Origin of the sequence: Mariniflexile aquimaris, from assembly GCF_042676825.1 — a bacterium.
Classification (GTDB): Bacteria; Bacteroidota; Bacteroidia; order Flavobacteriales; family Flavobacteriaceae; genus Mariniflexile; species Mariniflexile aquimaris.
On record NZ_JBHTIB010000008.1, the window covers coordinates 230,686 to 288,356 of the forward strand.

Consider the following 57,671-nt stretch of genomic DNA (forward strand, 5'->3'; position numbering starts at 1 on the left):
CATATTTCTAAAATGGAATCTACCAAATTAACTTCATCCGATAAATTAAGCGGGCGACCATTCATTAATACCAAAACAATCTTTTTGTCTGGATTAGCTTCACGTATTTTTTTGATAAGTTCTGGCTGAATGCCTGGGATTTTTAAGTTGGTTCTCGATGCCGCTTCGCCACTCATATGATGCCCTTCGCCCATAGCAAGAACAATAACGTCGGCTTTTTTTGAAACTGCAATCGCTTCTGTAAAACCTGAACGATCCTCTTTTAAAATGTCACAACCTTTGGCATATAAAATTTGATGGGGTTTCAAATACTCTGATACACCTTCAAATATGCTTACAGCTTGTCCGTTGCGATCGCCTTTTGCTGCCCAATTTCCTAAAATATCGTATTCGTCTTTTACTAACGGACCAATAAAAGCAATTTTTTTAGTGTTCTTAGATAGTGGCAATGCCTTGTTTTTATTCTGTAATAATACCAATGATGCAGCGGCAATTTCTCTTGCTTTTGCTAAAAATTCGGGTTGGTATTTCGTGTTTGCTTCACGTTTTTCGTCAATATATCGGTAAGGGTCATCAAATAAACCTAGTTTGAATTTTGCCAGTAAAATGCGTCTGCACGCATCTTCTACAAGGGCTTTGTCCACTTTACCTTCAGCAATTAAAGTTTTTAAATATTTTCGGTAAACACTTCCCATCATATCCATATCTACCCCGGCATTCATCCCAATTCTGGCGGCATCTAAGCTGTCTGTTGCAAATCCATGTTGAATCATTTCATTAATAGACGTGTAATCTGAAACGACAAAACCCCTAAAACCCCATTCATCTTGTAAAATATCTCTTAATGTATATTTATTGCCTGAAGTAGGTATGCCATTTAATTCGTTAAAAGCCGACATAAATGTTTCTACACCAGCGTCAACCGTAGCTTTAAAGGGCGGCAAATACACATTGCGTAATTCGTCTTCACCCATGTTTACAGTATGATAATCGCGTCCTGCTTGGGCCGCACCATAGGCCACAAAATGTTTGGCACAAGCTAAAATGGTATTGTGTTTTGATAAATCGTCGCCCTGAAACCCTTTTACATAGGCTTTTGCAATCTGGCTTGCTAAATACACATCTTCACCAGCGCCTTCTGAAACGCGTCCCCATCGCGGATCGCGAGCAATATCAACCATAGGAGCAAAGGTCCAGTGCAGTCCTTCGGCCGAAGCTTCTTCAGCAGCAATTCTAGAACTTTCTTCAATCATTTTTAAATCCCAACTTGTCGACATGCCTAAATTTATTGGGAAAATGGTACGATGTCCATGAATAACATCATAACCAAAAAGTAACGGAATGCCTAAACGCGTTTCATTAACCGCTATTTGTTGTAATTCGCGCGTCCCTTTCACTGTAAAGGCATTGAGCATAGCACCCATATTACCTTCTCGAATATATTTTCCATTATTGCTGCCTATAATTGGTCCCGTTTGGTCCCAACTACCACTGTACATGGCTGTTTGTCCAATTTTTTCTTGAAGCGTCATGAGTTTCATTATGGAATCTACCTTAGCTTCAAAATTTTGATTTTTATATGTTTGCGTAAAACCAGCTACTTCTTCTTTAGTTTGCGCATGCCCAATAAACGTTACACAACCAGCAAGCACTAGGTAAAGTAAGGCAGCGAGTAAATGATTGATTTTAAAGGTCATAGTTTATTTATTCAGATTTTATTATTTCGGTGCGTTCGCTCATGCCATTCGCATTAAAGGCTTCTATTTGAAAATAATAAGCATCGGTTCTATCGGCACCCGTAAAATAATACTCGTTTTTACCATACACCATCATGCTTCCATACATTTTATCGGGCGATTTTCCCCAATAAATCACATAACCATCAGCTAATTGATTTTGTTGCCATTTAAACCAAATGCTTCGGCGTTCGCCATATTTTTCAGGACTAGAACGCAAGGCTATAAAGTTTTTAACCTTACTAGGTTTTTCTCCTGGCCCTTTTCCAAAAACTCTAAAGCCACTTAAAGCGAATTTGCCAGTAGGCATTTTAATATTTTCTAATTTTAAGAATCGCGCTTTGGCTGGTGTTTGTAGTTCGATGTAATCGTGTGGTACATCGGTGGTGTTTTTGCTTTTATCAACAACAACTGTCCATTTTTTTCCATCGTTCGAGCCGTAAATGATGTACTGATGGGATTTTCCTAGCGTTTTTCCTAAGAATTCAACATTCTGATCGGCATAGTTAATTTGAATGGCATTGATGGTTGAAACGGCACCTAAGTCGGTTTGAAACCATTCTCCTTTGTTGCCCGAAGTCGCGCTCCAATAGGTTTTTATATCTTCATCTACAGCAAAGTTTGGGTTGTATCCGCCCAAAGTAGAAGACGCTTGCACAGGTTTTTGATAGTTTAATAACATCCAGCCAGCAAACATATCTTTAGTAAAATCTTTATCGACGGCATAATCGGGCAAGTAGGTTGGATAGTCTCCATACGCCGTGTTGCAAAACATAACATCATCTTTATCAAAACCCGAAGGCCAGATACCTAAACGACGTTCAAAGTTGTTTTTTGTTGAAATAAATATGGTAGAAACATGCCAGTAATTTTGATGTTTGTCTTGAAACGTAGCGCCATGTCCTGCACCGCGAGCAAAACCACCCGGTTTATATGAAAACGGATTGTGTGCCTGATAATGGTACCCATCTAATGGTTTTTGACTAACATAAACGCCATCGGCATAACCACTAAATTCGGTTCCAGGTGCGCCATATTGCATGTAATATTTGTTGTTATGTTTTGTTACCCAAGCACCTTCTACAAAGGGTTGAAGAAAGACATTGTCGTTATATTCGCCAAAGCGTTCCCACCCATGATCTTCTGGAAAAAGTTTTAAAATGGGTTTGGTATAACCTTCAGATTGCATGGTTTTGGTATTTATTTTAGTACCTAAAAGAGGCCAAACGTTGCTAGAACCCCAATACAAATACAAATCGTTGGTGTCTTCGTCATAATGAAATGCCGGATCCCAGGCACCCACTTTAAGCGTGTCTACTGCAATTTCCCATTCGTCTTGGGTTGGATTGGTGCTTTTCCATATTGGGAAATCAGATTCCCAAGTAGAACCATACACATATAGGGCGTCTTTCATTTTCCAAACAGCAGGCGCATTTAAATCGTGTGTGTATTTATCGTCCAGTAGAAATTTTCTATATACAAATTTCCAATCGAGCATGTTATCGCTCCACCAATAACCTTCTTGGTTAGTTGAAAACAAAAACAATTTATCTTTAAAATTTACAATTACCGGATCTGCGGTGGCGCGATGTTTTCCTTGTGTAGAAAAGCGTTCGAATGGGGTGTAACCATAATCGATATTAATGGGGTTGCAATATGTTTTTTGTTGCCCATTAATTGTATGTGAAAGTACAAATACTAATAGTAAAACAACAATATTTTGGGTTTTAAACTTCATAATTAGGTGTTTAGTCAATGGGTACAATACTCATAGCTGTTCCTCCGCCAGCTACCAAATTAAGTTTAAGCTTCGTTTTGTTTGAGATGGTTTTTGAAACTATAGAATAGCTTTTCGGATTGTTTTTCCAATCGGCATCTTTTCCGTCTTGATAGATGGTTGCCTTATATTTTTTATTTGGTGAAAGGAAATTGAATTTTATTTCGGTAGTTCTTGCGTTTTCATCGGTGATGGCACCAAGAAACCAGTTTTCAGAATTCTTATCTTTTCTGGCAACGGTAATATAATCGCCTGGTTCTGCTTCAAGATAAATGGACGCTTGCCAATCTGCCGGAACATCTTTTATAAATTGAAAAGCATCTAAATGTTTTTCGTAATTCTGGGGTAAATCGGCAGCCATTTGTAAAGGCGAATACATGGTTACATACAATGCCAGTTGTTTCGCTAAGGTAGTATGAACTTGTTCGGTTTTATTAGGGTCGTAAGCACTCATTTTAATTTCGAATATTCCCGGTGTATAATCCATTGGTCCTCCCAATAATCGTGTAAACGGTAAAATGGTTTCGTGTGCAGGCGGGTTTCCCGTGCTCCATGCATTAAATTCGTTGCCACGAGCCGCTTCGGCAGCAATGTAATTTGGATAGGTTCTATGATACCCTGTTGGTCTAGTGCTTTCGTGGGAGTTAAGCATCAACTTATTATCGGCCATACGTTGCGCCACAAAATTATAATGGTTGACCATGGTTTGTCCGTCATGGAATTCGCCTCTTGGAATGATTCTACCAACATAACCGGACTTTACGGCAGGGTATTCGTAGTGTTTCATCAAATTTATGGCTCTATCCAAATGCCGTTCGTAATTGGCGACAGACCCCGATGTTTCGTGGTGCATTATCATTTTAACGCCTTTAGATTTAGCGTATTTATATACTTCTTCGATATTAAAATCTGGGTATGGTGTTATAAAATCGAAAACATCTTCTTTCCAGTTTCCAAACCAATCTTCCCAACCAACATTCCAGCCTTCAACCAAAACCCCATCAAAACCATGTTTCGCTGCAAAATCGATATAGCGTTTTGTGTTTTCGGTAGTAGCGCCGTGTTTTCCCGAGGGAATTAAATCTTGAGTGGATACATTTTGAGCATTCTGGCTTCCGGCATAATCCCAGGTGGAGATGCCCACATGCATTTCCCACCAAATACCCATGTATTTCATGGGTTTTATCCAAGATGTGTCGTCAATTTTATTAGGTTCATTTAAATTTAAAATCATTTTTGAAGCTACAATATCGCGGGCATCATCACTTACCATAATGGTACGCCATGGTGTAACCGAAGGCGTTCTTAAGTAGGCTTTATCGCCAATGGCATTGGGCACTAAACAAGATGTAAGCTGAAAGGTTTTTGGGTTTAAATCTAAGTGCATTACCGGGTAATTATTTACCGCTGCTTCAAAAATATTAATGTAGAGTCCGTCGCTAGATTTCATCATTAATGGTGATTGAATTCTATATTTACTTTCGATGCTTTTTAGGGCAATGCCATTGTTTAAATCTAATTTTGAATTATCAATTTCTGATAGTTTTGTTTCATTATACACATATTCCTGACTGTCGAAATCTCCCGGAATCCAGAAGGATTTATGATTTCCGGTGAGGTTGAACTCGGTGTTTTCATCTGAAATAATAAAGTAATTCACCTTATCTTCAAACGGGAATTCGTATCTAAACGCTACACCTTCATTAAATACTCTAAACGAAATATTTAAAAGTTTGTTGGTTTGGTTTTGCTTTAGCTGAATATGTAATTCGTTATAACGATTTCTAATGGAAGCTTGCTCGCCTAAAACGGGCGTCCAGTTTTCATCAATACTGTTTTGTTTGGAATCAATAACTTTAAAATCGCGCGATAAACTGATGCCACTTTTTAATTGAATGCCCAATTTACTGGGTTTGATAACTTCTTTTCCTTTATAAAAAACGGAATATAGCGGTTCGCCAGTGTCGTTTAAGGTAACCTTTAAAGTAATGTCTTTAGAGGGTGATTGCACCTCTTGCGCATAAATGCTTTGGAAAACACTTAGTAATAATATGATAAATAAATTTTTCAAAATGTGTTCTTATTTAATTAATTCAAATTGAGAAGAAAGCGTTGCGTTCGAATTGGTGCCTACAAACACCTGAAACATTCCAAGTTCGGCAGTAAAATCTAAATTAGAATTATAAAATTTCAAATCGTTTTCGGTTAATTTAAATGTTACTGTTTTAGTTTCTCCTTTTTTAATGGCTATTTTTTGAAAGCCTTTAAGTTCTTTTACAGGTCTTGTAACAGAACCTACCAAGTCGCGAACATATAATTGCACAACTTCTTTTCCATCAAAATTGCCTGTATTGGTAACATCAACCGAAATTTCGATATTGCCAGAACTATTTAATTGATTAGAACTTAATTTTAAATTGCTGTAATTAAAGGTTGTGTAGCTTAAACCATACCCAAAAGGATATAAAGGTTCGTTACGCTCGTCGATATAATTTGATTTGAATTTTTCGAACTTACCTTCGCTATTTCCTAAAGGTCTGCCTGTATTTTTATAATTGTAAAAAATAGGCACTTGCCCTAAGCTTCTTGGAAATGTGGCGGTTAATTTACCTGACGGATTTACATCGCCAAATAACACATCGGAAATGGCTAAACCGGCCTCACTACCAGGAAACCACACGTTTAATACAGCTGGAACTTTCTCGTTTTCTTCAACAAGCACCAAAGGTCTTCCGGTGAACAGCACTAAAACCACAGGCTTTCCTGTTTTAAGTAAGGCATTGAGTAAATCTTTTTGAACTTGCGGAATCTCTATATTGGTTCTGCTACTGCATTCGCCACTAAATTCTGCCGATTCCCCTAAAGCAGCAATAATAACATCTGATTTTGATGCAATGGCCAATGCTTCGTCTAATAATTGTTTGTCGGTTCTACCATCGCGCGGAATTTCTTTACCAAACATGGTGGCGCGTTTTTCTAACTCTAAATCATAATCTAAATTACTACCCTTTGCATAGTGAATAGTTGCTAGGTCGCCAATTACAGTTTTTAAGCCTTCTAAAAGCGGGTTCGATAAATCTTGTTTTGTTGCAACACTCCAGGTGCCAGCCATATTAACTGCGGTATTTGCTAAAGGACCAATAAGTGCGATAGTTCCAGATTTTTTAAGTGGTAAAAGTTGGTTGTCGTTTTTTAATAATACCATCGATTCTGTAGCTACTTTACGGGCAAAAGCTTTGTTTTCTTTGGTGAAAATTTCTTTTGCTGGTCTAGTTTCATCACAATATTTATACGGGTCGTCAAATAACCCTAATTTAAATTTTGCGGTTAAAATTCTTTTAACGGCAGCATCAATGGCATCGATAGAAATTCTGCCTTCGTCTAAAGATTTTTTTAAAGTATTCAAAAACCCATCAGAAACCATATCCATATCCACACCTGCTGTTAGTGCTTGTGCAGACACTTCCTCAAAGTTTCCAACGCCATGGTACATCATTTCTTCAATGGCCGTATAATCCGTTACCACGAAGCCATTAAAACCCCAATCTGTTCTCAATAAATCTGTTAATAACCATTTATTTCCTGTGGCAGGAACCCCATCAATTTCGTTAAACGCCACCATTACGGATTCAACACCTGCATCAATAGCAGCCTTATATGGTGGTAAATATTCGTTATACATGCGTATTTTACTCATGTCTACCGTATTGTAATCTCGTCCCGCTTCTGGAGCGCCGTAAAGCGCAAAATGTTTTACGCAGGCCAACATGGTATTGTTTTTAGTTAAATCGTCACCTTGATATCCATGCACCATGGCTTTTGCTATTTCGCTTCCTAAATAAGGGTCTTCGCCCGAACCTTCAGAAACTCTACCCCATCGTGGATCTCTAGAAATATCTACCATAGGTGAAAAGGTCCAGTTAATACCATCGGCGGTGGCTTCTTGTGCCGCCATTTGCGCCGTTTTTTTAATGAGTTCCATATCCCAAGAACTGGATAAACCAAGCGGAATAGGGAAGGTAGTTTCATAACCATGAATCACGTCCATTCCAAAAAGCAATGGGATTTTTAATCGGCTTTTTTCAATCGCTATTTTTTGAACTTCTTTAATTTTTGCGACCGATTTTATATTAAAAAGTCCGCCGACTTTACCTTCTTCAATTTTTTTGGCAATGTTCGAGCTTTTTGCTTGTCCTGTAGTTATATCGCCTGCAGAAGGCAAGTTTAATTGCCCTATTTTTTCTTCAATCGTCATTAAATTGAGTAAAGAATCCACTTGCTTTTCAAAGGGATTTGTGTATGCGGTGTTTTTCGAATTATCATTGCCAGAATTACACGATTGTAACAGGATGACAATAAGCGAAAAAAGCACGATTTTGATTTTGGTTAGGTTCTTCATGTTTTAATTTTTTGATTTAGAAAATAGCCATGTTAGCAGTTGAGGTTCGGCAAAAGCAGAATCCCAGCTGTTGTGATTGTCGTCTGCATACAAGGTGAAATTTGGTTTGCCACCAGCTTTTAAATAGGCAGACACCATGTTGATGGATAGTTGCGGATCGACCACATCGTCTTTAGCGCCATGAAACACCCAAAGTTCTGTTTGGTTTGCGTAAGCTTTTGCACCTTCTGGATTTCCGCCACCGCAAATCGCAAATGCTGCTGCAAACATATTGGGTTTTCTGTAAAGCATTTCAAAAGTTCCCATGCCTCCCATGGATAGCCCGCCAATATATATTTTTTGCTTGTTTACATAAGGCTTGGTTAAAAATTCGTCCATTAAAAGCATGGTTAAGTTTAAGGCTTTTGTTGGGGGTTCATTAAGGGTAAAGGTTAACGAAATAGGTTTTGTACTTCTATCTACCGTGGCATTGGCCCAATAATCTTCTTGTGGGCACTGCGGAAAAATTACGATGGCAGGAAAAGCGCCTCGGTTCATTTGCTCTGTAAATAAGGCGCCGCCATTTGTAAGTTGTTTAGTGTTGTCGCTACCTCTTTCACCTGCACCATGAAGAAACAAAACAATAGGGTATTGTTTGCTTTCTGAAAAACCTTTGGGTAATAGCAATCGGTACTTAAGCGTATCATTTTTGTTTATAAAAATTTCTTTTGAAAACGTCTCGGTATTTTGCGCTATCAAATGGGAAGAAATTCCGAGAATTAAAAAGATAAGTAAGGAGTTGAATCTCATAAATAAAAACTTAATAGTTAAACCCGAGTTTATTTAAACCGTTTTTTACGTCGGTATTTTGCATGAATAAATTCCAAAGTAATCCTGTTCTGTGATTTTCAATCATAATAATTTGTGGGCCTTGGTCGATTGCCAAATAAGCATCGGCTACCCAGTAATTATAATGTGGGCTAAATGCATCATAAAAACCGGCAGGACCAAGAAGTTTGTCTTTTTTCTGATAAAGAAAATGCATCACAGTTAAAGATTCTGAAGGGGTGTATGGCATAGAACTGATGGCTGCAGTAGGGGATATAACCCCTAGATCATTTGAAGGACTATGAGCAGAATAGCCTATAGTGCCATCAGAATTTCTGGAATAACTTGCCGTTAAACCCCAGCAATCTGCACCATAATCCACAAAGTTTTTTGGGTTTGAAACACAATATTGGCGATTTATTTTTGTGTGATTAACAGCCAAAGTCCAATAGTTGCCGTATTGGTCGGACAAATTTTTTGGGTTTAATCCTAAAAAGGAATAATGGCTAAAAAATAGTGGTCCGCCATAATTAGAACCTCCGGCATGGTTTAATACTAGCGGAAGACTATATTGCGTACTCGTAGATACAATAGCGCCGTTATTAGCCCATCCTTCTGTATATGCAGTTTTCGGTATGGAATAATTTGGAGATGCTGCTCCTAAAACATAGGCTATTAAGGTTTCATTATAGCCGCGTAATTTTAAATTAATATTAAATCCGTAATCAGGACTCCAATGCCAATATAGTGCGTTTTGATTTTGAGTATACCAATTCCATTCTATGCCTTTCCATAAGGCATCGGCTTTCTCGGCTAATGCTTTTTCGACATCAGTACCGTTTTTAAAATATTCTTTCACACAAATTAAACCTTGTGCTAAAAAGGCTGTTTCTACTAAATCGCCTCCATTATCTTGGGTGCTAAAGGGTATAACATTTCCTGTACTGCCATTTATCCAGTGTGGCCATGCCCCATGAAATCGGTTGGCAGTTTCAAAGAACTGCACAATTTTAGATAATCGTGTTACGGCTTGCTCTCTTGTAACATAACCTCTTTCTACCCCAACTAGAATAGCCATTAAACCAAAGCCTGTACCTCCGGTTGCTACAACATTTTGATTTAAGGTTGGATTTTTTGGGTGGTAGCGTTCTTTGGCTGCACCAGAATTGGCTTCGGCAAAATCCCAAAAGTATTTAAAGGTTTCTTTTTGGGTTAAATCCATCATTTCTATGTCGCTTAATTTTTCAACCACAGGGGTGTTATTATCAGGAATATAGGGTTCCTGATATCCTGGACCGTCATCTTTAGCGCACGATAACGCAAATAAAAATAAAGTTAATATGAATATTTTCTGAATCATACCTGTTACTTAGAGTTATTAATATTAAAACCCAATTTACTTAATCCATTATTTATGTCTTCATTTTGCATAAATAAATTCCAAAGTAATCCAGATCTGTAATTTTCAATCATAACCGGGATTGGGCCTTGATCGATAGCTAAATATCTTGGTAAAAACCAATTGTCTTGTAAACTAAAAGCGTCATAAGGACCATATTTTCCAATTAAAGAATCGTGGTCTTTATACATTTTTTTTAGCATTTGCATACTTTCTTTCGGCGTATAAGGAAACGATGATAGCGCCGCCGTTGGCGATATGACTCCTAAATCGTTGTCAGGTCTGTGTCCTTTGTAACCTTTTATGGAGTAGCTTGAAGTTAAGCCCCATAAACTATCGCCGTAACCTTTATAGTTTTTAGGATTGTCTATGGCATATTTATAATGAATTTTTGCTTGATTTTGAACCAGTTTCCAGTAATCTGCATATTGGTCTGAAAGTCCATTAGGATTCAAACCTAAGTAGGAATAATGTGCCCAAAATAAGGGGCCGACCAAAGATTCATCATGTTCATAATAGTTTAAAACCAAATCTTCGTCATAATATTTTTCGGTTGAAACGATTTTGCCATTTCTAGCCCAACCTTTATGATACACCGATGGTTTTATTGGATGTGTAGGCGATGCTGCTGCTAATACATACATGATTAAGCATTCGTTGTAACCGCCCACAGGAAAATTCATGTCCCAGCCAAATTCGGGCGACCAGTGCCAGTAGAGTACATCTTCACCGTTTTTAGTATACCAATCCCATTCAACTTCTTTCCATAATTTATTGATTTTGGCAACAAGAGCCTGTTCTTGCTCGTCGCCATTTTTATAATATTCAGAAACCGTTAATAGGCCTTGAACCAAAAACGCCGTTTCAACTAAATCGCCACCATTATCTTTTTTGCTAAAAGGTACGGTTTTACCTGTTTCACCATTTAACCAATGTGGCCATGCGCCATGAAATCGGTCGGCATTATCAAGAAAATCAACTATTTTTTCAAATCGAGCAAAGGCTTCATCTTTATCAATAAAACCTCTTTCAATACCAACCAAAATAGCCATTAGCCCAAAACCACTTCCGCCAGTAGTCACCGTGTTTTTGGGTGATGTTGGATAAATGTCATCCATATGCAAACGCTCTCTTGCTAACCCAGAATTGGGTTCGGCACCATCCCAAAAGTAATCGATGGTTTGTTTTTGAATAAGGTTTAAAAGTTCATCGTCTGTCCATTTGCTTTCATCTGTTTTAGAAAGTGCATTTCCATTTTGCTTAGTTTCAGTTTTACAACTGATAAAAAGGAAGCCAAACAGGGCAATAAACAATGCGATATGTTGATATGAAATTTTCATAAATGGAATATTAATTTAAGCTGCATTTTTTTAAAAATGCAGCTTAAATATTAAAAAACAAAAAACTAACTATGTGTTTTTGAGAATTTTGTGGCACCACGATGAGTGCCATAAAATTTACATCATACTTTGAATCTCTGCCTGAGTTAATGTTTTATTATATAAATGAAGTTCATCAAGATAACTTAGATCAGATAAATGACTCCATCCCGTAAAGCGAGGCGCACCAGACATAATAGATAATATGTTGCAACCTGTCCAGTCGATACCAGTAATAGCACTTTCCTTAACAGGCAATCCATTTATATACACTATGGCTTTGGTTGGAGAAATTGTAAATGCTAAATGTACCCATGCGTTTAATGTAGGGTCTACATCTGCAGCAGTGCCACCATCAACCCAAACATCGGCAGTACCATTGCCTACATTTAGTTTAAAGCGTTGTTTGCCACCTGCATTTTCTCTAAAAAATCTGAAGCCGTTTTTTCTATTGTTTTGGGCAGTTGGGTTGGCCGTATCTTCTGGTCCGGCAACCAAAATACCTGCACGATCTGGCGTGGCATTTACTTTGTACCACATCGTTGCACTAAAAGATTCTCCGGTTAAGCCTGTTGTTGGCAATGTTAAATAAGAATCTGTTGCTCCTGCATAGGCATTTGTCCCTTTTTTAGCTTCACCAGCATAACCCGGTGTTCCAACTTTAGTGGCCGTAGTATTACCCACTACATTGATATAATTATTATCAAAAGGCATGTATAAAGTTTCGTTGGCAGCAGGAACGTAAGGGTTTGTTACGGCAATTATGTTTTGAATTTCAGATAGCGTTAAAGCCTTGTTGAATAAGCGTAAATCGTCCATAAAACTATTGTCAGACTTATGGCTCCATCCTGTAAAGCGAGGTGCGCCAGACATGATTGATAACACATCACAACCTGTCCAACTTACACCAGTAATAGGGCTTTCTTTTACAAGCACTCCATTGATGTAAACGATAGCCGAAGTGGCCGATATGGTAAATGCCATATGTACCCAATCTGAACCAGCAGCAACATCGGCAGCAGCACCGCCATCAACCCAAGTATCGGCAGTTCCGTTACCTACATTTAATTTAAAGCGCTGTTTGCCACCTGCATTTTCTCTAAAAAATCTAAATCCGCTTGTTCTATTATTTTGAGCGGTTGGATTTGCAGTATCTGGAGGACCAATTACTAATACACCAGCTCTATCTGGGTCGGTGTTAACTTTATACCAAAAAGAAGCCGATAATTCTGAACCTAAATTTAAACCAGCAGTTGGAAACGTTAAGTAAGAATCTGTGGCGCCTTTGTATGCATTTGTGCCCACTACAGACGTGCCTGCAAATAAAGGTGAACCCACTTTAGTGGTTGGTTTTACACTAATTAATTCTACATAATCATTATCAAAAGCCATGTAAAAAATTTCATTACTGAATAATGGAATGTATGGCGGCTCTTTTTCAAACGTTACGGTTGCAGATGTTGATTTACCGTCAAGATCTGTGGCGGTTATTTTTAATTCGTGAACGCCTGTTGCAATATTTTCTGCTGTTAAAGCTTGTAATACACGACGATAATCTTTAAAGTCGCCGCTGTAGGATGCTATTTGAGAGCCGTCTATAAAAACAGTTATAGTACCAACTTCAATATCGTCTGTAACTTCAAACTCGATATCTACAGCAATTACAGGGTCGTTAACTTTAAATTTAGCTCCGTTTAAAGGTGCTTTTATTGTAACCACCGGAGCCGTAGCATCGGCTCCTGGATCCACCTCGGTAATACCATCTATCCCATCGTTACATGATGCTATTGCCAGCATCATAAAAAAGGCGGTTATATATTTTAAGAATTTTTTCATATTTCTATTTTAAAATAATTATTAATTTGTTAAAGGTAAAGCATCAACTTGCGCTTGAGGATAAGGTAATAAGGCCTTATCTGCAGTAAAAGTTCTTCCGTCGTAACTTAATTCGCCATATTCGGCAAGTCTAATCATGTCGTAATAACGCGATCCCCATTCCATAGCCATTTCAGCAAATTTTTCGTCCATCACTATTTTAGAAGTAACTCCGGAAAGTGTGCTAAGACCAGCTCTTTGTCTTACTAAATTAACCGCTTGATCTGCAGTCATCGCAGAACTTGTAGCACCACGCGTTAAGGCTTCGGCGTGCATTAATAATATTTCGGCATAACGAATACAAATCATGTTTTTACCAGCTCCATAAGTATTACGACCATCGGTTAACTGAATGGATGGTAAATAGTGTTTACCACTTGAAAACATTGCGCGAGAATAATCGTTTATTCTATCGCCATCTCTTGTAGTGTTTGTTATCCAACTAGGCAAGGTAGCATATGCAGCATCTGTTTTAATTTCTGTGATACCACGATTGGTAAATAGCACACTTGTTTCTAAACGTACAGTTTCGTTTCGGCTAAGCATAAATTTAATATACTTTAAACTTGGCTCGTAGAAGCCCCAACCACTACCTGCATTCGCTCTAGCTGGTGTCCAGTTTTGAGGTGCGAATGGTTGGTATGAAACACCACTCGTGTAATAGAAGAAATCTCCTGTTGAAGAATTGAAATCTGAAAACTGCATTTCGAGTAAACTTTCATTACTTAATTCGCCAGGTTTTTTAAATAACTGATAAAAATCTGAATACAATGAAAACTTACCTGAAGCAATAATGGCTCCTGTTGCATCGGCAACCCCTTGATAATTTTTAAGCTCTTGATTTGCTAATGCTTTCATAGCAAGCGCTGTGTATTTTGTAACACCACCCTTAACATCGGTGCGCTCATTTGGACGGGCATCAGGTAATAACGGAATAACTTCATCCATTAAATCCACTATATATTGCATGACTTCATCTTTAGTGGCAACGCCTGCATCAATTTCAGAATCTGGAATGGCAGTATTTATTATAAAAATACTTCCCCAGACTCTAGCTAAATTAAAATGTAACCATGCTCTTAATACCTTAGTTTCGGCAATATATTGGTCTGCTTTAGCAGCATTGCTAGCATTTGCATAAGCTTTGTAGTTCTCAATTAAATTGGCGGCGTTATTAACCCCAACAATATCTGCATAATGTAAATTCCATAGTGAATTATACATCCAATAATCTTTGTTATAGGTAAATAAATCGGTATTAGCGAAATCTTGCTGATCTCCTAAACCACCTGCATTTACATCGTCTCCACGAACCGATAACAATAAATATTCTTCCCAGCCTCTGGTTGCAAATGAATTATAAGCACCAATAAGTGGTTGAATCATATCTGCCGTTTTGGTATAATCGAGATCGCCAGTGGCAACCTGTCCTTCTATTAAATCTAGCTTATCATTACATGCCAATAAGCTAAACATAGCAATAAGCGAGTAAACACTTATTTTAATTGCATTTTTTATATTTTTCATATTCAATATTTTTATATTTTAATGTTAACACCAAATGTATAAACTCCTGGAACTGGATAGGTTTGTCTATCTACACCATCTGAAACTTCAGGATTGAAACCATTGTAGTTAAAGAATGTAAATGGTCTGTCGGCAGTTAATGTCAATCTGGTTTCAGGCATGTTTTTGCCTAACAGTTTTTCTCCTTTTATGGTATAGGCTAATTGAATATTTTGAATTCTAAAAAAGTCGCCATCTTCTACCCAGAAATTACTAAGTTTTTGATTCCAGCCTTTACGTAATCCAGCAGATGATGGGTAAGAATTACTTGTGCCTTCGCCATGCCATCTGTTAATGGCTAAATCTGCGTCCATATTCGTGTCGTTAGTGAAAATAATTTCACCACGTTTTCTATTTAAGATTTTGTTGCCTGTTTGTCCGTAGAAGCTAACAGAAAAATCAAAATCTTTATAAGAAATTCCCAGATTACCGCCATACATGAATTTTGGTAAATAAGAGCCTAAAACTACACGATCGTTATCATCAATAATGCCATCTGGAATACCATCAGGACCGCTAATATCTTTATATATTAAATCACCAGGTGCTAAGTTATTAGCCACTGCAATAGGATCTGCCGCTACTTGAGCTGCGTTTTGATACACCCCAACAGTTTGATAGCCATAAAATGCTTTTATAGGCTGGCCAACAATGGTACGTTGACGGAATTCTGCTGAACCCGCATCGATGTAACCTTTTGGATCGGTTAGACTAATTGTTTTGTTTTTAAGTGTTGTGAAGTTTGTACCGAAAGAATAACTTAAATCGTTAGAAATTGTTTTATTCCAATTAATAGCGACTTCAAAACCTTGATTCCTGATTTCACCTGAATTTCTTTCTACCGTTACATTAATAATTGGAACAGATACCGGCATGATGGCGTTTTTAGTATCACGTATGTAGTAATCGGCATCAATAGTTAAATTGTTGTTTAAAAACCCAAGGTTAATACCAAAGTTATTTTCTTCAATAACTTCCCAAGTATTGTCTGTATAGGTACTTGTAGAAGTAATACCTGTTGTCTGTACATTATCAATATCTATAAAAATATTACTAATGGTGTTAGTGCCTGAACTTGCAGCAACATTGTCGTTACCCAATTTACCCCAACTGGTTCTTAGTTTTAGGTAATCAATAACGCCATTATTTTTCATGAATTTTTCTTCGGAAACCACCCAACCGGCACCTACAGATGGAAAATAGCCCCAAGGATCTTTTGTGAATTTTGAAGATCCATCAGCTCTCATGGTTGCATACAACAGATATTTGTCTTTGTAATTGTAGGTAGCTCTAGTAAAATAAGATACTCCATAAAGTCTCTTTGTTCTATTATCATCTACACCAGTACCATTAAGAACGATAGAAGCATCTTCAGCATACTTTAAATACCAAGAAGATTCTAAATCTATTCCTGTTATATTCTCACCTTTTACAGATAAATTATTGTTGGCTTCATCTCTGTATGATGTACCAGCCATAAGTGTAAGGTTGTGATCCCCAAATGTATTATTATATGTTAAAATATTATCCCATATTTGATTAGAGCCTGTATTATAGGTATTGATAATACTTGAAACTCTATCTACATTATTCCCTAAATTATAAGGCAAATCTACATAACGTTCATCTAAAGCAGAATAATCATGATTGTAAGTCGATTTGAAATTTAATTTTTCAGGAATTAAATCTACTTCCACAAAAATACTGGACAAGACCTTCCTAATTTTTAATTGATTGTTATTGTAATTCATAGTTGGAAATGGGTTTTGTGTACCCCTGTATCCTAAAAATTGCGCATTAGAATATCTTACTGGTGTGGCCTCTGTATTTAAATCATCATATACAGGCATAATAGGTACTGCGAAATACGCTTGAAACCATGCGCCATTTTCTGCATTGTATTTTGTTGCGTTACTAAATACATTGTTAATTCCTATTTTAAAACGGTCGGATAATTTTACATCCACTTTAGAACGAATGTTGAATCGTTCATATTCGTTTTTCATATCTAAAATACCTTCTTGAGCAAAGTAGTTAGCACCTACCGAATAGGATACATTTTCTGCGCCACCAGTGGCACCAATACTATGACTTTGGATGATGCCAGGTCTTAATATTTCTTTAAACCAATCGGTATTGGCATTTGGTACATTAGGATTGACTCTACTACGACCGTAGCGTTGCATCGCATTTAATACAAAATCGATATCGGGTTGAGAGCCAGATTCGTATGCCATGGTTACAAATTGTTCTGCATTGGCTAATTTCATGACATTTTGTGCATATTGTATACCAGTATAGCCATCGTATTCAAACTGAGGTTTTCTTTCGAAGCTACCGGTTTTTGTTTTAATGATAATAACGCCATTGGCAGCTCGTACACCAAAAATAGCTGATGAAGAGGCGTCTTTTAAAACGGTTACACTTTCGATGTCTTTTGAATTAAGAAAATCGATATTGGTATAAAACATCCCATCTACTACATATAATGGTTTTGTGTTATCGTTATTATAAGAGCCGATACCTCTTAAGCGTACTGTTGGAGAATCTCCAGGAGAACCAGTACTTACAACTTGTACACCAGGCACCTTACCTTGTAAAGATTGCATGACGTTGGCATTAGGTGTTTTTTCGATGTCTTGCGATTTAATGGTAACGATAGAACCGGTTAAATCTGCCTTTCTTTGTGTACCATAACCAACCAGTACAATTTCGTCTAGCGATTCAATGTCGGTGCTTAAGGATACGTTAATGGTTCTTTGATTGCCTACGGTTACATTTACCGTTGTATATCCGATAGAGCTAAACTCTAATACTTCACCAGCATTTACCTGAATGTTATATTTACCATCAAAATCGGTGCTAACACCTCTATTGGTACCTTTAACAATAACATTTACACCAGGTACTGGCATATTATCTTCTGAACTAGAAACTACACCCGAAATGCTTATATTTTGAGTAAAGCCACTAATTGAAAATAGAAAAAATAATAATAGAATAATTTTTGCTTTCATATAGTTTAGTTTAATTTTTGGTAAGCACAAGATAAAACCTATTTTAATTTTTTCGCGAAATGCATTTACACTTTAAATACGCCACTAGTCATTAAATCCTCTAAATAGCTTTAATTGACGTAGGTTAATTTAATAAAAAAGTGAGTAAAAAGCTAAACGAAAACGCTATATGACGTAGTAATGACGTAAAAATAATTGTGAAAAACGTATTTTTTGAATCGAATTTTACAGATTCAGCAAATAATCGGACACTGAAATATCATTATCTAATTCCAATTTCTTTTTTAATCTGTATCTGTGTGTTTCTAAGCCTCTTACAGAAACGTTCAAAAGGGGAGCGATTTCTTTGTTAGATAAATTCATTTTGATGTAAGCACAAATCTTTAAATCTTTAGGAGTTAAATTGGCATGTTTTGATTTTAGGCTCTTGAAAAAATCTTCATGCACTTGGTTGAAATTTTGTTCGAATACTTTCCATTCATCTTTATGCGAAATAGAATTATCAACCTTTTTTAAAATCTTTTTAAAGGCATACTGATTATCAAAACTTTCTTTATTTACAGCCAATTCCCTTTTAATGTCTTGAAGGGTTTCGTTCTTTTTAACCAATGCCATTGCCGTATTGGCTAATTGTTTGCTCTTCAATTTAATTTCATTTCTTAGCGATTCGTTTTTAAGTTGAACAATGCGCTTTTCATTTTCTAAATTTTTCTCTCTTACAATTTCTTGTTGCTCTTTGGCGTATTTAATTTTTAGCAAACGTTGTTCTCTTTTTATTTTTTGTTTGTTGAAATAATAGAAAACACCTAGGCTGCTAAGCACCAGTAAAAAATAAAGAATTAAACCAATGGTGTCTTTATACCAAGGTGGAAGGACTTTTAAATAGATTTTAGTTGCGTCTGACGGTTCTCCTAAATAGTTGTTGGTTCTAAACAAGATGGTATAGGTTCCGTCTTTTAAACTTGAAAGTTCTAATTTGTTTTTATCTAATTTTTGCCATTTGGATTGATTTAATTCTAGTATGGCGTATTCGAAAAAATGATTGTCAGATTTAGGTGATGATATGGTGACGGCAAAACTGCTATTTAATTTTATAGAAATCTTTTTATTGGTATTCTGTTCTATTAATTCTTTGTCGATTTCAATTTTATCGATAAGTGGTTTATACAATGCCAAATTGGACTGTGAAGTATTATTTACAAGCATGAACCCATTGTCTAAATTTAAAGCAAAGGTGGAGTCGTTAATTTTTGATACATTTTCGTTACCAACTATTAACCGGTTTTCAAAATAATTATTCGCAATAGATAGTTCTTTTTGATTCTGGTTTAATGATTTGAAAAAAATAGCGTCGTTATTGTTTTTTAACACTAACTGCGGTACATCGTCTTCAGAAATTATATACGCATTTTTTCCAAAGTTCTCGTTTAGCAAATCGTACGGCACAATACTGTCGAGTATGGGTTGGTATTTTAACCAGCCATCATTAGTTTTAAAACATATGTCGCTTTTTATCTTATACAGTCTGATATTAAAATCGGAAAACACACCTTTTTTGTTATAATTTTCAATACTGGTAATGGAATCATAATTTTTATCAAACTTGATTTTATACAAACCTTTATAAGCGTGTGCCGCCCAAACAGTATATTGATCTTCGAAAACCAAATGTTTAATAGGCATGGTGGTTTTGCCTAAATGTTTAGCAATCCATTGGTTGTTTTCTTTTTTAAATTTCACCAAACCGGCATACGTTCCTTGAATATAGGTGTTGCTTTGTTCTGGAACTTTTTTAATTACCCAACCACCCGTAGCAGACGATATCTGTTTAATGGTGAAGTCCTTTACCAAAAAAGTACCTTCATTATGGCCGCAAAATAATTCGCCATCAATTTCTTTTAAATTCCATACTTGACCTTGGGAGCCTTTTATAAATTGTAAATTATTGTTTTTGTCAAAGTAAAAAAGCCCGGTGTTGCTGCCTAGGTAAATGACATTGTTGTATTTAATAACGTCGTAAACTGCTCCTAATCGGCCCGATACATCATTGAAAAAGCGGTTGTCGTTGTTTAAATCAATACTCGCAATCCCGTTATCTAATCCTAGCCAAAGTTTATTGTCGTTGTCTAAATGCTGACTTAATACGGTATTGTTTATTAAGCCATTTTCTTTATTAACATGCGAAATAATTTTTCCATCGCGATTTGTAAAATAGATGCCGTCTTTTATGGTTCCGAAAGCCATCGTGCCATTTTTTAGCACAGAAAAGCCATTTAATAAATGTTGTTTTATTAAATCGTTAATTTCAAAATCTATAGGTTTCACTGTGTTGTTTTCGTAAATAAAACAACCTTTTAACGATGTTACTAAAAGTAATTTTCCGTTGTATTTAGTAATAAACAGCACTTTAATATTTTCAATAGCCTTATCATGAATTTTTAATACTAAGTCGTTATTCTTTAATTCAAAAATACCATCATGAAGTGTAGATACATAAAGCTTGCCGTCTATTACATTACATGAAATAACAACAGATTTTGGTTTTATTTTTTTTATTTCGCCATTAAATTTATGAATGTAAATGTTTAAAAAGGACCTGAATACGATGCCTCCGTTAAAAGGTGCTATTTGCCAAATTTCTTCATTTGGGGAAATTTGATTTTTTATTTTATCGCTTAATGAGTGATAAACTAATACGCCTTTGCTATCTTTTTTCCAATAGCCAAATTCTTCATAAGATCCGGTGTACACTAAATCTTTATGCGCTAGAACTGAGCGAATGGTTGTTTTATTGGGTAGTTCTGTAAAATTCCATGTAATGCCGTTATATTCTAGTAAGCCATTATTGTTAGCAACATATAGCATGCCGTTTTCTGCTCTGGAAATACCCCAATTTTGATTTCCGGCATTGTATTCAGACAATGAAAAATTTTTAAAAAATGGTGTGAATTGAGCAGATATTATATTGTAGATAAAGAAAATTAGTAAAAAAATAAAATATCGAAGCTTCATAGTAATACCAATATATTTATTAAAAAACGCATATGAATTATTAGTTCTACATTTCCATAATGCCGAAAATTCACTTTTGCGTTAACTAAATTAAACATAAAAAACAGGAATATTAAACTTATAAAACAAATAAAGAATTTTTCCTATTTATGAACGTTCAAACAATGTGATTTTAAAATTGATTCAAAAGACTTCAATACATCGAATCAAAGAATGATGTTATAAGGAATGCAGGTTTATCTGCAATTCGTTGTTTAGTATTAAATTGAGATAATCTCTTAATAGAAATACATTTTTAATTAAGAGTCGGCTTTCTTTTGGGTTTAGCAAACCAGGTAATTTTAGCTTAATTGGTAATGTGTTATTAGCGTGTATTAATGTGTTTACGGCCTTAAAACAAGAGTCGTTTTCAATAGCTAAATAGCCATAATGCACTATTTTTTCAACACTATTTAAATAGCGCACTGCAGATTTTAATGCAAAATTTTCGCTTTTATATTTTTTGATATCAAGTATACTGATATGATTTTTACTTTGCTGTTTTACGTCGTTTAAAAGCGCTAATGTATTATCTAAACTGCCGTTATTTACTAAACAAAAATGCAACTCTGAAGCTGCATTTAAGGTTTGTGTAATTAAATCGAAGTTTAAATTGTTTTCATTATTATGAAAAATTAGTATAATTCCAACCATTTTTATGAATTTAAAACTAAGTTCGTTGCGTTGAGTTCCATTTCATTTTTGTTAGATTGACCACGGTATACCCAAGCTATTTCGGCTAACTGAAATATGATTTTTGCTGAATCTTTCATCGATAGTTTAGACCCATCGGCATGTATCCATCTTTTTAATGGTTGTTCACAAAGCATCGCTTTTGCTTGTTGTAAACCAAAATGTTGTGTCATTCTTTTAAATATTTCAACATCAAAGATCCATTGTGTTACAAATTTTTTACTGAAAGCGATGTCAATAACATCTTTATGAAAAATTTTCGCACCACATTGCGTGTCTTTAAAGTCCATTTTTAAAATTTTTCGGATGATGAAATTGATGGTTAAACTTATAATTTTTCTAGCCGATTCTTTAGTGATGTTGGCACCCATTCTGCTTATTCTCGAACCACTTACTATTTTAAAATTAGAAGTTTCAATCGTAGATACTAGGTCGTCAAAATCAGACAAATCTGTCGATAAATCAGCATCTAAAAAACCAATATAATCTAAATCTTCTTTTTTAGCCATGTGCAACATGCCTAGTCTTACAGCTTCTGCCTTTCCACCGTTTTTTTCACAATCGTAAACGCTAATAAAATCTTCTCTACCTTGTTGTAAATTATGAAGAACTTCTAAGGTTTTATCTTTGCTTCCGTCGTTAACAAAACACAGGTGGTAACCAGAATTTTTCTCAATAAAATCTAAAAATTCTTTGCTTAATAAACGTTCTTCTTCGTTGTAACAAGGAATAACCACCCCAACACAACGTTGTTGAATGATAACGTTATTTGATTTGTTCATTATTGAAGTAACTTCAGGTGCTCCGATTAAACGTTTTACACGGGCACAAATTTCGTTTAAACTCAATGGTTTTTTCATGTAATCGTTAATGCCTAATTCGAAGCCTTCGGTAATAATGGCGTCATTTGTATTGCCTGATAACACCATGATAGGGGTAGAGGCTTGATTTGAAGTTCTTATATATTTAACAATATCTAACCCAGAAACCCCGGGCATATTAATGTCTACAATTACCAAATCTGGTTGAAACGCATTGTATAATTCTATAGCTGCTTCGGCGTTTGTTTCTATTTGCACGATGTATCCTAATTCTTCTAATCGTTTTTGTAATGGTAGCAATACTAACTGTTGGTCGTCTATGGCTAAAATTTTCATAATTTTTAAAGTTTTGATTTTTAATTACATGACAAAAGTAGTTTGATAATCAGCTTTTAAATTTTAAATTAGATGGAGCTAAGCTTTAGTTTAGACGAATGGTAATTTTGTGTAGATAATTAAATATGAAACCTCAGGGCAATTTATTTATCTTTACCTAAGAAATTTTACGAGATTGAATAGCGAGAAAACTAACAAATATTTAATAGTAGCTTTACTTTTAGGTTTAGCATTTCATGGCGCTTCCATTTTTTTTACTTTGGAAACTACCTACGATGCGCTTATCCACTTGTTTTTTGCAGACCACTATGCGCATAGTTGGTTCGAACCTTGGAACTATAAGTGGTATACCGGATTTACAGTTATGAGTTATCCACCTTTGGTACATCAAGCCATTGGATTACTTTCTTTAGTTGGAGGCTTAAAATTTGGACTCTTTACCGTTGCGCTAATTAGTATTGTATTATTTATTACCGGGGTTTATAGGTTTTCCTTATTAATAACGGCTAATAAAACGGTTGCAGGATATGCCGCATTACTCGCGGTTTTTTCATCTTCTTTTGTAGAAACCCTTCACGTATTCGGTCAATTACCGAGTATTATTGGTATTTCGGTATTAATGCATGCCTTACCGGAAATTTATTTATGGTTAAAAACGGGTAAGTATCGTTATTTATTTACATCATTATCTCTAATTGCTGTAACCGTTACATCGCATCATGTAACGCCGATATTTGGGATGGTATTTTTTATTTTTCCGTTAATTGGAACGGTTATAATGGATGTTTCCAGCGAGCAAGTAAATACTATAAAAGACGTTACGTTTAAAATATTTCTAAAGAGTTTTTTTAAATTATTTAAGCGCATAATAAGCTTTGGTATGCTGTCTTTGGTAATAATTATAACCTGTATATTACCTTATTGGCTAAACTCTAAAGAAAATCCAATTACCCAAGTACCCATTCCTCATGGGTCGAGAGATAATTTTTTAGAAATTACTTCGTCGGGGTTGGTGTTCTTTTTGATTCCTTGGGGCGTACTGCTCATTTTATTGCCCTATATATTTTACCGCTATTACAGCAAGCGCTACTTGTTTTTTGGATTGTCCATAACTATTTTAACGGTTTTAGGTACGGGAGGCACTACGTCAATTCCAAGGCTTTTTTTAGGAGAAACAGCTTTTAATATTTTAACATTAGACAGGTTTACACTGTGGGCATCCATTATGTCCTTACCTATTTTTGGTGAATTTACTTTTCGTTTTGTTGAAGGAGATTTAAGAGCTTTAATTCAAGATAAATTTGGAGCGGTTTATCACCGGTTAATCGGAGGTATTTTGGCGGGATTGTTTTTATTTATGACCATTTTCACCATGAGCTTGGGCTATTTTAGACCCTCGCAACCACAACAGATAAAAATGTTGCCGATTGTAAATTTCTTAAATCAGGATCAGCATGACCATTGGCGCTATCTTACTTTAGGATTTGGCGATCAGATGGCGTGGTTAAGTGCACAGACAAAAGCTTTAACAGTAGATGGGAATTACCATTCGGCAAGACGATTGCCCGAGCTTACCACCCGAGCTATTGAACGTTTAGAAAATTCAAAATTTAAAGGGGTAGAAGGCATTGGCTCGCTACAACAGTTTTTAACAGTGCCAGAAAAATATAATCTGAAGTATATTTTTTCTAACGATAAGTTTTACGACCCGATATTATATTTCTGTGGCTGGCAGCGATTACGTCAATTAGAAAATGGTATTATGGTTTGGGAAAAGTTAAATGTTCCGCCATTATCTACCATTTTACCAAAAGAGGATGTGGCTACTTGGCAAAAAGTTTTATGGGGTACTATGCCATTTCTTACAGTGATACTCGCGTTTATTTTTAATGTGCAATTGTTGTTAATGTTGGCGTTAAAAACAAAAGGGAAAAGGCCTCCGGAATTTTTAAAATTCAGAAATAATTATAGTAAGTTTTCGAGAGCCGTATTGCGAATTACACATGTTTGGTCGGTGTTACTGGCAATTTTGGTGGTTTATGGGATGTATATTTTTTATATAAAGAACGATACACAACGCACACCAACCAATGCAGTAATGGCTTATTACGATGCGCTAGATTTTAAAGAATTTGAAAAAGCTCATAGTTTAATCGATCCCGAAAGCAACTTAAGTATTTCGCAGTATATGTTAGAAATTTCGGTGACCGATGGTTTGTTAAGCTCTTATGCAAAATTAGAGTCCATTAAAACCACCATCACCAATAGAACCGACAGTTTAGCAACCGCTAAAGTGGAAACCGATTGGATTACACCTTTAGAGAAAATAAGTAAAACTGATTTTAAAACTTTGGTGAATCATAAGGGGAAATGGTTTTTACAACCAGAAAACTTAGATTTCGATTTGCCACCAGACCAATTATATTCACAAAATGTAACGAAATATTTCAATCAGGGAAGAAGAAGAATTACTACCGAACAAACCCATCATGAAGATGTACTGAAACAACCTGTATTAGAAATTTTATCGGCAAAATTGGTAAAATACGAAAACCACTATGCCATTGTTGGTGAAATTCAAAATATAGATAATGTGCCAGCAGATGTGGTTTTAAAAGGAACCCTATACAATAACAACAATAAAGAACTGGCATCTTATAACGCAAAATTTCATTTAAAACATAAGCTTATGCCAAAAGAGGTGAGTAGTTTTAAAATTAATTTTGAAGGCATTGCCTGGTCTAAAACAAAGGATTCAATACCTAAAACGTTCAATCCAGATGAATTTACACCAGTTGCTTTTAGTGAGCAGCCAACAAAATTCAATATTCAGGCAGCGGGTAATGTTTCTAGTTCCGATTTATTTAAAGATGTGGTAATTAATGAGATTAATGTTACTGGAACTACCATCTCAGGAAGTTTATTTAACGGCGGATTGCAGGAAGTTACCATCCCACAATTACTAATAACGTATTATGATGACAACAAGCAATTAGTTTGGGTAGACCATCTGTTTGTGAAAGAAGGTATCCGTCAGCAACGTAAGCAAAGTTTTAACCTGCCCGTTTTGAAAGTTGAAAAGTTACAAGTAATAAACGATGATATGACTCACTGTTTTGTGAATGGCTTGCCGAATAAAAATATTTCAACCAAAGTGGTTCCTAATAGAATTGTAAATCAATCAGCTGGTTTATTACAACCTATTGAACACAACTTTTTTAAGTATATCAAAATTGAATTAAACAGTTATATAGGAAGTCCGAATTGATGAAAAATAAATTAACATATCTGCTTTTATTGATAGTTATTACATCATCTTCATTTATCGTAATCCAAGATAGACGAAGCAACGGGACGATGACGCTTTTAACTACTAAAACGGTATTTGTGGCCGGAGAAACGGTAGAGCTTCAGTTTTCAACAAATAGCAAAGCAATGCCTGTTTTGTACTATTCTAATAGTTATGGCGAGACGCTGATTAATGCTAAGCTAAAAAATAATATTCTCTATTATAAGATCCCGTCTGCTATTTCACATAAAAAAGGAATAGCCAGTTGGAAGTTGCTGAGTAAAAACAAAATTTTATCAGGGCAATTAAAAATTATAGCTCAAGAACAAGTATCAGAAATGGAAACCTATTTAGGGCCACCAAGTATAGAGGCTGGCGGAACCGATTTTACTATGTTGGTTGTAATTCCTACCGATGCTTTCGATAACCCAGCTAAAGATAGTACGCTTGTTAACGTGAAGCATCAGTTTCTAACTTCAGAAGTTTCAGAGGAGGTTTATACCAAGAACTTAATTGCTTACAAAACTATTTTTTCACCATTACAAACAGGTAAAATTATAATAGGATCAGAAAGTTTCGGTGCCAGTTCAAAAGAATTTGATATTCAGGTTTTACCGGCGATACCAACCAATTTTTATATTTCGGCTAAACGCATACACGATTATGCCGATGGGAATCAAATAACCACTTTTACCACTTCACAAATAAAAGACCGATATAATAATATGGTTGCCGACGGAACTTATGTTGAATTTTTTATCACAACAGCAAAAGGTTCAATTTTAAAAACGTCTGGAACTACCATCGATGGAGTAGCGACAGCAAAAATGATTCATCCCGATAGAGAAAACGATTGGATTGTAAAAGCCATTATTGAAGGTATGGCAGAAAGTAACACCATTAATCTCTTTTATAAAGGTGTAATTAACGAGTTCGAAACCAGTTTTACAGAAAATAATCGTCAGCTTACTGTTGGTCCGTTAAGAAGTTATATGAATCAATTAATTCCAGACGGATTAAAAGTAACCTTGCATATTTATAGCGATGGTGTTTTGTTAGATTCTGTGGTAAAATATTCCAATTATGGGAAAGTTGTCTTTTTGCTTCATGATGATATTTATAAAAGTGGCGACTATACTTTTAAAATTGAAACTGCAGGAATTGAAAATGTGTACGAAAACAAAATTTTACAGTAATGTCTATAACTAGAAAAATTATTCGAACCGTTTTAATGGCATTTTATATAATGATAATTGCCTTAGTTACATTAGGCATTGGGGCGTTATATAGTTATTTAAATACGGGAGCAGACAGAAGTAAAATGCTTCATACCGAAATTAAAAAAGCCGATCAATATTTGCCTAAAATAATTTGGGATTCCATTAGCAATGAAGGCCGTTTAATGGATGTGCAAACACTTAAAAAAATAGAAAACGATTATTTAGACGCTTGGTATGTAAAATTGCTAGCCTACAATACTAACGAGACAACAGGTATTGAAGATTATTATACCGAAAGTGCTAGAGAAAACATCTTCAATTTTATAAACTTAAATAAAGAACAAAAAATACATATTGAAGCCAGTACCTTAGAGCATCACTTAGCACTAGATTTTTTTAGTGAAGACGGCCAATTAGTGGTACTAACAGATGCTAATGTTAAACAATATAACCGCATCTATAAACGAGAGGCATTCGTTTTAGAAACTACCGAAACAGCGTCTTATAAGGTCGTTCTTTTGTTGGAAGATGGTTTTTGGCGCATCAGGCATTTAGTAAAACAAGCAGTTGTCGAAAACCCGAATACAGCCCGTTATGTAGATGTTTTGGGTATTGATATTAAAGGGATTAATTACTATCCAAAAGCATCGCCATGGGATATGTTTGGCGAAAAATTTAATATAAGTATTGTTTCAAAAGATTTTAAAATAATAAAAGAAGCCGGACTAAATACCATTCGGATTTTTGTGCCTTATGAAGATTTTGGTAAAGCGAATGTTAACACCTTGAAGCTTAATCAACTCTTAAAAACTTTAGATGCCGCAGAAAAAAATAACTTAAAGGTCATTGTAACCTTATTCGATTTTTATGGGGATTATTCGGTTTTAGACTGGACTTTAAATGAACGGCATGCTGAAAAAATTGTTGAAGCATTAAAAAACCACAAGGCTCTTTTGGCTTGGGATGTTAAAAACGAACCAAATCTAGATTTTAAAGCCAGAGGAAAGGAAAAAGTAGTGGGTTGGTTAAAAAATATGGTCGGCTATGTAAAATCTATCGATACCTTACATGCCGTTACTATTGGCTGGTCGAATACCCAAAGTGCGTCGTTGTTAAAAAACAATGTTGATTTTGTATCGTTTCATTATTACGAAGATTTAAACCTGTTACCCCAAAAATACAAACAGTTAAAAATAAAGATTGCTGATAAACCCATTGTTTTGGGAGAGTATGGAATGTCGTCATATCGTGGTTTATGGAAACCTTTTGGGAATTCGGAAAAAGCTCAGGCTGAATATCACAAAAAGGTTCAGGAAGTAATTGCTAAAAATAATATTCCTTACATATCCTGGACATTATACGACTTTGCAGAAATACCAAAGGAAGTCGTTGGAAGACTTCCTTGGAGAAAACGGGTTCAAGAACATTTTGGATTTATTAACCAAAATGGAGAGACTAAACCGGCATTCAAATATATTTCTAAGCCATAAGACCTTCAGTGGTTTGTACTTCCGAAGGATTTTTAGCATTGATAATAGCGTCAAAGGTTTCTAAATACATTGCGGCTATTTTACTCATAGGTAAAGCGGTAGCAGCTTTGTAATTAGCTTTTCCTAAAGCAATTCTATAGGAATCATTGGTTACAATAGTTTTAATGGCTTTGGCTAAACTTTCAACACTGGTTGGTTCGAAAAATTCGCCTTGGTAACCTTCATCTTTAACCAAATGTGCTAAGTCGCCTAAATCGGGCATTACCACTGCTTTTCCATAACTACCAGCTTGATGCAACACACCAGAACTTCCTGTGGTAGATGTGTATGGAAAAACAACAACCGTACTATCATTAAACAAGGTTGGCACCTCGTTTTCTTCAACATAACCTTTAAAACGTACTTGTGGCACATGCTTGTAATCTTCTTGAACTTTTGCTAAATATCCAGGAACATTTGGGTTGTCGGTTCCTGCAATTACAATTTCTAAATTTAAGCCTGTAGATGCTCTTACTTTTTCAACAGCTTCAATCATAGGTTCTACTTTTTTATAAGTACCAAACTTTCCAAAGGTCATAATTTGCATAGGTTCGGTAGGTACAATATAATCTGGTTCTTCAGGAATTTCGAAGCTGCCGTGAGGTATGAGTTTCACATTTTTAGCATTGTATTTTTTCTCTAAAACATCTACATATTTTTCAATAGTTACCGCAACAGTATCGGCTTGTAAAATAAGTTTCGTTAAGGTGGTTCCTATAAAACCATAAAGTTTTTGCATTAATTTATTACTCGTAAAGCCTGCAGTTCCTAAATCTACTTCCTCTAAAATATTATGGAGCAATACAATATTTGGGATGCTTTTTAACTTACAAACCAGCGGTAACATTAAGCCCAAAGCGGCGGCTATTTTTTTATCGCCAAATTTCATAAACTGCAAATTGAATAATACAGCATCTGGTTTTGTTTTATTGATAGCCTTTGTTACTTTAAATAAGTTTGTGTAACTATTAAACTCCCAGCATTCTTTAACGGTAATTTTGCAACCAGCTTCGGTAAATTCTAAATCTTTTTCACCTTCCGTTTTATCGGTTAATAAAATTAATTCTGTCACTTCTTCTTTTTGTCTGAAGTGTTTAACCAGATGATAAGCGTACTCGTTTAAAGTGACTTTACTTGGTGGATATGCGGTTAAAATTGCTAATTTCATGATTCTTTTATTTTTAATTATGATACAAATTTGGGGTTTATAATTTCAAAAAAGCGGCGACCTTAGTTGGACTGACCATTAGTGTAGACGAATGGTAATTTGCTTTAGATTAAGCTGTTTTTAGTATTGAGTTTGAAGAATGTAATTTGAATGATAAGGAGTAAAATCATAGCTATTATTTGCATATGAACCACTTGTTCTAAACTTTCGTGATAGAAAATAACCAACACCATTTGAAGCATACCAAACACACCAGAAATAATTACCGGTACATATTTATCTAAAGACAAGTAGTAGTAAGCAAATATGTTAGATACGGCAAACATACCGGTCGCGATGGCATATTTCCATAATAATGGTGCCATTGGCAAATAACACTCGCCAAACAACAGAGTGATCATCAATTTTGGAAAAATGGCGCAGGTAAGTACTATGATTAGCGCAATGGTTGCAATGTAGCCCACATATTTGAATAGAATAGGCGCCGTATCTTTTCCTTCTTTTTTAAGTTGAATTACGGTTGGTAATAACAGCATTACAAACATCCAAGCTATAAAATATACAATTCGTCCTATTAAAGCCAAAGATGCATACAAACCGGCTTCGTACGATTCAAAATAGTGTTTTACCAATAAAATATCGCTGTTGTTTATAATGATTTGCGTTAGCTCGTAAAACGCCGTAAGAATAAAAAAGTTTCTTATTTGTTTACTATGAGCCGGATTAATAAAAGTCATTTTAAACGAAATATGCTTCGTTTTAAATGGATATAATCCGAAAATAAACGAGATTAAAATACCAATAGCAATTACCACGGAAGACTGAATATTAAACAGAAAAATCAATCCTAAAGTAATCAGCAATCTGCTTAACATTTCACCCTGATAGGTAATGGAGAGCGATTTGAAGGCTTTTTTACCTTGAAACACCCCACGGTTTACACTCATTATAAAATAGAGTGGCACACCTATTCCGAAGATAACAAACATGCTAGAAGAAGATGTATTAAATATGGCTTGTAACTGATTTGAAAAACCAATGATTAAAACACCTAAACTGATGCCGACTAACAACGCATTTTTATAAACTTTTGAAATAAAACTACTAAACACATTGCTTTCGAAAACTACCGAAAATTTAGCAGTGACTAATTGAAACGTCATGGCAACAAATGATAGTACCAATAGAAATGTTATGAGTACTGCGGCATCGGCAAATTGTTCCGGACCTAACAAACGACCCAAAATAAGGTTGTACAAATAGTTTCCGCCATTTACCGCTAAAACACTTAACATGAATAGCTGTTCTGGTGAAATTTTTCTTGTTTTTATTATCGAAAGTAGTTGCATCATTTTTTGGGGTTATTTGTTATTTCTGATGCAAATATCTTTCATGATTCAACAGGAGGCGGTTAAATTTCGGTGAGTTGCGGTTTACTGTAGACGAATGATTGGATTGTAATGCTTAACTTGCCGTATGATAAAAAACATACCAGATGCCCTATAATTATTACCTTAAATTATGCCTGCTGCTCTTTACAAGTGTCGCGTTTTCACAAAATATGCAAGAAGGTTTTACGTATTTAGAAACGGGGAAATACGCTGAAGCGGAAACTTTTTTTGAAATCATTTTAAAGGAATACCCAGACAACAAAACAGCGCGATTATGTTACGGAAGAGCTGTCGGGTTAAACAGTAATCCTGAAAAGGCAGAACATCTTTTCACCAACTTACTAAACGATTTTCCAAACGATTTTGAGGTGAAATTGAATTATGGGGAAGCCTTACTTTGGAATAAAAAGTGTAAGGAAGCCAAAACCTATTTTAAAACTTTAATTGAAGAAGATTCTAAAAGTTTTCCGGCACTTTTAAGTTATGCGAATACACTATCTAATTTAAAAGCATATGAAGATGCATTAATTTATGTGAATAAAGCCTTAGAGGTTTTACCTGGAAACCCAAATGCATTAAACTCTAAAAAATACATGTATTTAGGCTATGCCTACCAAAAACAGCAAGCCCAAAAATATGAGGAAGCCGAAGCGCTTTTAAAAGAAAACCTGAAACTTTTTAATAACGATAAAGACACTTTAATCAATTTAGCTAACCTATATTTAATTGCAAACAGGTTAGAAGACGCTAAAAGAATCTATAATTTGTTAGCTGAAAATCCAGAAAACAAGCTTATATCATTAAATGGATTAGCTTTAGTTTCTCATTTAAACGGGAAAGAGAAGGAGGCATTACAATTAAGCGAGCAAGCTTTTTTGAGCTTAGGTGCAGATACAGAGCCAAAATTGGTTCAACCCACTGCAGAACGTTACATTCAGGCTTTAATTTGGAACAAAAAGTATAAAACAGCAAACCTGCTTATTTCAAATTTAATAGAAAGCAAGCCTAACGAAAACTGGTTATTGGCATTGCGCGCTACATTAAATATTTATAAAAGCGATTTTAAAAAGAGTGTTACTGATTACAATCAGATTTTAGTAAACGACAGCACGTCGTTCGATGGTAACTTAGGAAAAGCGAATGCTAAAAAAGCCTTGGGTTTTTATAAGGATGCTTATGCGTCTGCCGAAAATACGCTGAAATTCTATAAGAACCAAAAAGATGCTACCAATTTTATAAAAGATTTAAACACAAGTTTTACGCCTTTTTATGATGGGAAAGCAAGCTATAGCTTTGATAATGGTGATAACGAAGCTTTTTCTTTTCAAAATACATTAGAATTTCCGCTGTCTTTAAAATTTAAACTTTTAGGTAACTATGGCTACCGAACTACCAATAATACGGTGACCAATAATAAAGCTACATCTAACGATTTTTCATTGGGCTTATCCTATCAATTACTTTCAAATGTGGTGTTTAAAGGTATGGCAGGAATTACTTCGGCAAAAGCAGAAAGTAGTGAGTACGCTCAACTACTCACAGATATTTCGTTTAACATCAAACCATTTAAATTACAGACTTTAGATATTGGTTACAAACGCGAAATACAGAGTTTTAATGCCGATTTATTAGACCGAGAAATTGTGATGAACAATTATTATGCGAATTACAACTTGAGTACTAATTTCAACTTAGGTTGGTTTACACAGTACTATTACACCTCGCAAAACGATGATAATACCCGAAACCTGTTGTTTACGTCTTTATACTATACTATTTTAAGCAAACCGTCATTAAAGGCGGGTTTTAATTACCAGTACATCAGCTTTAAAAACCAGGTGCCTACGGTTTATTTTAGTCCCGATAAATTTAATGCTGCCGAGGTGTTTGTTAATTTAATTAAAGACGAAGTAATTACAAAACCAAACGAATGGTTCTACGAACTAACTGCTGCTGCGGGTTTACAATATATTGAAGACGCTAGCAGCCAAAGCACTTACAGGTTTCAAGGAAAACTTGGTTTTAAATTCTCCGAGCGTTGTTTAGCAAATATTTTTGGAACACGAAGTAATATTGCCTCGGCAACTGCCGCTGGGTTTACTTTTACCGAAATTGGACTGCGTTTTAAATGGTATTTGTTTGACAAGCCTGTTTTCAGAAAATAGAGTGCGTTTTTTAGTGCTTTACGAACTGAAGGAGATGAGTACTTAAAGTAAATTTAAACGTTTCATTAATTCTGGTCTGTTTGAACGACTTACCGGAATGACATCCTTTTTAATAAGAACACTATTATCTTCAATATCAATTATTTTTTTGATGTTGATAATGTAGGAGCGGTGTACTTTTAGAAACAAACTATCGGGTAATTTATCTTCAATTTTTTTAAGCGTTGAATGTACCGTGTAGTTTTTGTCTTCTGTTTTTACCTGAATATAATCGCCTTTGGCTTCAACCAAATAAATACTTGGAATATCAATTTTAATAAGGCGTCTATCAATGTTAACATACAAATCGTTGCCAGAAGATGCTACTTCTTTATCTGAATTTGAAGATTCTTCTACTTTTGTCGTGATGTTTTCAGCCTTCTGAATGGCTTTTTGAAAACGTTCGGGTGTAATGGGTTTTACTAAATAATCCACAATACAATCATATTCAAACGCCTGAATTGCAAAATTGGCATCAGAAGTAGTGAGTATAATTTTAGGTGGGTTTTTTAAGGTTTCAATAAAATCGAACCCTGTAAAATCTGGCATATGGATATCCAGAAATATTAAATCAATTTCGTTTTGGTTTAAATATTTTATGGCTTGAATGGCATTTGGAAACTCTTCTAAAACATTAAGGCTTTTAACATTAGCGCATAATTGTCCAATTATGGCTCGGGCGGTTGCCTCATCATCAATAATAATACAATTCATAAAATATTTTATTACAACTGTTGCAAATAATTAGTTATGGTATTTAAAATAGATTCGAATTCGTCATTAAGATGAGTGTTTCCTTCCAATAAATTTTCTTCAAATGCTACGGCAATCGCATAACTCTTTTCAAGCCCTAAAATACTAATTTTATGTTTAAGTTTGTGCACATTTTCTGCAGCTTGCTTAAAATTATTCGCGGCGTAGTTTGCGTAATAAATCTCTTTTTCCTGCGGAAATTCTAATTTAATAATGTCTATAAGTTTTTGTTCGAAAGCTTTGTCGCCACCAGACATGCTATGAATGTATGATAAATTAGGGTGTTCCATAGGGTCCTTTTTTTAATGTAAAATAAAATGTTGGGCCAATACCAAAGGTAGATTTAGCTAAATTTTACCTCCAAATAGCGCTACAATATTTTTGTTGAACGATTTTTATCATTGTTTTTTAAGTGTGAAATGAAACGTTGTGCCAATAGTTGGTTCGCTGTCTAACCATATTTCACCTTGATGTAATTCTATAATTTTTTTAACAATAGAGAGTCCGATACCGGTTGAATCTTTGCTTTTGTTCAAAGCATGAAATATTTTAAATATTTTATCGTGGAATTTTTTGTCGATTCCAATACCATTGTCGCTGATAGAAAACTTGTAGTGTGTATTTAAATCTTCAGCTTTAATTGTAATGATGCCTTTTTCTTTATCTATAAACTTAATGGCATTACTAATAAGGTTTTGAAATAGCTGCTGGAGTTTTATTTTATTGCCGTTAATGGTAGGCAGGGTGTTTAGAATAGTAACATTAACATGTTCTGGCACATATACAATTTTTAGTAAATCGTTAACCATTGCATGTATGTTTACAGTTTCTTTTTCGGTGTTTTCGGCGCCAATACTGGAATATTCTAAGACATCAGTTATAAGCTGTTCCATTTTTTCTAAGGTAGCTTCTATTAAGGCGAAATTTTGAAGACTGGCATCATCTAATTTATTTTCATTATCGGTTTTAAGCCAGCTAACCAATGCATTGATGCTGCGTAAGGGTGATTTTAAATCGTGCGATACCACATGCGCATATTCATGCAACTCGTCGTTACTTTTTTCTAGTTTTTTTAATAGGTTTTCCTTTTGAAGTTGTAGGTTTTTAAATTCGGTGATGTCGAAATTAATACCTATAGAACCAATGATGTTTCCATTTAAATCGTAGTTAGGAGCACCACTTACTAGCCAATATCTTATGTCTCCATGCTTGTTTTTTATACGTAATTCGTAGGATTCTGTTTTACCTTTTTTACGGTCTTCAACCTTTTCTTTTAATAAGCCTTTGTCTTCGATAACTGGTAGCAGGTCTTTTCCTTTAATTCCAATCAATTCTTTTTCGGAATAGCCTGTCATGGTTATAAAGCTTTGGTTTACCATTAAAATTTTATCATCGAGGTCCACTTCAACTAGACCTAGATTCATGTTCGAAATAATATTGTAATATTTTAGTCTTTCGGCCTCTAAACTTTTACGGTAAGTTCTGTTAAGTGTTACATCCTTAAACGTCCATAAATAACCTTTAGCTATTCCGCCTTGTACTATGGGTATATAATTTCGTTCTAAAATGTTGCCGTTAACCATTTCTAATTCGTCGCCAAGAACAGTTTCCTTTTTTTCATTTATATCACTCATTCTTTTAATAAAGGCTTCCTGATTCTTAAATAAAATACTGTTTTGCTCTGAAGCAACTCTACAGTCCATTCCTTTTAAGTCGTCTGGCGTCATATCCAAATTAAAGAGTTCCGTAAATTTCTTATTAGTAAGTACTATTTTGCGGTTTTCATCTTCAAGCACAACACCACTGTCTAAATTAAGAATAAGCGTGGCTAATCTGTTTTCAGATTCTATAAGATGTTCTTCGTCTTCTTTTTGTTTGGTAATGTCTCTTACAATGCCTTGAGCAGCAACAGGAATGCCTTGGTCGTAAATAATACTGGCATTTATATGAACAATTTTAGCTTCTTGTTTGTTGGTTATAATATTAACATGAAAATTGGTGATTGATCCTTTATCTAATAATTCTTTAAATGATTTTAAAACCCGCTCGTTTTCCTGGGGTTGTACCAATTTTATAAGGTTAAAATCTTCGTAGGCACTTTTAAAACCTAATAATGCGACTGCCGCATCATTCATTTTCATTATATTTCCTTCGAGGTCGATTATCACATAGGCGTCCACAATATTTTCGAATACACCTTGTAACTGAGAGTCTTTGCGGGTGAGTAACGATTCTAAATCTTTATTAAGTTGTTCTAATTTGGTATTAGAAATATAAAGTTCTCTCGATTTATCTTCAAGTATTTTTTCTGCGGCTTTGCGAGCTGCTTTTTCTCGGTTTAAAGCGCGTTGGAGGATGTCAATTTGCTCTTGACTCATTAATTTTTATTGATTATAAACTTAACTTCTGTTCCATCTTCTTTAATTTTTTCTAATACGATGGTTGCCGTAGAATTAAAATGTTCAAAAGTTTTATTCATTAAACCTAGTCCAAAATGGTGCATCGCCCTACTAGATTTATAAATCATGATTAATGAATTGTCTGTTTTATTTACAACTTCAAACGTAGGTAATTCGGCATCGGGGTAAATTTTTCTTACTTCAATATGAATGTGATTTTCTATTGAAGCAAGCATCTCAATCGGGTCGTTATAGGTTGCTATTAAACCGGGGTAACTGGTTTCTAAAACACTAAAAAAATGTTCGGCATATACTAACAGTAAATCATCAATAGAAATGTTTGTATTCTCGCTTAAATGCTGTAAAAGCTGAAGCATTTCAGAAAATTTATAAGTGCCAACCGAGGTGTAAATGCCATTGGATTCCAGTTGTGATTGTTGAATAATTTTATCGACCATTTCTAGTCCGAACTTATCTTCAACAAGATCTAAAAATTCTGTAAACACAATACCTTTCATTTATATTTTTTTTAATTCATTAATACTCCAATATCCTAATAATTTTTCAATTTTAGAAACATATTCTTCATATTTTAATGGTTTAAGAATATATCCTGCAATGCCAATTTCATAGCAGGCCAACAAATCTCTTTGGTTACTAGAGGTTGTTAGAATAATAGTTGGCACATATTTTAAAGAGTCGTCGTTTTTAAGAATGGATAAAAACTCGATGCCATTTATTTTAGGCATGTTTAAATCTAACAAAATAATATCAGGAATGTTGGTTTTATCTTTTAAAATTAGAAGCGCCTCTTCGCCATTATTGGCTTCAATAATTTTATGGGGTAATTGTAACGATGAAATAGCTCTGTTTAGCTTCATCACTTCAATCATATCATCTTCTATTAGTAATATTTTAAGTGTTTTCATTTTAAATAATATTAGTGCACTTTTTATTTAATAATGAAAATTAGGTATAATAGGTGGAGTAATATATTTATTTCGGTAGAGCGAGATTAAGTGTAGGTGAGAGGTAGATTTGTGTAGACGAATGGATTTTGATATTTGTAGCAGATTATGCCACTTTAGATTGAAGAATGTGAAGCGTATTATTTTGCGCTTGCATTTTTATGTTTTGAAACGATTGAAGAATTTCAACAGGAAATTGATTTAAAGCTTTTTCACTGTAGCGCGTTTCTAAAAAGTTAATAAATTCTAGATGTTTTAAATTCTTTTGAAGCAAAAAGCTTTGTTTAGTATTTAGTTTTATTGTTGGTTGTTCTTTTTTGCTATTTATTGAATAGCTAAATGCTTCTTTTTTTTGGTTAGAACTAACAGTTTTAAATAATCTTTTAACTGTTGAAAATATACCTTTACTCATTTTGTTCGATTTAATAGGCTGCGAATTGTTTGATGTTTCAAATTTAAAGAGAAGGTACTTGTATAATTTATATTTTCTATGAATGGGCTTTTGTAGAACGATGAATGGTTAAAAAGTGTAGTTAAAGCATTTTGCTTAAGATGCGCTTATAGTTCTTAGAAAGAGCGTTGTTATTTGATGGGGAAAGTAGTAATATGAATAGGTAACGATACCGGTATAATTAACTCGTTATTTTACAAAAAAAAAAACGGTTTAGAATGCTCTAAACCGTTTTGTAAAATTATATAAGTTGTTACTTAAATTCCTAAAGCTTGACCACCTCCAATTTGGATAGTTTCGGCTGTAATGAATGAAGCATCTTTACTAGCTAAGAATGATACTACAGAAGCAACTTCTTCTGGTTGACCTAATCTTCCTAATAAAACACTATTTGCCCAAGAAGCAAAAACTTCTGGTTTAGTTGCTTTAATTTGTGCGTGGAAAGGCGTATCAATAGTACCAGGAGATACGGCGTTTACTCTAATGCCATATTCAGCTAAATCTTTAGCTAAAGCTCTAGTGATAGATTGTACCCCACCTTTAGAAACTGAATATATACCAGCTCCAGGACCTGCACCATTCCATGCAGCATTTGAAGTATAGTTAATAATTGTAGGGTTTTCACCTTTTTTAAGGAAAGGAATTGCAGCTCTTGAAGCATAAAATACTGAATCAAGGTTTAAAGCCATAACAAATCTATATTGTTCAGTAGTCATTTCTTCAAATCTAGCTCTAACACCAATACCTCCAGTATTGTTCACAAGCACATCAATTTTACCGTATTTCTCACCAATTTTTTTGATGTTTGCAGTTACTTCTTCGTCTTTTGTCATGTCAAAACCGTAATATTCAGAAGTGATTCCTAAAGCAGTAAGTTCTTTAACTCTTTGTGCCCCAATTTCATCTTCTATACCGTTTAACACTACTGTGTATCCGTCTTTACCTAATCTTTTTGCTACTTCGAAACCAATTCCACCAGTTGCTCCGGTAATAACGGCTACTTTTCCATTTGAATTACTCATATTCTTAATTTTGATTTATTAATTTTTATTTACTCTACTTTAATTTTATAATTTATTCTACTGACTCGATATTTTTTGCGAAATAGTAAATAGCGCCAACTCCTAGTGGTACAAATACTGCAATAACAACGAATATCGGAGTGTAAGAGAAGTTATCTACTATTACAGGAACTAAAAAGTTCATGATAATTACCGAAACTACACCAATCATTCCACCTAATCCTGCTAATGAGCCCACAGATTTTCCGCTAAAAAAGTCACTTGGTAATGTTTGTACATTACTAATGGCAAACTGAAACCCAAAAAGTACAAAAAATACAATGGCAACAAATTTTTCGGCAGTATCACCTATAAGTATTGTTGCGATAAGTCCTGCTAACATGATTACGCCACCAATAAAAATGGTTGTTTTTCTACCTTTATCAATTGAATTTGTTTTAGCAATAATTTTACCTGAAACATATCCACCAATAATACTTCCCGCAGCAGCACCTACATAAGGTACCCACAAGAACATCCCTACTTCTTTTACATTAAATCCGTAAACATCAAATAGGTAAATAGGCATCCAAGTAACAAATATCCACCAAATTGGCTCTAAAAAGAAACGACCTATTACAACAGCCCAAGATTCTTTATGAGAAAGAATTTGTTTTAAACTTAATCCTTTGGTGTCTTCAGTAGCATCCTGATCGGCTTTACTTTGACCGGCAACGATATATTTTTGCTCTTCTTCAGTAATCCATGGGTGTTTTTTTGGTCCTGCTTTGTTAATTAATAACCAAGGAATAATCCAAAGAATACCAAAAGAACCAACTATCATAAATGTAATTCTCCATCCAAAGGCCACAAATAATGCAGCAATAAATGGTGGTGCAATTACAGAACCAATAGACGCTCCGGCATTAAAAAGACCTTGAGCAATGGCGCGTTCTTTAATAGGGAACCATTCGGCATTACTTTTTACACCACCTGGCCAGTTACCAGCTTCAGATAAACCTAAAGTAGTTCTGAAAAATGATATCGAGTAAAAGCCACGTACAGTTGAGTGTAAGAACGATGAAATTCCCCAAACACCAATACTTATTACATAACCTATCCTTGTTCCAACTTTATCAAATAGTTTTCCTGAGAAAAGTTGACCCAAAGCATAGGCGACCATAAATACATTGGATATTAACCCATAATGATATTTTGTTAAACCAAGAGATTGAGCTATTGAACCTTCAATATTTTCGCCACCCCACATAATGGAAAGTGCGCTCCTATCAATATAGTTTATTACAGTTGCCAGAAATATTAATCCGATAATATACCAACGTAATCCTTTTACTTTCATAATTTTAATTTAAGTTAACGGAAGATTACCATGCAATTTTTGCATTAAGTAATACGGCCTTCCAAATTATTATTTTAATGAGTTATTTATTTTACGTTATAACAATATTGATATAATGTTTTAAAATGTATTTTCATTTTTTCTTTTGCTGTTGTAGGATCTTGATTTTTTATTGCCTCATAAATGGCAGTATGCTCATCAATTCCAGTTCTAGCTAATTCCACGTCGCAAACATGGTATTTTGCAAAATTTATAATAATCTCTGGCGTTATTGACAGCATAAATGTATTTATCGTACTATTTTTACTGGCTTTTGCAATGGCTAAATGAAACAGTAAATCTTCCTGAACCGCATCTTCATTATTCAGTACCTTTTCTGTGTATGCATTAAGAGCTTCTTTTATTGCTTTTAAATCTTCCGGCGTTCTTCTTAAAGAAGCCAATTTTACTGTTTTTAATTCCAATAAAATTCGAGTTTCAACAAGCGCTTTAAAATCTGGTTTTTTTAATTGAATAATATCATCAACAATCCCATTCATGGCAATAGCTCCTACATTTGCTACAAAGGTTCCACTTTGCGGAATAGATTTTAATAGCCCATAGAATTCTAATTTCTGAATGGCTTCTCTAACAACACCACGACTAACTCCAAACTTTTCAGATAACATACGTTCTGAAGGTAATTTGTCATCAGGTTCTAAATTTTTATAATTTATTAACTCCCGAATTTTATTTATTACGGTGTTTTGTGTCTCTTGATTGTCGTTTTTTGATAATACTTCTAATTTCATAAGATCTATTTAAAATTGGTTAACCAGAGTTTTACTTGCAAAATTAAACAATTGAATTTTAAACTAATGTCTTAAATTTATTAATGTTTTACTTCTAATTCGTAATATTTTACTTTTGCAAAAGACCCTTCATCTCTAGATTGAAAGTAATTACCAGCTTTAAAATAGTTTTCAAAGACTCCCCATTTTCTCATGTGGATATCTTCATACACTTTATATTCATTATTGTTTAAAATAACTACCATTTTGCCTTCGGTTACTTTTACTTCCAATATGAATTTTCCAAATCCAACTTCTTGTTCAAAATTAAATCCTTTATCATCGTCCCAGGCGTCTTCATGTAAAAGAGCTTCTCCAGTTGCACTTAAATTTTTCAAGACTTTAGTTTTTACTCGTATTTTGCCGTTTTCCCAATAAATTTTTAAAATTGGTGGTGCATTGTTGTCTTTTTGACCAATTAAATCGCGTTGTTCGTTAGTTAAGCGACCATGAATTTGCATGATGATTACTTTATGGTATTTGCCATTTGAATCTTTAGAAATATCTTCAATCGCTAATTTACCTTTCATATAGCCTCCTTGCGCAAACGTCCAATTCGTATTGTTATCACCAGGCACCATTTGTTCTCTTAATTCTGAACGTGAGTACTTAGTATTGGCTGTGGTAGCTTTACTTGGAAAGGCATAAAAAACCAAGGCTCCAGCAGTAGAATCGTTATACATATAGGGTATAAGTCTATCGTCTGTTGCATAGTTTAAAATTGCTGGTGGCTCAATATTCATGGCACCTCCTTTAGCATTTAATTCTGGAGTTGTTACGCTCCAGTGACTTAAATCTATGTCTGGTAATTTGTACTTTTTTTTCTTTTTTTTGTCTTGCTTTTCTACTTTCGAATCCGAATCTGTAACACTACTTGCTTTTTCTTGACAAGTAGCGTTAACAGATAGAAAAGCTAAAATTAAAGCTAATACAAAGTCTTTTCGGATATATTTCATTTAATACTAATTTGCTGGATATACTTTTACGTTATCAACGTATGCATCTACAGCGGTTACTGCATAAATCCAAATTGCAACCTCGCCTGTAGCATTCGAGGTAAATACAGCTTTTACTTTGGTAAAAGTAGTTTTGCCTAAAACTTGTGTTCCAACATGTTGCACTAATGGGCCAGCATTAGAACTTGCTACAGCATCTTTACCATCGGCAAAATGGCCATCTAATATTTCACCAATGATTCTATTCCCACCTGTGGCAACACCAGATTGTTCTGCTTCAGTTTTAATAGCATATTCATATTCTAATACATATGGAGTGTTAGGAGTAACTACTATTGCTTGATATGCATATCTCGTAGAAGAACTAGTATATGCTCCTGCCGACGTAGATAAAGTCCATTTTGCACCTGCTGTTTTAGAGCCATTGTCTGTACCATCATAGTTTAGCCAAGAACCGTCTGAACTTGTATTAAAAGATGAAGTTGTACCACCTGTAAATGTTGATACTTTCCAATTGTCCATGCCATTTGTAAAATCGCCATTAAGAACCTCAGGAACAATTGCAGGTGGAACTTCTGGTTCAATAACCTCAATGTCCATTGTAAATGTACTTGTTTTTCCGAGTTTATCACTAGCGGTTAATGTTACTGTGTAAGTGCCTTCAGCTGGAAAAGTATTTGCTCCATCTAAGCCAGTTGATGTATTTCCATCTCCATAATTCCAAAGATAAGTCGTTGCACTAGACGAGGTATTCGAAAATGTGTATGATAAATAATCTGCCGTTACCGAAGCTTTAAAACTAGCGGTAGGAGGTGTTAAATCTTCCTTTGAATTTGCTTCAGGTAAATCAAAAGCCAAAGCATCAATAGTAGGGTCGCAAGACGTAACTGAAAAGAAAGCTATAAGCGCCAAAGCACCTAAACACATTTCTGATACGCGTTTTTTTAAATTACTAATTTTTTTCATGTCTTTTTTTATTTAATTAGTTTATCTTAATTATAGCCTGGATTTTGTGTCATCACAGTGTTGCTACTTTTACTTAAATTTATTTCATTCTGAGGAATGGGTAACAACAAGTCTGTAGCTGAGAAATCAAATCCATTTGCAATAGAAAATGCTGAAAGTACTGATTGAGCAGCATTAAAACGTATTAAATCGAACATTCTATGATTTTCGAAAGCAAACTCCACACGTCTTTCTAATAATAATGCATCTTTAGTAAGTTTTGTTGGACGATCTGCTACGGGATCAAATCCTGCTCTAACACGAACTTCCATATATGAATTAATAGCATTCGAATTTGTTGTTTCAGCTCCACCAGCTAAAATTGCTTCTGCACGCATTAAAAGGATATCTGCATATCGCAAAACAATCCAGTCGTTACCAGCAAGTTGCGGTAAGCCAGTAAAAGTTTGCCCGTCGCTACCACCAGTTGCACCATCAGGAAAATATTTTCCAACTTGATATCTTACAGTGCCACCAAATAGTGTAAGCGGATCTGGTCTGTAAGAAACTGCAGTTCTATTTCCACCATAGGTATCAAGTGCTGCAACAGCATCTGTAGTCGCATAATTAACACCACTTGTATTTCCAACAGCATTCATCCATTCTGCAGAGAAAATTTGACTATTATCTTGTATACCACTATTGTATCCAATAGCGAAAATAATTTCTGAATTTCTTTCAGAATAAAATACATTATAGAAGCTACTTTGAAGCGAATACTTACCACTAGTAATTATTTCTTCACATAGAAGTTGCGCTTTCGTATAATTAGGTGTATCTGCGCTTAAATATACTTTTGCTAATAAACCTTGAGCTGCAGCTTTCGTAGCTCTAGTTTTATACGTTGTAGATAAACCACCATTAATAGCAGTTTCTAAATCAGATATTATTAAATCGTAAATTAAACTAGTACTAACTCTTGTAAACTGAATCTCTGTTTCAGTAGGTGTTATAACGCGATCAATCAACGGTAAATCACCAAAGAGTCTAACTAAATTAAAATAAGCGTATGCTCGTAAAAATTTAGCTTCAGCCTCAATAGCTGTTTTTCTTGTACTGTCATCAACTACATCTAAATTTGCCAATATAACATTGGCTCTATAGATTACTTGAAAAAAGCTAGTATAGTAATTTCCAACAAAATTGTTTGTAGGAAGTACATCTAAACTTTCTAATTGACCAGCATCAGAAGCATCTTCGGAATCAGGACTCTTAGTACTGGTATTATCACTACGCATTTCAGTTACGTAAAATTCCCACTGTACACCATGATTTTCGTCTTTGTCATTACTATTAATACCTTTAATAGCAGCATAAGCACCAATTAATCCAGTTTCTAATTCTTCAGCTGAAGTATAATAGTTATCGGTGGTTATAGAAGAGCTTGGTACGGGCTCTAAAAAGTCGCTACAAGAAACGAGAACAGTTCCTATGAAAATTAGAGCGATATATTTTAAATATTTCATAATATTATTTTTTAATCGTTAAAAATTATTAAAAATCTAAATTAAAACCTAAAGATACGGTGCTATAAATGGGCGATCCACCTCTTTGATATCCATATTGTGTTGGACTAGTTTTGTCCAATGCCTCTGGATTCCATCCTGTATAATTAGCAGCGGTTTTATAGATTAAATTCGAACCTGTTGCGTAAACTCTTAATCCTGAAATTCCGAATTTAGATAATACGTCGCTTGGTAAATTGTAACCAATGTTTACATTTCTTAACGCAATATACGAAGCATCTTGTATCATACTGCTTGTAAAGTATTTGTCTACTAAAAACTCTGTATTCGTAGCTGAAGCTAGTATGGTTCTATTATTATTGTGACTAAATAAATAATGATCAGCAATATTACGTACTTCGGCACCGTGAGATCCTTGGAACATAAAAGAAAGATCGAAATCTCCAATGGTGAATTCGTTAGTAAAACTCCAGATTAACTCTGGGTATGGGTTTCCTAATACGGTTTTGTCTTCGCCATCTAATACGCCATCACCATTTAAATCTTTTACATATACCAATCCAGCTTCTGCTCCAACATGTCTCCATGGTCTATCTCTATCTTCGAAAGCTAATTCTTTATCTACTACATAGCCATAAAATAACGATATAGGCTGTCCTTCTAAATTAATCCATTCAGCTGGTCTGCTAGGATCTAAACTAGTAATTTGACCATTAGAATCTGCAAAATCAACTAAAGTATTTTTATTGGTAGTTCCAATAAGTGTAGTTGACCATTTAAACTTCTCAGAAGAGATGTTTTTTGTTCTTAATTCTATCTCCCAACCTTCATTTTTCACTTCACCTAAATTTACTAATGCCCCAGAAAACCCTGTTGTAACTGATATTGGGTTATTAAGTAATAATTGGTCACTAGTTCTTCTATACCAATCAACAGAACCTGTTATTTTATTATTTAAAATACCAAAATCTATACCAGGGTTAATTTCTATTAATCGTTCCCATTTTAATTCAGGATTAGCGATGTTAACTGGTGAAAAACCAGCTTGTACGCTACCATCAACCGAATAGCTAGAATTAGCTGCTCCTAATAAGGCTAAATGTGGGTAATAATCTACTAAGATGTTACCTGTGCTAAGTGTAGCATCACTTCCTTGTGCATCTGGATCTGTAGACCCGGTATTTAATCTATCGTTACCTGTTACACCGTAACTCGCTCTAAATTTTAGATTATTAATAAAATCACTTTCTAATAAGAAATCTTCTTTAGCGATATTCCAACCAATAGAGGCTGCAGGGAAATTACCATATTTGTAATCAGAACCAAATATTGAACTTCCATCACGTCTCATACTTAAGGATGCTAAATACTTGCTATCATAAGCATAGGTAGCTCTTGAAACGTATGAAATACCACGTTTTTGCCACTCAAAACCATCAAATTCAGAAATAGCTGTTGCATTTGTAATTTGTTGTACTACATCATTTGTATAGCCAGTTCCTTTAAATCCTGAATAAAAATAATCTCTACTTTCAACAGATGTACCTAAAGTAATACCTAAATCGTGTTTTCCAAACGATTTGTTGTAATTGAAGAAGTTATCAAAAATAATGTAACTTTCTTTTTGCGAAATCTCTTGCATATAAGCATCTGTTATACTTTCTCTTGCTTGAGTTCCCATATAATCTATTCTTTTAGTATCGTTATATGAACCTGATAAAGACGTTCTAAAAGATAAATCTTTGGTTATATTATATTGTCCATAAAAACTACCAAAAAGTTGGAATTTTTCATCTGATCTATTACGCTCAACAATTCTAGCATAAGGGTTCGCGTTATTACTGTTTCCAATGTTAGAAAGTCTATCGTCAATATCCCCATCACCATCTAAATCAAAAATGATAAAATGATCTTGTCTCGCATAATCGCCAACTTGCATACTTGCATAAGCTCCATTTGGGTCTACAAATTGAAGTGAATGTTCAGTATGATAAATAGGCAACCATGGCTGATGTCTGGCTACGTTATGAATGTTTTCAGAAAAACGTCTTCTATCAGTGAATGAAGGGCTAAAATTACCTCCAATACTAAACTTATCATTTAATTTACTATCTAGTTTTAAACGTGCTCCGTATTTTTTATAATTATCAACTAACATAACACCTTCGTCATTTGAATAATTTAAACTTACGGTAAATTTTGTATTGTCATTTCCTCCTCTTAAGGATAACGCATGATTGGTAATTGCACCTTGCTCAAAAAATACATCTTGCCAAGAACGATCTGTACCTATTTGCAATTGAGCTACTGTATAAGGTGATAAGGTTAAACCTAAATCTGTTTGTTGTTTTGCCCAATCTGCAGTTGTAGTTCCATAAGCATCACTTTTTCTAGGTGTTTTTATACCTGTAAACGTGCTGTAGTTAATTCTTGTTTTTCCAGATACTCCAGATTTCATGGTAATCATGATAATACCATTAGAACCTTTTGAACCGTAAATTGATGAAGAAGCAGCATCCTTCAATATTTCGAAAGATTCAACGTTATTCATGTTTAACGATCCTAGAAAACTAGAATCTACGATAACACCATCAACAACAATTAAAGGTGTAGAATCTCCTGCCATAGAACCAACCCCTCTAATAGTAATGGTAGGCGCAGCACCAGCTTCACCATCTGTAGCTTGAATGTTCACACCCGATACTTGGCCTATTAAAGCATCATCAACCCTAGAGGTTGCTATCTGGTCAAGACTTTCGTTTGTTACTTTTGATATTGCCCCTGTTAAATGGCTTTTCTTTTGTGTACCATAACCAATTACAACAACTTCATCTAATGTTGCTAAATCTTCTTTTAAAGCAATAGAGATAGTTTTTTGGTCTTTAATTATTACTACTTGGGTTACAAATCCAATGTATGAAAATTGTAGTGCATCCCCACTTTTCACATCAATTTTAAAACCTCCATCAAAATCTGTTGTGGTACCTTTAGAGGTATTCATAACAATAACATTTACACCTGGAATCGGGATGTTATCTGTCGCAGATACAACTGTACCAGATACCGTCTTGGTTTGTGCGAACACTGCAATATTGAAGAACAATAATGCAACGAGAGCCAGCTTGTTTTTTAAATTCATAATTAATTGTTTAAAGTTTGTTTTAGTTTTTTTGTTTTGTCACGCCATTTACATGCTTGTTTGTGACACAATTAAAAAAACACCCATTTCAACATTCTTAATCTTAACATTTCTTGTTAAAGATGTTTTTACTTTGAGTGATTGCATGTTTTACTTCCTTGTTAAAAGAAGTCCATTACAAAAATAGGATAGGGGGTTGCCTGTACTATTTTTTGATCAACCAAATTGGTTTACCAGTTTGGTTGACCAAAAATATATAAAATTTTGTTAAAAACATTTATTTTGGTAAAAAATATTTGTCAAAGTGGAAAATTTAACAAAATTTGGACTGATTTGCAGTCTGTTACTGCGTAAAATGTTCTCTACTGATGCTAGCAGATTTTTTCTTACGCCTTTTTATCTCCAAAATAAGATGGTCCAACACCAGATAAGAAATCTTCTCGTACAGGACTAAATGTGTCAATTAATTCTCCTTCTTCTAAACAAACCGCACTATGCAATAAATTAGGCTCAATATAAACGCCATCGCCTGCTTCTACAATTTGCTTTACCCCATCAATTTCAAATTCAAATTTACCTGAAACACAATAGGTAGCTTGTGTATGGAAATGTTGATGTGGGGCACCTAATGCTCCTTTATCAAATTTCACTCTGACCATCATGATTTGATTATCATAACCTAAGAATTTTCTTGATACGCCGCCACCAAGTTTTTCCCATTCCATGTCTTTTGTGATGATGTACTTTTCACTAAATCGTTTCATAATTTTTTATTTATTAATTTCTGTTAATTTATAAGCACCTATCCATTCATAGGTTTTGTTGTCTATTTTTATTTGATGTTTACTTGTATTCGAGCTGTCTTTTAATGAAAATAGAAACAGGTTATCATTCGAATTAGTTTCTATCTGTATGGCAACATAGGCTTCGTCACTATATGCTATTTTTAGGTTTTTCACCGAGCTAAAAGCATTCGTTGCAATTTCAACAACAGGGTCGTAATGTCCATGAGATTCCACTAAATTTACAAAATAAGTGTCTTTAGTGTTCTTTTTTCTTATCATAAATCCTGGATCGTTTCTAAGGTTAAAATCAGGGTCTTTAGCACCTATTCTTGTGAAAATTAACTCGTCTTCATTAGAAACAACAGAGGTAACTGTGTAAAAGCGTTCTTTGTTAAACCAAGAAAGCTTAGCATTGCCACTATCTGACTTTCCTTCACCTGTATTCCATAAATGCTGATACCCATTTTTAGAACCTAACGGTTTTAAAACTTCCGGTACATTGTATTTAAAGTTAGTAGACATGATTTGTCCGAAATAATAAAACGGCAGGTCGTATTGATTTTCTGTTTCCGAATTTATTTTAACAATATCCAATAGGTATGGATTTTCGAAACCGTCTTGTTTTATAATAGCCTGAGTGCGGTGCAGGGTAGTGCCAGGGTAAGCGTTAGATTCTGTAGCACTAATTACTTGTACTTTAGGATTTGAAACATCAAAAAGGTATTTTTCTGAGTGATAAGAGCTCCCTGTTTCAAAATCTCCTTTAAAATGAGAAGTTTCATTTTGGATAACGGTATTGTGTGCAATGGTCTGTTTTGCCCAGGTAGTATTTTCCTTTAAATAATTACCGCCACCTTTTTGTTGAATATTTACATAACGCGACATCCCATAATCTTGTAAAACCTCATGACCGCCTTCGTAATATGAAAAGGATAATTTATCAAAATGGCCGTGGCTTAAACCGTGTGCAGAATATTTCATTACTAAAGTTAAGTCCTCTTTAGAACCCGGAGCACGTAATATAGCTACGCCACCTTCATCGCCATTTTTTCCATCGGTAAGATTGATTGATTTTTTTACAAATGGTGTTTCTAAACCATCACGAATGCCTATAGCTACTGCTAAACCAGTGTCATCTAACAACACCTCGCCCTGATCTTTTGCGATAGAAAGTAAATCAGTTTGGTTGCCACCATAATAATAACCAATATCGACTGCCGAAACTAATTCTCTTGAGAAATACGACATGCCTTTTTGCCCATCATTTAATGGAAAAAAGTTGCCCTCGGTATCGGTTAAATTTAAAAGTGTGTTGATTGATTTTAGCAGAACCCCATTTTTATATTCGAAAATTTTAAGTTCTGGTTTTACGTTTTGTAAAGCTTCTGCGAACACTAAAAACGGATACATTGCATAACGTTGGTAGTAAGGACCTTCAGTATAATAGCCATCTGGCGAAAAAGGTTCTTCTAAATTAGCAAGAAACCCAACTTTCTGACCTTTCTTTTTAATAAAGCCACCATCATTATCTTTGGCATTAGGGTCTATGTTATCTTTTTTTAATCCGTGTAATGCAGTTTCGAGCAGCTTAGAATCATCCATTACCAGTGCAATCATACCAACGGCCACATTGCCCCAAGTACTGTGGTTATGCACGCGATTGTAGAATTGTGGATTGTCCACCGAAATAAACTTAGCAAATGGTCTAAAAAGATCTTTTTCTAAATAGTTTCTTTCTTTTTCAGTTAAATAATTATACACGCAATCGTAAGCTTGACTGGTATAAACCAACCAGTTAGAATCGTTTAAACATTGCCAGAATAATTTCCCGCGGGCATACGATCTTGTTTGTGGATGTACAGGCAATGTCGGGTATATTTTCGCATATTGAAAAAGCATGTCTTTTACATATTTGGCGTATTTTTCATCATCTAAAATTTGATATAAAACACCTGCTTTTTGTATAATTAAGAAGTTTTTTTTGTGACGCTCGTGGGTATAACCTCCAGAAAAATCTTTAGGAATAGGCACTTCAATGCCATTCAAAATTTCGGCATCTACTTCTGCTTGTACAGTTGCCAATGTTCTATCAAAAAGTGGTACACTGCCTAAATTCGCTTTTATCTTTTCTACACCAGATTTTGTAAGGATTAAACTTGGGTGTTCTAATTTAGCAGATTTTTTTGTTTTCGAAATGTTTTGTGCTTTACAGGACACCATTACAAAAAGTAAAGTAGCTAATACAAGGTGAATTTTATTCTTTAATATCATTTTTAGTTTTTGGAGTTAATCAAATATTTAGTTTATAGCGGTTTTCCAGTTTAATAATTGGCATAATAAATTATCCTTTGTATTCTTAAACGACTTTTAGATAGTTCTAAAGCCCTTGTTAAGCTATTTGCTGAACGTGATTGTAATTTTAAATGGTAACTTTAAAGATATAAAAAGTAATTTGGATTTCATATAGCGAGAAATTATATTATTTTATAAATTAAATTTGTGTCAAATGGCATAATTATAGTCTTTTATGTCTTTTGTTTTAGTATTTTATTTATATTTACCAATCTGGTAAACCAATCTGGTTGACCAAAGATATGTATATTTTGGCTGTTTACCAATTTTTTGTTAAAAAAACCATCACTTTAACTAAATATGAAAGCATTATCAAATAAAACACGCGAGCAATTAAAAAACGTAAGTACACCTACAATAGCTACCTGTCTTTATAAAAGAGGACTTAAAAATCAGTTTATTCAGGATGTTGTCCCTGTAAAGTTGGGTGGGCCAACCATGGTGGGTGAAGCATTTACAATGCGCTATATACCAGCTAGAGAAGATAGGAATCCTATAAGTGTGTTCCAAAATCCGGAGCACCCGCAACGGGTTGCTATAGAAACCTGCCCTGTTGGATCAGTTTTGGTAATAGACAGTCGTAAAAATCCACGAGCAGCTTCTGGCGGCGATATTTTGATAACACGTTTGATGGTGCGAGGTGGTGCTGGAATTGTAACCGACGGAGGCTTTAGAGATACTGGCAATCTGGCAAAACTAGATTTTCCGGTATATCATAATAAACCATCGGCTCCAACTAATTTAACCTTGCATGAAGCGCTCGATATCAATGTACCCATTGGTTGTGGTGATGTCGCTGTTTTTCCCGGTGATATTATTGTTGGAGATGATGATGGCGTTATGGTAATTCCTGCTGAAATTGCTGATGAAGTTGCAGAAGAATGCACGCAAATGACCCTTTTTGAAGATTTTGTTTTGGAACAGGTTAATAAAGGTAAATCTATTATAGGTTTATATCCTGCAACTCATGAACAAACCCTGAAAGATTTTGAGGCTTGGAAATTAGCGCAGGAGTAAAAACAGAAACTGTGTTGATTTAATCAATACTTGCTTTTGACAATTCACCATCAATTAAACGCCAAATATTTCCAAGATTTTCATTTTTAAGTCCCTCTGGTAAAAATGCATTAGGGTAATCTTGAAAACATACCGGACGCACAAAGCGTTTTATTGCATTTGTGCCAACAGATGTAGATTGAGGTGCTGAGGTTGCTGGATATGGTCCACCGTGAACCATGGCATGACAAACTTCAACTCCTGTTGGATAACCGTTAATTATGATGCGACCAACTTTTAATTCTAGAATCGAGAACAGCTCTTTATAGTTTTCAAAATCTTCTTCTGTACCATGAATGGTGGCGGTTAAATGACCTTTAAGGTTTCTTGCCGCTTCCAATATAGATTCTTTCGAATTTGCTTCGACAATAATACTTGAGGGTCCAAAATTTTCTTCAGCTAATAATTCATTAGATTGAAAATTTTCTATGGATGTTTTAAAGACATTTGCAACGGCACCATTTTCAGCGCTATCAGATTTTCCTTTAGCAAGTACTTCTACAAGTGCAATATCTCCAGCGCGTTTTAATCCGGCATTATAGGTTTTTAGCATATTGGGCGTAAGCATAGTGGCCGAATTAGTCTCGCTAATACCACTTTTTAAATTAGAGTAGAAGTGGTTAATGGTTTCCGATTTTTCAACAAAAGTTAACCCTGGGTTTGTGCAAAATTGCCCCACTCCTAAAGTTATAGATGCGGCCAAACTTGAAGCAATTTGTTCGCCTTTTTGCTTCAATGCATTTGGTAAAATAAAAACAGGATTTGTACTTCCCATTTCCGCAAATACTGGAATGGGTTCTGGTCTTGAATTAGCATAGCCTACTAGTGCATTACCGCCCCTAAACGATCCTGTAAAGCCAACTGCTTTAATTCCAGGGTGCTTCACCAGATTTTCGCCTACCTCATTGGTATTACCATAAATAATTGAAAAAGTACCTTCTGGCATTTGGCATTTTTGAATGGCGTTTTCGATGGCTTTTGCCACCAACTTAGAAGTTCCGGGATGTGCTTCGTGAGCTTTTACAATCACAGGACAACCTGCAGCCAAAGCCGAAGCAGTGTCGCCACCTGCAACAGAAAATGCTAACGGAAAATTACTAGCACCAAAAACAGCAACCGGACCTAAAGGCAATAGCATATGTCTAATGTCCGATTTAGGGAGTGGTTTACGGTCTGGGTCTGCTTTATCGATTCTGGCATCTACCCAAGAACCTTCTCGAACAACTGTAGCAAATAATTTTAATTGCTCCATTGTTCTTCCTCGTTCACCTTCTAATCTTGCAACCGGCAATGCGGTTTCTAAATGACATCTTTGGATAAGTTCATCACCCAAATTTAAAATCTCATCGGCAATAGTAGCTAAAAAATCAGCAATACTGTTTTTATCCTTTTTTCTATAAATATCGAAAGCTAAAGTGGCTCTTGCAACTGTTTTATTTATCTCATCTTTTGAAGTATTAATAAATTCTCCTTCTAAAGGTTCTTTAGTAATTGCATTTATAGCGTAAAACGTATTTGATTTTTCCATTTCTAAATTAATTTTCTTTATTAGTATATCTTTAAAGATTCTTATTTAATCAAAAATTGTTAAATAAGAATCGATTAAAAATTTCAATAAACCTTAAATATCTGTGATTTAGGTGATTTCGTTTATTGGTTTATAGTAAAAATAAGTTCCTTACCAGGATTTAAAGTTACTTTGCCTTTTTCTTTTACTCCTAATACAGTAATTTGTAACTCTTTGGTATGTAAGGATTGTATAGTTATGTTATTATGTTCTTTTTTTATTAGCACATCGGCATCCTTAGAAAACGATATTTTCACCTTGTTTAATTCTAAAGTCTTAACCGAAAAGTACGCCGAAATATTATCCTTAGATAAGGATGTTGCTTGATTGCCCGTCATTTTCCATTTAGAATTGTTTACGCTCCATCCTTTTAAATCTGGAGTTGTCTTGCCTTGATTAATGCTTTCGTCGAATTTTTCAAAAGGAAAAATAGCGGTTATAAAACTAAAATCGGTTTTATTGTTTTTAGCGGCTACTGCCCATTGTTTTCCTCGAGTGCCTGATGTTGACACCGTATCTATGGCTATTAGTTGATAAATATCGCAGCCAGAACCATCATTAAAAGTTGAGCGCAATAAATTAGGGGCCGATTCTAAGCTGTAATGACCTTGCCAGATTTGTTTATATGTGTGTGGTTTATTAGCATTAAAATTGTCTTTTACTAGCCAAAAATCATCTTTCAAATAAATAACCTGTCTGGAATAATTTACCCCAATATTTTCAAAACCATCATGACTTCCAATATATACATCTACATCTTTATTACTGTTCCAAGCAATTGTTTTTGGTTGTGGCAAGGACTTAAATTTACCGAAACCACTACCTCCTTGATTACCTGCATACCCTTTTCCTTGCAATTCATCGTCCACTAAAGCCACGTTTTTAACCATGCTGTTTTTAAAGAACTCATAATCTTTCAATGAATAACGAACCTGATAGTTTGGTAAAATAACCTGACCGTTAGCCATAGCCTGGATACCCAACATATCGCCATGTTGATGGTCTGGTTTGTATTTGTCAAGGCCGTTACTAATTATCATCATGTTATCGGTTGTATCCCAGCCTTCGCGCATGATGTAGTAGCCTGTAGTCGGAAAAGCAAGCGACGAAAATTCTGGTTGCTTTGTAGCGATATTGCCAAGCAATTCCAATTGTGTGTCGCTTACATACCAGAACATTTTTTGTTCAACGAAACTATTCGCGAAATAACCCATTTCTGGATCTTCAAATAATAGATAACCTAATGTTAATGCTCCAGAAATATCGTTTTTTTCTGCCCATGGTGCATTGGTGTCGTCAGACAAAACAGGTGCTGATTTGTCTGGGTAGGCTATTTTTGTTAAGGTTGTGAATAGCGATCTTAATTTGTTTTCCCAAAAATCGTTTACGTTAATATTACTGTTTTTAGCTAATTGATATACAAAATAATAATTATCAATATCGCTCATATGATAATGTACAGTGCGTTCAAATTGAAATCCGTCGTCGTTTATTTCTTTGTCTAGATGCGCTTCCAGTTGTTTCATTGCTAAGGCATACCATTTGTCTGAATCTTTAAAATCTTGAAACAAAATGGATAGCATTGCTAGAGCCGACATACCTCTTGTTTGATGATTCCCCGGTACAAAGTCTGTATTGGTTTCATACAGATTTGAGGCATGTTGCAATAAGGTTGCAATCGTTAAAAGCTGGTCTTCGTCTGAATATGCCTTTTCACCCAAAAACATGTTATGAATATGTAGCCAATTCAAGATGCGATATCCAGACCTAAAAGCTTCATAAACCCCATTACCATCTTCAATGGTTTCATATTTATTTGCTAATAAGGCAGCATTTAAAGATTTTAATTGGTTTTTGAAGTAGTTTAAATAGTCTGCATTTTTATTTTGATACTCGTAATAAAAAGCAATATCTACCATTTTATGCTGTCTTGCCAAATGGCGTAAAGCATAGGCATTAACGGGTTCTCCGTTTAGGTAATTAAAAGGGAGTTTCCATGTGGTAGAATCGGCAAATTTAGAAAGATGGTCTAAACCTCTCGCGGTATGGTTGTTTTTTGCCTCCGGGTAAATGCTATTATAAGTTTTAAATCGGGCGTTAAAATGCTTCCAATTATAAAAGTAGCGTTCGGCGAATTTATTACGAAAGTATTCGGCTAATGTAGCATTCGAAATAGAATTGCCCCCTAAGGCCTCCTTTGTTTCAGGTTTTAAAAATTCGACTAGTTTATTGGTTTCAATAATTGCCTTTGCAGGAACGTCTTGAGCATATGTACTTAGACATCCAGCAAAAAAGGCAATTATTAAAATGCTTTTAAAGTAACTCATCACAAAAGATTAGTACATTAATTTCAGTTCTAAGTTTTGCACTACTTCAATGTTTCCAGAATTAATAATGGTGTTTTCTCCTGGTTCTTGCCCTTTTTCGCCCCATAAAATAGCAATTACTTTTACTGGGTTATTTTTAAAGGTGTTATTCGCAAATTCCACATTTACAATACCTCTGTTTTTTATTAAAATCTGGTCTTTTTCTGCTTTTCCAGAATTGGTAAACGTATTGTTTTTTAGTGTTAAGTTTCCGCCAATAGTAGATTCGTCGTAACCACCACGATAGTAGTCAAGCACAACTTCTTGTATGCCGTCGAATGTGGTATTTGTTATGGTTACAAATTCAGCATTATAATCGCCTCCATCATTTTTTTCTTTGTTAAGCATAAAACCACGTTCGCAATTTTTAATAACCGAATTAGCTACTGTAATAGAATCGGCAAACGATCCTTTAGATACCTCTAAAACCGACATGAAATTTTTAATCTCCACATTATCCAAGTGTAAATTATAAGCTTTACTCATGTTCTTATCTAAGGTATTGAAGGTGTTTTGCGATTTGTTTCCTGTTAAAACAACATTTTTAAGAGTTAAATAGCCTTTAGGATGCATTTCAAATGCGGTGTTTTGTGAACTGAAAACCAATTGGCTTTTCTTGTTTTTAGAAACAATTGAAATGGCCTTATCTATTACCAAACTAGAATTTAATTTGAAAGTGCCTTTATTTAATGAAATGATATCTCCGGAATTTGCTTCTTTTAACTTGCTGATAAGTTCTTCAGAGGTTGAAACATTAATTGTTTTAGATTTTGCTTTTGCTTTTTCAGGATTAAACCAGCTTGTTCCAAATTTCGATTTATCAATTAAAACCGCATTTTCTTTAACTGGATTTACAATAGCACCAATACTATTATTTGTTGTTCTGTCGTTTCCGAAGAGGTCTTTAGTTATGGTTTCAAAATCGAATCCCATATAAACATCCTTCATGTTTTCATTCGGAACAAATAAATTATGTGATTTTTTAGTGATTGAAACGGTTTTCGTGATTAATCCTTCTGGTTTTACCTCACCATTGTTTTCGTTATTAATAATATTGTTATTAAAATTAACACCATCAACTTTATCATAATTTACAATAGGAAAGGTATCGGCAACGTTGTTGTAAATTAAATTGTTTGCAATTTCTACTCGTTCTGGTCGTGCCGAACGTATTTCGGTAGCGGGCAACACATCACTTTGACTCACATTAGAGCCTACGCTAAATTGCCATGGCGATTTACAATCTATAAAAGAATTGTGTGCCACAACAACATCTGTTACTTGGTTATATCTATTTAGTGGTGATTTTGGTATACCATTCATAACAGCCAAAGCACTTCTAAATGCTTCACCATTTATTTTGTAGAAATAATTGTTGGTAATCCAATGGCCAGTATTAATAACGCGAATACCGCCAATAAACTTCGAGTTATCGTTTCCTATAAAAACGTTTCCATCGATAATCGCATAATTTCCGTGTCTTAATACTAAAGAACCTTCACTTTCAAAAAACACATTATTTCTAAATTCGTTAAAGTTCGATTTACTGGAAATTATTTC

At 34.6% G+C, this 57,671-nt stretch carries 38 protein-coding genes (2 of these 38 only partly in view); 5 read left to right on the plus strand and 33 right to left on the minus strand.

The features are described from left to right. From ACFQ0I_RS05955 to ACFQ0I_RS06015, 13 genes are all read right to left on the minus strand, one after another. On the minus strand, window positions 1–1,697 hold the 5' portion of the coding sequence (locus tag ACFQ0I_RS05955; protein WP_379940345.1) for a glycoside hydrolase family 3 N-terminal domain-containing protein. The gene continues 589 nt to the left of window position 1, outside the view; 1,697 of the gene's 2,286 nt are visible here — the first part of the coding sequence; its start codon is at window positions 1,695–1,697; its stop codon lies beyond the left edge, outside the window. 7 nt (window positions 1,698–1,704) lie between these two features. Next, window positions 1,705–3,474, minus strand: coding sequence for a discoidin domain-containing protein (locus ACFQ0I_RS05960; RefSeq protein ID WP_379940347.1), 1,770 nt, complete (start codon window positions 3,472–3,474; stop codon window positions 1,705–1,707). A 10-nt stretch (window positions 3,475–3,484) separates the two neighbouring features. Next, complete coding sequence (locus ACFQ0I_RS05965; RefSeq protein ID WP_379940349.1) at window positions 3,485–5,584, minus strand: glycoside hydrolase family 97 protein; 2,100 nt, start codon at window positions 5,582–5,584, stop codon at window positions 3,485–3,487. Window positions 5,585–5,593: 9 nt separating this feature from the next. Further along, entirely contained in the window at window positions 5,594–7,912 is a 2,319-nt protein-coding gene (gene bglX, locus ACFQ0I_RS05970) for a beta-glucosidase BglX (RefSeq protein ID WP_379940351.1), read from the minus strand. A 3-nt stretch (window positions 7,913–7,915) separates the two neighbouring features. Beyond that, window positions 7,916–8,701 (minus strand): carboxylesterase family protein, encoded by a 786-nt coding sequence (locus ACFQ0I_RS05975; RefSeq protein ID WP_379940353.1) that lies wholly within the window; start codon window positions 8,699–8,701, stop codon window positions 7,916–7,918. 10 nt (window positions 8,702–8,711) lie between these two features. After that, window positions 8,712–10,079, minus strand: a complete 1,368-nt coding sequence (locus tag ACFQ0I_RS05980; protein ID WP_379940355.1) for a glucoamylase family protein — start codon at window positions 10,077–10,079, stop codon at window positions 8,712–8,714. A 5-nt stretch (window positions 10,080–10,084) separates the two neighbouring features. Further along, a complete protein-coding gene (locus ACFQ0I_RS05985; protein WP_379940356.1) occupies window positions 10,085–11,458 on the minus strand; it encodes a glucoamylase family protein in 1,374 nt (457 codons plus the stop codon). Window positions 11,459–11,575: 117 nt separating this feature from the next. Beyond that, on the minus strand, window positions 11,576–13,333 hold the full coding sequence (locus ACFQ0I_RS05990; protein ID WP_379940358.1) for a LamG-like jellyroll fold domain-containing protein: 1,758 nt from the start codon (window positions 13,331–13,333) through the stop codon (window positions 11,576–11,578). A gap of 21 nt (window positions 13,334–13,354) precedes the next feature. Beyond that, the gene (locus tag ACFQ0I_RS05995; RefSeq protein WP_379940359.1) at window positions 13,355–14,899 is read right to left on the minus strand and encodes a RagB/SusD family nutrient uptake outer membrane protein; all 1,545 of its coding nucleotides are present in this window, start codon (window positions 14,897–14,899) and stop codon (window positions 13,355–13,357) included. Window positions 14,900–14,910: 11 nt separating this feature from the next. Continuing rightward, window positions 14,911–17,955 (minus strand): SusC/RagA family TonB-linked outer membrane protein, encoded by a 3,045-nt coding sequence (locus ACFQ0I_RS06000; RefSeq protein WP_379940361.1) that lies wholly within the window; start codon window positions 17,953–17,955, stop codon window positions 14,911–14,913. A gap of 225 nt (window positions 17,956–18,180) precedes the next feature. Continuing rightward, complete coding sequence (locus ACFQ0I_RS06005) at window positions 18,181–20,877, minus strand: helix-turn-helix and ligand-binding sensor domain-containing protein (RefSeq protein ID WP_379940363.1); 2,697 nt, start codon at window positions 20,875–20,877, stop codon at window positions 18,181–18,183. A gap of 309 nt (window positions 20,878–21,186) precedes the next feature. Beyond that, on the minus strand, window positions 21,187–21,660 hold the full coding sequence (locus ACFQ0I_RS06010) for a hypothetical protein (RefSeq protein ID WP_379940365.1): 474 nt from the start codon (window positions 21,658–21,660) through the stop codon (window positions 21,187–21,189). Window positions 21,661–21,662: 2 nt separating this feature from the next. Next, entirely contained in the window at window positions 21,663–22,856 is a 1,194-nt protein-coding gene (locus ACFQ0I_RS06015) for a response regulator (protein WP_379940367.1), read from the minus strand. Between the two features lie 175 nt (window positions 22,857–23,031). On the opposite strand from ACFQ0I_RS06015, the gene ACFQ0I_RS06020 reads away from it, so the two are divergent. From ACFQ0I_RS06020 to ACFQ0I_RS06030, 3 genes are read left to right on the plus strand one after another with little or no spacing between them, the layout of a single operon-like run. Further along, the gene (locus ACFQ0I_RS06020) at window positions 23,032–26,124 is read left to right on the plus strand and encodes a hypothetical protein (RefSeq protein ID WP_379940369.1); all 3,093 of its coding nucleotides are present in this window, start codon (window positions 23,032–23,034) and stop codon (window positions 26,122–26,124) included. Then, window positions 26,124–27,341: a hypothetical protein gene (locus ACFQ0I_RS06025; protein ID WP_379940371.1), complete on the plus strand. Its 1,218-nt coding sequence runs from the start codon at window positions 26,124–26,126 to the stop codon at window positions 27,339–27,341. The genes ACFQ0I_RS06020 and ACFQ0I_RS06025 overlap by 1 nt, the downstream gene beginning before the upstream one ends. Then, window positions 27,341–28,855 (plus strand): cellulase family glycosylhydrolase, encoded by a 1,515-nt coding sequence (locus ACFQ0I_RS06030; protein WP_379940373.1) that lies wholly within the window; start codon window positions 27,341–27,343, stop codon window positions 28,853–28,855. Before ACFQ0I_RS06025 ends, ACFQ0I_RS06030 begins: the two co-directional genes overlap by 1 nt. Here the strand turns inward: ACFQ0I_RS06030 and ACFQ0I_RS06035 are convergent. Together ACFQ0I_RS06035 and ACFQ0I_RS06040 are read right to left on the minus strand one after the other, a co-directional pair. Next, entirely contained in the window at window positions 28,845–30,062 is a 1,218-nt protein-coding gene (locus ACFQ0I_RS06035) for a glycosyltransferase (protein WP_379940374.1), read from the minus strand. The genes ACFQ0I_RS06030 and ACFQ0I_RS06035 overlap by 11 nt on opposite strands. A 104-nt stretch (window positions 30,063–30,166) precedes the next feature. Beyond that, window positions 30,167–31,411, minus strand: coding sequence for an oligosaccharide flippase family protein (locus ACFQ0I_RS06040; RefSeq protein WP_379941047.1), 1,245 nt, complete (start codon window positions 31,409–31,411; stop codon window positions 30,167–30,169). A 212-nt stretch (window positions 31,412–31,623) separates the two neighbouring features. On the opposite strand from ACFQ0I_RS06040, the gene ACFQ0I_RS06045 reads away from it, so the two are divergent. After that, on the plus strand, window positions 31,624–33,618 hold the full coding sequence (locus ACFQ0I_RS06045) for a tetratricopeptide repeat protein (RefSeq protein WP_379940376.1): 1,995 nt from the start codon (window positions 31,624–31,626) through the stop codon (window positions 33,616–33,618). Between the two features lie 42 nt (window positions 33,619–33,660). Here ACFQ0I_RS06045 and ACFQ0I_RS06050 read toward each other — a convergent pair whose 3' ends face one another. The 15 genes from ACFQ0I_RS06050 to ACFQ0I_RS06120 form a co-directional block, all read right to left on the minus strand. Beyond that, on the minus strand, window positions 33,661–34,371 hold the full coding sequence (locus ACFQ0I_RS06050) for a LytR/AlgR family response regulator transcription factor (protein ID WP_379940378.1): 711 nt from the start codon (window positions 34,369–34,371) through the stop codon (window positions 33,661–33,663). An 11-nt stretch (window positions 34,372–34,382) separates the two neighbouring features. Further along, on the minus strand, window positions 34,383–34,700 hold the full coding sequence (locus tag ACFQ0I_RS06055; RefSeq protein ID WP_379940379.1) for an Hpt domain-containing protein: 318 nt from the start codon (window positions 34,698–34,700) through the stop codon (window positions 34,383–34,385). Between the two features lie 108 nt (window positions 34,701–34,808). Then, window positions 34,809–36,788: a PAS domain S-box protein gene (locus ACFQ0I_RS06060; RefSeq protein ID WP_379940380.1), complete on the minus strand. Its 1,980-nt coding sequence runs from the start codon at window positions 36,786–36,788 to the stop codon at window positions 34,809–34,811. Beyond that, window positions 36,788–37,327 (minus strand): heme NO-binding domain-containing protein, encoded by a 540-nt coding sequence (locus ACFQ0I_RS06065; protein ID WP_379940382.1) that lies wholly within the window; start codon window positions 37,325–37,327, stop codon window positions 36,788–36,790. Before ACFQ0I_RS06065 ends, ACFQ0I_RS06060 begins: the two co-directional genes overlap by 1 nt. Then, the gene (locus tag ACFQ0I_RS06070; protein ID WP_379940384.1) at window positions 37,328–37,738 is read right to left on the minus strand and encodes a response regulator; all 411 of its coding nucleotides are present in this window, start codon (window positions 37,736–37,738) and stop codon (window positions 37,328–37,330) included. Window positions 37,739–37,883: 145 nt separating this feature from the next. Beyond that, on the minus strand, window positions 37,884–38,189 hold the full coding sequence (locus tag ACFQ0I_RS06075; RefSeq protein WP_379940385.1) for a hypothetical protein: 306 nt from the start codon (window positions 38,187–38,189) through the stop codon (window positions 37,884–37,886). Between the two features lie 296 nt (window positions 38,190–38,485). Further along, window positions 38,486–39,250 carry an SDR family NAD(P)-dependent oxidoreductase gene (locus tag ACFQ0I_RS06080; protein ID WP_379940386.1) on the minus strand — a complete coding sequence of 255 codons (765 nt, stop codon included), beginning with the start codon at window positions 39,248–39,250 and terminating at the stop codon, window positions 38,486–38,488. A gap of 52 nt (window positions 39,251–39,302) precedes the next feature. Continuing rightward, the gene (locus tag ACFQ0I_RS06085) at window positions 39,303–40,589 is read right to left on the minus strand and encodes an MFS transporter (protein WP_379940388.1); all 1,287 of its coding nucleotides are present in this window, start codon (window positions 40,587–40,589) and stop codon (window positions 39,303–39,305) included. 86 nt (window positions 40,590–40,675) lie between these two features. Continuing rightward, entirely contained in the window at window positions 40,676–41,380 is a 705-nt protein-coding gene (locus ACFQ0I_RS06090; RefSeq protein WP_379940390.1) for a FadR/GntR family transcriptional regulator, read from the minus strand. Window positions 41,381–41,460: 80 nt separating this feature from the next. Continuing rightward, window positions 41,461–42,375 carry a polysaccharide lyase family 7 protein gene (locus ACFQ0I_RS06095; protein WP_379940392.1) on the minus strand — a complete coding sequence of 305 codons (915 nt, stop codon included), beginning with the start codon at window positions 42,373–42,375 and terminating at the stop codon, window positions 41,461–41,463. A gap of 6 nt (window positions 42,376–42,381) precedes the next feature. Further along, on the minus strand, window positions 42,382–43,341 hold the full coding sequence (locus ACFQ0I_RS06100) for a PKD domain-containing protein (protein ID WP_379940393.1): 960 nt from the start codon (window positions 43,339–43,341) through the stop codon (window positions 42,382–42,384). 26 nt (window positions 43,342–43,367) lie between these two features. Further along, entirely contained in the window at window positions 43,368–44,846 is a 1,479-nt protein-coding gene (locus ACFQ0I_RS06105) for a RagB/SusD family nutrient uptake outer membrane protein (protein ID WP_379940395.1), read from the minus strand. 28 nt (window positions 44,847–44,874) lie between these two features. Continuing rightward, on the minus strand, window positions 44,875–47,985 hold the full coding sequence (locus tag ACFQ0I_RS06110; protein WP_379940397.1) for a SusC/RagA family TonB-linked outer membrane protein: 3,111 nt from the start codon (window positions 47,983–47,985) through the stop codon (window positions 44,875–44,877). 386 nt (window positions 47,986–48,371) lie between these two features. Continuing rightward, window positions 48,372–48,749 (minus strand): cupin domain-containing protein, encoded by a 378-nt coding sequence (locus ACFQ0I_RS06115; RefSeq protein ID WP_379940399.1) that lies wholly within the window; start codon window positions 48,747–48,749, stop codon window positions 48,372–48,374. A gap of 6 nt (window positions 48,750–48,755) precedes the next feature. Then, complete coding sequence (locus ACFQ0I_RS06120; protein WP_379940401.1) at window positions 48,756–51,041, minus strand: alginate lyase family protein; 2,286 nt, start codon at window positions 51,039–51,041, stop codon at window positions 48,756–48,758. Window positions 51,042–51,422: 381 nt separating this feature from the next. Between ACFQ0I_RS06120 and ACFQ0I_RS06125 the strand changes: the two genes are divergently transcribed. Then, window positions 51,423–52,139, plus strand: coding sequence for a ribonuclease activity regulator RraA (locus tag ACFQ0I_RS06125; protein WP_379940403.1), 717 nt, complete (start codon window positions 51,423–51,425; stop codon window positions 52,137–52,139). Between the two features lie 19 nt (window positions 52,140–52,158). Here the strand turns inward: ACFQ0I_RS06125 and ACFQ0I_RS06130 are convergent, their stop codons facing one another. From ACFQ0I_RS06130 to ACFQ0I_RS06140, 3 genes are all read right to left on the minus strand, one after another. Beyond that, window positions 52,159–53,706 carry an aldehyde dehydrogenase (NADP(+)) gene (locus tag ACFQ0I_RS06130; protein WP_379940405.1) on the minus strand — a complete coding sequence of 516 codons (1,548 nt, stop codon included), beginning with the start codon at window positions 53,704–53,706 and terminating at the stop codon, window positions 52,159–52,161. A 122-nt stretch (window positions 53,707–53,828) separates the two neighbouring features. Next, window positions 53,829–56,072: a heparinase II/III family protein gene (locus tag ACFQ0I_RS06135; RefSeq protein WP_379940407.1), complete on the minus strand. Its 2,244-nt coding sequence runs from the start codon at window positions 56,070–56,072 to the stop codon at window positions 53,829–53,831. Window positions 56,073–56,081: 9 nt separating this feature from the next. Continuing rightward, a protein-coding gene (locus ACFQ0I_RS06140; protein WP_379940409.1) for a chondroitinase-B domain-containing protein crosses the window boundary here: on the minus strand, window positions 56,082–57,671 show its 3' portion. It continues 708 nt past the right edge of the window; the window shows 1,590 of its 2,298 coding nt (coding positions 709–2,298); its start codon lies beyond the right edge, outside the window; the stop codon is at window positions 56,082–56,084.

Bases quoted from the DNA above. Each gene is read 5' to 3' on its own strand.
- ACFQ0I_RS05960 (WP_379940347.1), bottom strand. From the start codon at position 3,474: ATGAAGTTTAAAACCCAAAATATTGTTGTTTTACTATTAGTATTTGTA.
- bglX (WP_379940351.1), bottom strand. From the start codon at position 7,912: ATGAAGAACCTAACCAAAATCAAAATCGTGCTTTTTTCGCTTATTGTC.
- ACFQ0I_RS05975 (WP_379940353.1), bottom strand. From the start codon at position 8,701: ATGAGATTCAACTCCTTACTTATCTTTTTAATTCTCGGAATTTCTTCC.
- ACFQ0I_RS05980 (WP_379940355.1), bottom strand. From the start codon at position 10,079: ATGATTCAGAAAATATTCATATTAACTTTATTTTTATTTGCGTTATCG.
- ACFQ0I_RS05985 (WP_379940356.1), bottom strand. From the start codon at position 11,458: ATGAAAATTTCATATCAACATATCGCATTGTTTATTGCCCTGTTTGGC.
- ACFQ0I_RS05990 (WP_379940358.1), bottom strand. From the start codon at position 13,333: ATGAAAAAATTCTTAAAATATATAACCGCCTTTTTTATGATGCTGGCA.
- ACFQ0I_RS05995 (WP_379940359.1), bottom strand. From the start codon at position 14,899: ATGAAAAATATAAAAAATGCAATTAAAATAAGTGTTTACTCGCTTATT.
- ACFQ0I_RS06000 (WP_379940361.1), bottom strand. From the start codon at position 17,955: ATGAAAGCAAAAATTATTCTATTATTATTTTTTCTATTTTCAATTAGT.
- ACFQ0I_RS06010 (WP_379940365.1), bottom strand. From the start codon at position 21,660: ATGGTTGGAATTATACTAATTTTTCATAATAATGAAAACAATTTAAAC.
- ACFQ0I_RS06015 (WP_379940367.1), bottom strand. From the start codon at position 22,856: ATGAAAATTTTAGCCATAGACGACCAACAGTTAGTATTGCTACCATTA.
- ACFQ0I_RS06025 (WP_379940371.1), top strand. From the start codon at position 26,124: ATGAAAAATAAATTAACATATCTGCTTTTATTGATAGTTATTACATCA.
- ACFQ0I_RS06030 (WP_379940373.1), top strand. From the start codon at position 27,341: ATGTCTATAACTAGAAAAATTATTCGAACCGTTTTAATGGCATTTTAT.
- ACFQ0I_RS06035 (WP_379940374.1), bottom strand. From the start codon at position 30,062: ATGAAATTAGCAATTTTAACCGCATATCCACCAAGTAAAGTCACTTTA.
- ACFQ0I_RS06040 (WP_379941047.1), bottom strand. From the start codon at position 31,411: ATGCAACTACTTTCGATAATAAAAACAAGAAAAATTTCACCAGAACAG.
- ACFQ0I_RS06045 (WP_379940376.1), top strand. From the start codon at position 31,624: ATGCAAGAAGGTTTTACGTATTTAGAAACGGGGAAATACGCTGAAGCG.
- ACFQ0I_RS06050 (WP_379940378.1), bottom strand. From the start codon at position 34,371: ATGAATTGTATTATTATTGATGATGAGGCAACCGCCCGAGCCATAATT.
- ACFQ0I_RS06055 (WP_379940379.1), bottom strand. From the start codon at position 34,700: ATGGAACACCCTAATTTATCATACATTCATAGCATGTCTGGTGGCGAC.
- ACFQ0I_RS06060 (WP_379940380.1), bottom strand. From the start codon at position 36,788: ATGAGTCAAGAGCAAATTGACATCCTCCAACGCGCTTTAAACCGAGAA.
- ACFQ0I_RS06065 (WP_379940382.1), bottom strand. From the start codon at position 37,327: ATGAAAGGTATTGTGTTTACAGAATTTTTAGATCTTGTTGAAGATAAG.
- ACFQ0I_RS06070 (WP_379940384.1), bottom strand. From the start codon at position 37,738: ATGAAAACACTTAAAATATTACTAATAGAAGATGATATGATTGAAGTG.
- ACFQ0I_RS06075 (WP_379940385.1), bottom strand. From the start codon at position 38,189: ATGAGTAAAGGTATATTTTCAACAGTTAAAAGATTATTTAAAACTGTT.
- ACFQ0I_RS06080 (WP_379940386.1), bottom strand. From the start codon at position 39,250: ATGAGTAATTCAAATGGAAAAGTAGCCGTTATTACCGGAGCAACTGGT.
- ACFQ0I_RS06085 (WP_379940388.1), bottom strand. From the start codon at position 40,589: ATGAAAGTAAAAGGATTACGTTGGTATATTATCGGATTAATATTTCTG.
- ACFQ0I_RS06090 (WP_379940390.1), bottom strand. From the start codon at position 41,380: ATGAAATTAGAAGTATTATCAAAAAACGACAATCAAGAGACACAAAAC.
- ACFQ0I_RS06095 (WP_379940392.1), bottom strand. From the start codon at position 42,375: ATGAAATATATCCGAAAAGACTTTGTATTAGCTTTAATTTTAGCTTTT.
- ACFQ0I_RS06100 (WP_379940393.1), bottom strand. From the start codon at position 43,341: ATGAAAAAAATTAGTAATTTAAAAAAACGCGTATCAGAAATGTGTTTA.
- ACFQ0I_RS06105 (WP_379940395.1), bottom strand. From the start codon at position 44,846: ATGAAATATTTAAAATATATCGCTCTAATTTTCATAGGAACTGTTCTC.
- ACFQ0I_RS06110 (WP_379940397.1), bottom strand. From the start codon at position 47,985: ATGAATTTAAAAAACAAGCTGGCTCTCGTTGCATTATTGTTCTTCAAT.
- ACFQ0I_RS06115 (WP_379940399.1), bottom strand. From the start codon at position 48,749: ATGAAACGATTTAGTGAAAAGTACATCATCACAAAAGACATGGAATGG.
- ACFQ0I_RS06120 (WP_379940401.1), bottom strand. From the start codon at position 51,041: ATGATATTAAAGAATAAAATTCACCTTGTATTAGCTACTTTACTTTTT.
- ACFQ0I_RS06125 (WP_379940403.1), top strand. From the start codon at position 51,423: ATGAAAGCATTATCAAATAAAACACGCGAGCAATTAAAAAACGTAAGT.
- ACFQ0I_RS06130 (WP_379940405.1), bottom strand. From the start codon at position 53,706: ATGGAAAAATCAAATACGTTTTACGCTATAAATGCAATTACTAAAGAA.
- ACFQ0I_RS06135 (WP_379940407.1), bottom strand. From the start codon at position 56,072: ATGAGTTACTTTAAAAGCATTTTAATAATTGCCTTTTTTGCTGGATGT.